Origin of the sequence: Streptomyces sp. NPDC056061, from assembly GCF_042266885.1 — a bacterium.
Lineage (GTDB): Bacteria > Actinomycetota > Actinomycetes > Streptomycetales > Streptomycetaceae > Streptomyces.
In genome coordinates this window covers 57,672-114,395 of sequence record NZ_JBHJWQ010000022.1, presented here as the reverse complement: position 1 = coordinate 114,395, position 56,724 = coordinate 57,672, and the positions used below count along the sequence as shown (strand labels likewise).

Here is a 56,724-nt window from a genome sequence, read left to right as displayed (position 1 = left end):
AGCGGCTCCTGCGCACGCTCCGGCAGCGCCCGGCACACCCCGTTCAGCGCGGACTTGAAGACGGTGCTCATCGCCACGGAGAGCAACGACGACGCCGCGTACGGGCGGTCGTTGACGTACTGTGCGAGCGCCGCGTCAGGGGCTCCGCCCCGGCCCTTGCCCTTGCTCCGTCGCACCAGCGCCACGGGATCGACCTCCAGCAGGAGCGCCGCGGTGCAGCGCTCGGCGGATGCCTCGGGATAGAAGACATGCGCCACGCCGTGCGAGGTGGAGAACGCCTGCGCCCTGTCGGGATGCTTGTGCAGCAGAAAGCCGAGGTCGGTCGCGGGACGTTCCGGGTTGCCGGTGGTACTGATCGTCAGGAACACGTGTCCGAGTATGGTCCGGTCAGCTCATCCGCCACCAAGCATTTTCACCTGTGGTCGCGGCCCTCGCCCGTTGCGGCCGGCCCTCCTTCCGTTCTTTCCTCCTCCCCCTCCGCATCCCCCTTTCCCTCCGTGTCCTCCCCGGCCTTCGCCGATCCGCCGAGCACTTCGGCGAGTGACGCGACGGTGTCCGGGCCGACCCGGCAGCAGCCGCCCACCAGCCGGGCCCCGGCATCGCACCATGCCCGCGCCCTTGTGGGGTCGAACGTGGCACCGCCCGCCCACCGCCGTTCCCCGGAGTCCCACCGTTCACCGCTGTTGGGGTAGACGACGACCGGCTTCCCGGTCGTCCCGGCCGCCACCCGCACGGCCCGGTCCACGTCCGCCGGATCGCAGCAGTTCACCCCGACGGCGAGCACCTGTCCGTGCCCCGCCGCCAGGGCGAAGGCCGTCTCCAGCGGCTGCCCCGCCCTGGTTCGGTCCCCCGCCACGTTGTACGAGAGCCAGACGGGCAGCCCGCATCCCTCGACCGCGCGCAGCATCGCCGCGGCCTCGTCGACGTCCGGCACCGTCTCCAGCGCCAGCACATCGGGCCCGGCCGCGGCCAGGGCCTCGACGCGCGGCCGGTGGAACCGCTCCAGTGCCCGGACGGAGAGCCCGTACCGTCCCCGGTACTCGCTGCCGTCCGCCAGCATCGCCCCGTACGGGCCGACCGATGCCGCGACCCAGACGTCCCGTCCCGCCCCGCCCGCGGCCCGCCGGGCCAGCCGCACACTGCGGGCCAGCAGCTCCGCCGCTCCGGCCCGGCCGATGCCCCGTCGCCCGAACCCCTCGAAGGTCGCCTGGTAGCTCGCCGTGATGAGCACCTGTGCGCCCGCCCGCACATAGGCCGTGTGCGCCGCCTCGATCCGCTCCGGTCCCTCCGCGAGCAGCCGGGCCGACCACAGCGCGTCGGACAGGTCGCAGCCCTGGGCCTCCAACTGGTTGGAGAGACCGCCGTCGAGCAGCACCGCCTCCCGGGCGAGCGCGTCGCCGAGCGCACGGGCGGGAGTCCCCTCGGACGGACGGGCGAACCGCACGGATACCTCCCTGGTGAGCCGGGTTCCCGGCCGGGTTCCTCGCCGGGTTTCTGAACCGGGTCTCCGATCCGGGTCGCGCCCGTGACCGGTGGCCCGCGCTCCGCAGGACCGGAGCCGTGACCGGGTGGCCCGCACGCCGCCCCGGGCGGAAGGACCGGAGCGGGTCCGCCCGGTCGGAGGTCACCCGACGGGCACTCAGCCGAGCTGGGGCTGGACCTGGGACGAGATCAGCTCCAGGTGCTCCAGGTCCTCCAGGTCCAGGACCTGGAGATAGATGCGCGACGCCCCGATCGCACCGTACCGGCCGATCTTGTCGACCACCTCCGCCGGCGAACCTGCGAGCCCGTTCGCCTTCAGCTCCTCCACCTCACGGCCGATGACGGAGGCGCGGCGTGCCACCTCGGCGTCGTTCTTGCCGACGCAGACGACCAACGCGTTGGAGTACGTCAGGTCGTCCGGCTCGCGGCCGGCCGCACGGGCCGCCTCCCTGACCCGCCCGAACTGCTTCTCACTGTCCTCCAGCGACGCGAAGGGGATGTTGAACTCGTCCGCGTACTTCGCGGCCAGCCTCGGTGTACGTGTCGCTCCGTGGCCACCGATCAGGATCGGCACCTTGGTCTGCGCGGGCTTGGGCAGGGCGGGCGAGTCGGTCAGCTGGTAGTAGGTGCCGTCGAAGTCGAACTTCTTGCCGATCTCGGTCGCCCACAGCCCGGTGACGATCTCCAGCTGCTCCTCCAGCCTGCCGAACTTCTCCTTCGGGAACGGGATGCCATAGGCCTTGTGCTCCTCCTCGAACCAGCCCGCGCCCAGTCCGAGCTCGACGCGCCCGCCGGACATCCGGTCGACCTGTGCGACCTGGATGGCGAGCACGCCGGGGAGTCGGAAGGTCCCCGCCGTCATCAGTGTGCCGAGACGGATCCGCTTGGTCTCCCGTGCCAGCCCGGCCAGGGTGATCCAGGCGTCGGTCGGGCCGGGCAGGCCGTCCCCCGGTCCCATGCGGAGGTAGTGGTCGGAACGGTAGAAGGCGTCGAAGCCGAGGTCCTCGGCCGCCTTGGCGACGGTGAGCAGGGTGTCGTAGTCGGCCCCTTGCTGGGGCTCGGTGAAGATTCGAAGATCCATGCGTCCATCCTGCACCTATGGACGCCGGTCGTTCCTCCCCGCCTCCTTCCCCCGGGCCACCACCGGCCCGGTGCCGGGACCCGTCCGGTCCTCACCGCGCACCCCGCGCTTCCCGGCCCCGGCCGCCCACGGACCGTGCGGGCCGTTCGCGGAAATCCGCGCGGCCACGATGCTCCAGTCGGTCACGGTCCGCACCGGCACGGAGCCCCGAAGGATCAGGACCGGCCCGCCGCCGAACCTGCCGAACCGCGGATCTCGCCGTACGGGCCGTCCCGCTCCCGGCCGCGCTCCAGATCCTGCTGCCGTTCGCGCTCCTGTTCGTCGAGGCGCCGCAGCATTCCGTGTACCCGGTCCATCGACTCGTCGGCCGCGTCGATCGCCTCCATGCACTGCCAGTAGAGCGCCTGTTCGTCGGTCTCGCAGGCCACTTTGACCAGTGCCATCCCGACCTCTCCGAGCAAGGTGCCCAGCCCGGTCAACGTCGTCCGAGGCTCGGCGAGCGCGGAGAGCTGCGCGGCCCGCGCCACCTGGGCCCGTGCCACCGGATGGTCCAGCGGCCCGCCACTCCTCCCGCCGATCTCGCTGAGCCCGCGCGCCTCGCCCCGTAACTCCTTGGGACCGTCCACCGCCAGCCTGCTGCCGATCGCCTGGGCGAGCACCTGGGCCTGCCATGCCTCGGCGATGGTGTCCGGTGTGCCCCGGCTCTGTGCCAGCGCACGCCGACTGACTCCGACAAGCCTCTCCGCTTCCATGCGTTACCCCCATCCGTACGAAAAGCCGCTCAACTCATCCATTACCCACAGTGAGGGCACCGGTACCGGAAAGCCAGGGGAATTCGGAAATCTGTGGACAGGAATTCAACTGTGCACAAGTTGATCACTCCGAAGAGTGACGATGCCGGGCCTCGTCGCCCTCCGGACGCTCCGGGACCGGGAAGCGGACCTCGTTCCGGTCGATCTTCTCCGCCAGTGCCGTCGGCGCGTCGATCCCCAACACCTCGCAGAATTGCAGCAGATAGGCGAGGACGTCCGCGACCTCGTCCGCCACCCGGTGGGCCGTTTCGGCGTCCTCCATCACCCGCGCCGACTCGTCCGGAGTCAGCCACTGGAAGATCTCGACGAGTTCGGACGCCTCGACGCTCAAGGCCGTCGCCAGGTTCTTCGGGGTGTGGTACTTCTCCCAGCCACGTGCGGCCGCGAACGCGGCGAGTCGCTGCTGCAGGGCTCGTACATCAAGTTCTGTCACCGCTCCAGGTCTACCACCGTCGCCCCGGCCGTCTCCCGGGCCCCCTCAGCACCGCGTTCCGTGACCGTGCCCACCAGCCCGATGTGCCCGGCTGCCGCGACCGTGACCGCGAGTTCCAACAACCCGCGCACCTGCCGCCCGTCCAGGTCGCGGTCGAAGCCGTCGGCCAGCACGGTGAGGGTCTGCATGGCCGACGGCACCTCTCCCGCGGCATCCACCGCCAGCACCCCGGGGCCGACGAGCAGCACCAGGGCATGCGCGAGATACCTCAGTTCGCTGTCGCCCAGGCGGTCGAGCGGTGTGGTGCGGCCCGGCCCGCGCCCGACCGTCGCGCGCAGCAGCCCGTCCGCCGTCCGCTCCACCCCCAGCGCGGTGACCGGTCCGGCGCAGCCCGCGTGGGCGGCGGCGACCAGTCGGGCGTGCCGCCGGGAGCAGTCGGCGCGCGTGCGTTCCAGCACGGCCGCGAGGTTGCCGCAGCCCCGGCGGAGCCGGTCGTCACCCGCCGGCACCGGGGCGCGCATCCGCGACGGCTGCGGCGCGCAGGGGAAGACCGACCTCAGGGCCACCACCGTCTGCTCCGCGGCGGCCAGGACCTGTAACTGTCCCGCGGTCCTGCCCGCCACGCGCAACGGCAGCAAGGACGTTCCGAGCCGGTCGTCGGGCAGCGGGGCCCGGGTGACCGGAACCGTTCCGCCGGTGTGCCAGGCGGCCTGGACCATCGGCCGTCCCGGGTCGCGCAAGGCGGTGGCGAGCAGGGTCTCGCCGCCGCCGGTGAGACGTTCACCGACGATTCGGAGGGTCGGTTCCGCCTGCACGGCGACGTCGAGCCGCACCGGCCCCGCCGGTCCGTCGGTCGTGCAGCCGATCCGGAACCCGCGCCGGCCCTGCGCATCGGCCGCGGCGCCCTCCGGCACACAGCCCACCGGATCCGGGAACACCTCGGCGAGGGATTCCCCGCCGCCCAGCCGGGCCAGCGCCTCGTACGCCCGCAGCGCGCTCGACTTGCCGCTGCCGCCGGGGCCGGTGAAGAACGTGACCGGGCCGAGGGAGAACGCGGCGCCGCGATGCGAGGCGAAGGCGGACAGCCGCAGTTCGGTGACGACAGGTCCGGCCCGGCGGACGGGCCCGGTGGCACGGAGCGGGTCCGGAGCACGGACGGGCTCCTCGGCACGGACGCGGACTGCGGAGATCGGCGGGCCCGCCGCACGGGTCGGCGTACCGGAGGAGGGCAGTGCGGCGTCGGCCCCCGGGAGGAGTGCGGTCATGGGCGGACGGTACGCGGACGGGGGCAGGAGAACCGTTCCGCCTGAACGACCTTCCTACGATCGGGCTACGCCCGCTCCGGCGATCCGGAATGGGCGGCGCTCCCCCGCCCGCGGAGACCCTTCCCGCCCGGCCCGATCGTGCTCCGGATCCCGGCGGAACACCGACGGACATCCGGCCCCCGCGTCCGGTCGGCACCCGGGCCGACGGACGAACCACCCCGGCGCGGCGACCCTGTCACGAGCCGGGAATCCCCGCCGCCGCGGCGGCTCCCTCGACCTCCATGCCGACCGGGGACAGCAGGAAGACGTTCCGGTCGACCCGGTGCATACCGCTGCCGAGCCCGAAGACGACCCCACTGGTGAAGTCCAGGATGCGCTTGGCCACGTCCGATTCGGCGCTGGTCAGATCGAGCAGCACCGGGACCTGCGCGACCAGGTACTCCGCCACCTCCCGCGCGTCCGCGAAGACCTGGACCCGGAGCACCACGAGGCGCCGCTGTTCGGCCTCCGGCATCTTGTCGGGAACCGTGCGGTGGTCGACCCGGGACGGCCACGCGTCGCGGCTGCGCAGCGGCACGACCTGGGCAAGCCCCTCCCACTGCTCGTCCGTGACGTCGTACCTGTCATATCTGCTCACCGGACCACCCCGTCTGTGCTTCGGTCGGCGTTGCGCCCGCTGCGCTCGCTGTTCATCGGGCAATTCTCTCGTCCCTCACCCGTTCGGCGTACCACCGACACGGTTCACGGGCCGATCGGCACCGCCGCCGCGCCGTCCTGAAGGTCCGTTGCGGCCTCGTCCGGGCCCGATGTCGCACTCATGTCGACCGGAGTGAAACGTACCGGAAGGCGGGCCAGGGCTCGATGGAAGGGTCCGGGTCGCCAGGCCAGCCGGTCGACCGGCACGTCCAGTTCGGTGTCGCACAACTGGCTGGTGAGCTGCTCGATCGCGGTCATGGCGATGAGCAGCGCGGGCTGCTTGGCCGGGCACCGGTGCGGGCCCGCCGACCAGGCGAGGTGGGCACTGGACCCGGAGCGGGTCCCGGGGGCCGAGGAGCCGGGCTCGGCCTGGGTGTTGGCCGCCGCGTAGGAGACCAGGAGCAGTTGCCCGGCGCGCAGCCGGACGCCGTGGAACTCCGTGTCGTGGCGCGGGTAGTGGGCCGCGAGGTTGGCCAGTGGCGGGTCCTGCCAGAGCACTTCGTCAATCGCCTGATGCGCCGTCATCGCGCCACCGTGCAGCGAGCCCGCGTAGCGGGCGTCGGTGAGCATGTGCAGCAGGGCGTTGCCGATCAGGTTGGTCGTCGGGTCGTGGCCCGCACTCATGATCAGTGTGATCTGACGCACGGTCTCGTCGTTGTCGAGGCCCGCCGGATGGGCGAGGAGGTAGGAGGTCAGGTCGCGGCGCGGCCGGGCGCGCCGGGCCGCTACCAGTTCCGTGACGACCTGCACGAAGTCGGCGTAGGCGGTGGTGGCGTCCTCGGCCGAGTTGAACATGCCGGCGATGCCGTTGACGATGCGTTCCGCGTCGCCCGCCGGCACGCCGAACCAGGTGGCGAAGACGTGCAGCGGGAGACGTCGGGCGTACTGGGCGATCAGGTCGCCCCTGCCGGTGGCGGCGAACTCGCCGATGAGCCGCTGGGCGACCCGGGCGACCTCGGCCCGCAGGACGTGCGGCTCGATCAGGGCGAGGCCGTCGTTGATGGCCCGGCGGTAGCGGGCGTGCACCTCTCCGTCGCTGAACAGCGCGGTCGGCCGGTAGCCGAGCATCGGCAGGACCGGTGAGTCGTCGGGGACGGTGGCCTGCCAGGCGCGCGGGTCCTTGGTGAAGGTGTGGGTGTCGCGCAGCAGGTCGACGGCGGCCTGGTAGTCGGTGACCAGGAGGGCGTCGATGCCGGGGGCGAGCCGGACGGGGGCCAGCGGGCCGTGCTCGCGCAGGCGCCGGTAGTGGCCGCGCGGGTCGGCGGCGAAGTCCGGGCCGTACAGCGCGAGGGGCTGCGGGGGCGGTACGAGCGGTGTCATGACGGGTCCTCGGGCCGGGGCAGGCCGGTCAGCACGTGTTCGGCCAGCGCGATCAGCGCGTCGATGCTGCCGCGGCGCTCACGGGCGTCGCACTGCACCAGCGGGGTCTCGGGGGCGAGGTCGAGGTGTTTGCGCAGGACCTCGTCGCTGTGGGCGGGGGCGTCGGGGAAGCGGTTGACGGCGACCGCGTACGGCAGCCCCTGCTCCTCGACCATGTCCATGACGGCGAAGGAGTCGGCGAGCCTGCGGGTGTCCACCAGGACGAGCGCGCCGAGCGCGCCACGGGCGATGTCCTCCCAGAGCGGGAGGAACCGCTGCTGGCCCGGGGTGCCGAACAGGTAGAGCACCAGGTCGTCGAGGACGGTGAGCCGGCCGAAGTCGACGGCCACGGTGGTCGTGGTCTTGTCCGGCAGGCCCGCGGTGTCGTCGAACCGGGTGCTGGACTGGGTCATCGCCTCTTCGGTGTGGAGCGTGGCGATCTCCGACAGCGTGCGGATCAGGGTGGTCTTGCCCACGCCGAACGGACCCGTGACGACGATCTTCATCAGGGTCCGGGCGGCGGGCGGGAGGTACCCGACGCCGACGCGGTCAGTGGAGGGAGCGGAGTCCAACGAGCAGCCTCTCGACGAGCGACCGGTCGATCTCCCCGGCGCTGGGGATGGGCGGTCGGGTGTGCAGATGTCCGGCGGCCGCGAGGTCCGTGGCCAGGAAGACGGTCGCGCTCACCGGAAGGTCCAGATGGGCCGCGCATTCGACGACGGTGAGCGCGCCCGGTTCGAGCAGTTCGCAGAGTCTGCGCTGCTCCGAACCGGTGTCCGGCGGCAGGTCCGTGTCGGTGCGCACCAGCACGGCCAGCCGGTCGAGCGCGCGGCCGGCGGGCCGGGACCGGCCACCGGTGACCAGGTAGGCGGGTATCAGGCGGCGTCCTCGGCCGGCGGTCACGGCCGGGCGGCGCTGTCCGGTTGGCGGGCGGGGGCGTTCATCGCCCGGGTCAGGGCGGTGACCTGTACCTGCATCTGGTAGGCGATGTCACCGAGCTTGGCCCCGGGTTCCGCGAACAGGGCGAGCGTGGTGTTGTTCCCGGCCGGCACGACGATGGCGAAGCCCTGGTCGGACTCGACGACGGTCTGCGCCAGGCCGGGGGCCTCGACGTCGGTGAAGGCCGTGGTGAAGGCGCGGGCCGCGGCGTGCAGCGTGGCAGTCATGGCGGCGACCCGCTCGCCGGAGGCCCGGTCCAGGTCGGGGGACGCGCCCTCGACGAGGCCGTCACCGGTGGCGACCACGGCGTGCTGGACCCCGGGGAGTTCCAGCAGGGGGGTCAGCACCCATGCGAGGTCACCTGTGGTGGGGGTGGGGGCGCTCACGTCTCGTCTCCTTGCTCGTCCTGGCGGTTGTGGTGGTCCTGGTCGTCCGGTGCCGGTGCGGCGGGGCGCCGGACGACGCTCCTGCCGTTGAGGGTGCCCTGTTGCAGGGCCGCCCAGGAAGCCTCCGCCTGCTCCGGTGTGCGGGACACCCGGTCGCGGTCCGGGCCGGCGGACGCGGCGGCCGGTGTCCGGGCCGGGGCGGGACGGGGCGTGCGGCGCCGCCGGGTCGGGAGCCCGGTGGACGGGTCGGCGGCGGGGGCGGGCCCGGGAACGGCCGCGGCCCGGGGGGCCGCCTCCTCGGCACGCGCCGCGGCCTCGGGCCGCGCTGCCGCCGGTGCCCGGTCGGCGGGGCCGGACTCGGCGACTCCGGCGGGCGGGGCCGCGGACGCCGCCGCGGGGGCGGGCGTCGTGCCGAGTGCCCGGACGGGTGCGGGGGCGAGCACGGACAGGGTGCGCTCGTCCTCCAGCACGATCAGCAGATGGGCCGGGACCCGGAGCATCGTGCGCATGCCGCCGAACGGGGATGCCTCGATGTGGCAGTCGAATCCGTACTGGGCCACGAGCCGGCCGACGACGGCGAAGCCGGTCTGCGGCGGGTCGCCCAGCTCGGTCAGCAGCACTTCGGACGGACCGGCCAGCAGGGCGCGGGCCCGGGCCAGCGCGTCGTCGTCCATGCCGATGCCGCCGTCGTCGACGACCAGGAACGCGCCGCGCCCACCGCTCTGCTGGATCGTCACGTGGACGTCGGTGTCCGGGTGCGAGTACGCGGTGGCATTGGCCAGTAGTTCGGCGAGCGCGATGGCGAGCGGTTCGGCGGCGCGGGCGACGAGCGCGAGCCGTTCGTCGCGCAGGTGGTTGGCGACCTTGATCCGTTCGTAGCCGGCGACGCGGGACTGGGCACCGAGCACGATCTCGACGAGCGGCGAGTTCTGCCGGGCGAGCCCGGGCCAGGCGTCGCACAGCACGGCGGTGGTCTGGGTGCGCCGCAGCGCCAGTTCGTTGCGGAAGTCCAGTTGCAGGATCCGCGGGTCGTCGTACTCGTGCTGGAGCTCGTGGAGGAGTTGCTGGGACTGGTTGAGCAGGGACTGGATCTTGGCGGAGGTGCCGCGCATCGCCGCACGCGCCGCGGCGTCCACCCGGCCGCGCTCCTCGACGACCGCCGTACGGACGGCCTGTACGGACTCGGTGAGCAGCCGGGCGGCCTCGCCGTCGATCTCGGCCGCCTCCCGCAGTCCGGGGACCGGCGCGGTGGGGTGGGAGAGCGCGAGGGCGGCGGCGGGTATGCGCCGCCGGGCGAGTTGCCGGATCTCGTCGGTGAGGGCGGCGGTACGGGCCTCGGCGGCCTTCGCCTGCCGTTCGGCGGCCTCGGCGCGGGTCAGCGCCAGCTGTTCCGAGCGTGCCGCGTTCTGTGCGCGGACGGCCGCCGCCACGGCGGCCGCGGCGGCGATCACCGCCAGGATCCATCCCATGCCGTCACCGCGTTTCTGTAGTCGGACCGGTCTTCGGCCGGTTCGGTCTTCGTCCCGGCCGGGGGTCCGGGCGGAGCCGGTCCCCGGTGCGGGCCGCTGCGGGGGTGGTGCTCACTGCTCCGCCGCACCACCCGGGTCGCGGGATTCCTCGACCTCCCGGGCGACCACGGCGACATCGGTCATCACCTGAAGCACACCGGGCAGTTCGGAACCGTCCAGGTGCCGGTACTCGCTGCCGATGGTCACCACCAACCGCTCCGGAAGCCCCAGCTCCGGGTAGCGGCCCTCACCGATCACGCGGCGGGCCGCCTCCAGGGCCGGCACGCCCGCGGTGTGGAAGGCGTGGGCGCGCTCGCGCACGTACTCCAGGTAGACGATGTGTTCGCGCACCCCGGCCCGGTCGAGCACCGGCCCGTGCCCGGGAACGATGATCTCGGCGCCGGTGTCCAGGACCCGCTCGCAGGCGGCGATCACGTTGTCCAGCGGGCCCGCCCAGTGCACCGGGTGGTCGCCCGGCTGCGCGGAGCTGGAGGAGAAGATGACGTCCCCGCTGAACACGGCGCCCTGCGCGGGCAGATGGACCATCAGGTCACCTGTGGTGTGCGCGGACGGCAGGGCGGAGATCCGGACCGGGTACTCCCCCAGGGTGAGTTCGAGCTCGCCGGTGAAGTAGGTGGTGGGGTGCACCGGCTCGGTCCGCGACCAGTCGAAGGGGCCGAAGTGGCGTGCCAGGTAGGCGCCGAGCGCGGACTCCCGGTCGCCGCCGGTGACGAGCGCGTGCTGCTGCTTCGGCGTCGGCTCGTAATGGATGTGCTCCCGGGCCTCCCGGGTGGCGATGATCTCCGCGTCCGGCAGCACACCGGCGCCCCAGAAGTGGTCGCCGTTGGCGTGCGTGACGATCACCCGGTCGATCCGGGCCCCGTCGGGCAGCCGCCTGGTGGACTCGGCGAGGAACTGGCCGGCCAGCAGTGTGTCGTAGGGGGTGTCGATCCAGAGCGCGCCGCGGGGCGAGACGAGCAGGCCGCAGTTGGCCAGCCCCCAGCCCCGTTTCGGCGGGAGCCAGGCGTACAGGCCACGTCCCAGGTCAACGACTTCCCCACCCGTGATCGACATGGACGCGATTATGCCGACCACGTTCCGGCCATGCGTTCGAACTCGGTCACAATTGGGTTCCGTTGGCGCAAAATCACAGCTCACCCGGATCGACGGCGGCGCATCGGCGACCCTACGGAACCGACATTCCACCACCCCATACGGGACCTCTCACTCCATTCACGACATTTCGCCCGACTGCCCCACGCGCCGGTCCCGACCGCTGTCGGGCCGTCGTCAAACCCGAGGGCGCCGATTACCCACCGAGCATGGCTGAAAACAATCGCCCCGAGCCGGGGGGCCGCGTCGTGGGACGACGGTCCCCGCGGACCCGGGGCGACTTGTGGCGGCGGGCCGCCGTCAGCGGACCTGGCCGCGCTCGAAGTATGCGATCAGCTCCGGGGCGAGGGCCGGCACGTCGTACGGCGCGCCGCCCTCGCGCAGCGAACGGGTGGCGAGCACCCCGGCGGCCACGCTCATCCGCGCGGCGACCGGCGAGGTGTCGGTGACACCGCCGTCGCGCACGAAGCGGCAGAACTCCTCCATGATCCGAGTGTCGCCGCCGCCGTGCGAGCCTCCGGCGTCCGGCACCCGGTAGGTGATGTCGGCCTCGCGCCGGTATCCGCTGGGGCCGGTGTTCCAGACCCTGACCTCGTCTCCGGGACCGTCGCCGAAGTTCTCCAGGCGGCCCCGGGTGCCGATGACCGTGTAGTTCCGCCAGTAGTCCGGGGTGAAGTGGCACTGCTGGTAGGCGGCCACGACGCCGTTGTCGAGCTGCATGTTCATCACCGAGACGTCCTCGATGTCCACGATGTGGTGCAGGTCCTTGCGGTCCGTCGGCGGCCAGTCGAACTCGCGCAGCCAGTTCTCCGGGCGGGGGGTGTCCGGCTCGCGGCGCGGCAGATCGCCGTAGACGAGGAGATCGCCGAGCGCGTTGACGCGGCGGGTGTAGCCGCCCGCCAGCCAGTGCAGGACGTCGATGTCGTGGGCGGCCTTCTGGAGCAGCAGGCCGGTGGTACGGGTCCGGTCGGCGTGCCAGTCCTTGAAGTAGTAGTCACCGCCGTAGCCGACGAAGTGCCGTACCCACACGGTCTTCGGCTCGCCGATGTCGCCGCGGGCGATGATGTCGCGCATGAGGCGCACGACACCCATGTGACGCATGTTGTGTCCGACGTACAGCCGGGTGCCGGTCTCGTACGCCGCGCGCAGGATGTTGTCGCAGCTCTCGACGGTGATGCCGAGCGGCTTCTCGACGAAAACCGCCTTGCCGGCGCGCAGCGCGTCGATGGCGATCGTCTCGTGGGTGTCGTCGGGGGTGGCGACGATGATCGCGTCGATGTCGTCCCGGCCGAGGAGCAGCTTGTAGTCCTCGACGGCGAGATCGGTGCCGAAGCGCTCGGCCTCGCGGCGGCGCACCTCGGGGTCGAGGTCGCAGACGGCGGTGATCGCCGACCCCTTGCCGGGGTGGTGGGCGGACGTCGCGATGGAGCGGCGCAGGCCGAGCCCGATGACGCCGAGGCGCAGATCTGACACGGTGTTCCCTTCTGTCTGTGCGGGTGGTGCGGGCCGTTGGGGAGGCGGGGCTACTTGCCGGCGAGCGACGCCTCGTACTCGGCGCGCATCTTGTCACCGCCGCCGGAGCGCCACTTGCGCAGCTCGTCCTGGAAGGCGGAGATCGGCTTGCGGCCCGCGATGATGTCCTTCTGGACGTCGCTCATGGCCGTGGTGAGCGAGGCGCCCTTGCGGGTGTACGTGTCGGAGAAGTGGCCGCTGACCGGGCTCGACTGGCTGATCTTGAGGAGTTCCTGCTGCCAGCCGTGGATGCGGCCGGCCAGCTCCGCCTTGCCCGGCAGGTAGATGTACTCGGGTCCGGCGGCCAGGAAGGCGAGCGGCATGGCGGTGGTGACGGCCTCGGCGTTGCCCTTGTCGGTGAGCTGCACGTCGCCGTCCTTCGTGCGGGTGAAGTGCGTGCCCTCGATGCCGTTGTCGAGGAAGAGCCGTTCCTCGGTGCCGAAGGGCGCGGCCAGGTAGTCCAGCACGCCGAGCAGCATCTCGACCCGCTCGGCGTCCGCCTTCTTGTTGATGGCGGTGTAGCCGACCGAGCCGTAGCCCATGCTGTACCGCGGCTTCGCTCCGGAGGTGGCGGCGAACGGCACGATGACGCCGAACGGGAAGTCGTAGGTCTTGGCGTCCACCAGGAAGCTGGGGAAGGACTGCACGTACGCGCCGAGCGAACCCTGGGCCATCTTCTCCATCGTGGTGGAGAGGTTGGGGTCGGGCCAGAAGAGACCGGCCTCGGCCACCTTCAGGCCGAACGCCAGGGCCTCCTGGTACTCCTCGGTCTCGTACATGTGGGTGAGCTTGCCGCCCTCCAGCCGCCAGCCCGCGGGGGCGCCGAACCACTGGGCGAACATGCCGACATGGTTCACGTACTGCGGTTCCAGGACGTACTTGTTCCGCTTGGCGTCGAGCAGTTCCTTGCCCTTGGCGAGGAAGTCCTCGGCGCTGGTGAACTCCGCGCCGCCGACCGGCTTCCAGAAGTCCTGGTTGACGACGTAGACCTGGCCCATGGAGCCGTAGGCGACGGTGACGCCGCGGATCTTGCCGTTGATCACGGCGGTCTTCCATGCGGTGGTCGGCAGGTTCGCCAGGTTGGGGTACTTCTTGACGGCGTCGCCGGACAGGTGCGGCGTGAGGTCGTGGAACTTGGCGTCCAGCAGCTCGGGCACCCGCTGGATGCCCTGGTTGGGCGGGAACCAGACCAGGTCGGGGATGTCGCCGCTGGCCATCATGGCATTGAACTTGGTCAGGTAGGCGTCGACGCCCTGGTCGACGACGATCGTCATGTCGAACCGCGCCCCGAGACGCTTGTTCAGCTCCTGCCAGTAGGCGTTCTTCGCCTGCGGCGGTGCGGGGGTGGTGAAGGTCTCGGTGAGGGCGGTGATGCGGCTGGCGTCGCCGGGCGCCTTGGCCACCGACTTCGTCAGCTGCTTCGGGTAGCGCAGGTAGGTGGCGTCGAGTCCGGCCGCGTTGCCCGCGAGGTCGGCGGGGGCGGTCTGCACGGGGACGTACGCCGGAAGCTTCAGCTTGGCCGACGCCTTGGCCCCGCCCTTGCTGATGGTGGCGCCGCTGCCGCAGGCCGTGAGGGACGTCAGACCGGCGACGGTGAGACCGGCGATACCCGCCGCGCCCATGAAACCGCGCCTGGACAGGTTGGTGGACATGGAGGTGCTCCTAGGAATGTGCGAAGTGCGTGGGGCCGCCGCGGCGGCGGGTCCGGTGCGGGCGGGCGGGCCGCTCAGCCCTTGATCGCCCCGGTGAGGACGCCCTTGACGAAGAACTTCTGCAGGAAGGGGTAGACGCAGAGAATGGGCACGATGGCGATGATCAGCACAGCCATCTGCAACGAGGTGGCGGGCGGGATCGCGTGGACGCCCATGGCCTGTGCGTTGATGCTCTGGCCGTTCAGGACGTAGCTGCGCAGGATCACCTGGATGGGGAACTTGCTGGAGTCGTTGAGGTAGAGCACCGCGTTGAAGAAGCTGTTCCAGTAGCCGACCGCGTAGAAGAGTCCGACCACGGCGAGGACCGCCTTGGACAGCGGCAGGACGATCCGCAGAAGGACGGTCCACTCGCCCGCGCCGTCGATCCGCGCGGCGTCGTACAACTCCTCCGGGATGCTCTGGAAGAACGAGCGCACGACCACGATGTTGAACGCGTTGAGCAGGACCGGGAGGATCAGCGCGGCGTAGGTGTCGAGCATCTTGAACTGCTGGACGGCCAGGTACGTCGGGATGATGCCCGGGGCGAAGAGGAAGGTGCCCAGCACCAGCAGCAGGATCGGCTTGCCGAGAACGGTCCCGGGCCGCGAGGTGCCGTACGCGATCATCACCGTGCACGCCAGGCTCAGCGCCGTGCCGATCAGGGTGATGCAGATGGAGACCAGCGCGGCCTGGGTGACGACCCCGCCGGAGAGGATGACGCGGTACGCCTCCACCGTCGGGTGCTTGGGGATCAGGACGTACCCGCCGTTGGCGTTGAGTTCCTCGCGGCCCGCGAGGCTGGTGCCGATGGCCAGGACGAACGGGTAGAGCACGATCACGGTCAGCACGATCAGGGCGAGCGCCTTCGCGCCCTGCCCGTACCAGTGCGGGCGTTCCATCCACGGCGGGCGGCCGGACGAGGCGCGTCGGCGCTCGGCGCCGCCGGGCCCGAACCGGGCGGTGCGCAGCCGCGCGGCGACGGTCTTGCGGGGTTCGAGGGTCTGCTGACTCATCGGTACACTCCCTGCTCACCGAAGCGGTGGGCCAGCTTGTTGGCGGCGAGGATGAGGGCGAATCCGATGACGCCCTTCATGAGACCCGCGGCCGTGCTCATCCCCCAGTCGCCGTCGATGACGCCGTGGAAGTAGACGTAGGTGTCCATGACTTCGGACGCGTCCGCGCCGACGGCGTCCCGCTGCAGGATGATCTGCTCGAAGCCGACCGAGAGGATGTCGCCGAGCCGGAGGATCAGCAGCATGAGGATCACCGGCCGGATGCCCGGCAGGGTGATGTGCCAGATCCGGCGCAGCCAGCCGGCCCCGTCCATGGCGGCGGACTCGTACTGGCCGGTGTCGATCGAGGCGATGGACGCCAGGAAGATGATGGTCCCCCAGCCGCAGTCCTTCCAGATGGCCTGGGCGGTGATCAGCAGCTTGAAGGTGTCGGGGTTCGTCATCACGTTGCCGATGGTGATCCCGTGTTCCATCAGGAACGTGGTGACCGAACCGGCGCCGCCGAGCACCTGCTTGAACATCGCGACCACGACGACCCAGGACAGGAAGTGCGGCAGGTACACGACGGTCTGGATGAACCGCTTGATCTTCTCGCTGATCAGCGAGTTGAGCAGCAGGGCCAGGGCGATCGGCGCGGGGAAGTAGAGCAGCAGCTGGATCGCAGTGATCTGGAGGGTGTTGGAGACCGCGCTCCAGAAGTCCGGTTCGGCGAGCAGCGCGGTGAAGTTCGCGAGGCCGACGAACGGGCTCTCCTTGAAGCCCAGGAACGGCTGGTAGTCCTGGAAGGCGATGACGTTGCCCGCGAGCGGCAGGTAGAAGAAGAGCACGAAGTACAGGACGCCGGGCAGGCAGAACAGCAGGAGCGTCCTGTCCCGCTTGAGGCGGTGCCGAAGCGGCTGGCGTATGCGTATGTCTTTGCGCTTCTTCCCGGCGGAGCCATCCGCGTCGTCGGGGTCATGGGGCTGCGGCACAGGCGACCGCACGGCCGAGACCGGCGCATCTGCCGTCGTCACAGGCACCTCCAGGGCTGATGGAGCAGGGGAGTGTCCCGCATGCACGGAGGCGGGCCCGCCCCGTCGGGGTGCGACCGGCGCCCCCTCGCGGCGACAGGCACATATTTCACGACGCTGCGCCCTGATGGCAAGAGTTGTTCATTTCGCACAGGTAACGAACATCTATTGACATAGAAAAAGTTACCGTCGCGACCCCATGACCCCTCCGAGCGGCCTGGGATGACCCGAAATAGGGCAGCCAACCGGCATGAAAGCGACAGCGGACGGCCCGTCAGGAAGGTTGCGAGGCGGACCCGCTCCCCCATGTGACGGCGATCTGGGGTGCTCGATCATGCACTGGAGATGCCTTCTGCCAACACCCCCGAGCAAGGACATCAAAGGTGATGCGCCCCTGTTTCAGGCGCGTCGTCCTGCTTCGTCCATGCGCACGCACAACGGCGGGCCGCCACCCTCCGGGGTGACGGCCCGCCGTTGTGCGGAACGGCTCAGACGGCGACGACCGTGACACCGGCCTCCGTGAAGCGGGCAGCGGCCTCGGGCGTGATCCCCTTGTCCGTGACGAGGAAGTCCACCTGGCCGAGATCACAGACCCGGGCGAAGGCCCGCTTGCCGATCTTCGACGAGTCCGCCGCCACCACCACCCGCTGCGCCTGCTGGGCGAGCAGCCGGTTGATGCTGGCCTCGCCCTCGTGGTGGACGTAGGCGCCGCGCTCGGTGTCGATCGCGTTGACCCCCAGCACGGCCACGTCCAGCGTGATCTCCCCCAGCACCCCACTGGCCAGCGGCCCCGTCAGCTCGTACGACTGCGGCCTGACCACACCGCCGGTCACCACGATCTTGATCTGCGGGCGGATCACCAGTTCGTTGGCGATGTTGAGGGCATTGGTGACCACCGTCAGGGCCGGCTGACCGCCCGCCCCCGCCGCGGTGTCGCCGACGACATCGGAGCGCACCGCCAGCGAGCGCGCCACCTCGGTCAGCGTCGTACCGCCGGTCAGCCCCACCACCTCGCCCACCGCCACCAGTTCGGAAACGGCACGGCCGATGGCCTGTTTCTCGGGGGCGTGGCGGCCGGTCTTGTAGCGCAGCGCGAGCTCATAGCTGACGCCGTGCGCCACCGCGCCGCCGCGGGTACGCGTCAGCAGTTGCTGCTCGGCCAGCTGGTCCAGGTCGCGGCGGATGGTCGCGGCCGAGACGTCGAGGGTGGCGGCGGCGTGCTCGACCTCCACCCGGCCGTTCTTGCCGACGAGTTCCAGCAGCGCGTTCCACCGGGTTTCCCTGGACAAGAGAACTCTCCTCACCTGCCCGGGCTTCGGGCACCCATCCCCTTGGGTACGGTCACCGGACACGCGCAAGCGTGGCACAAGGCTCTGTCCAGTCAAGTCTCCTGCAAGGAGAATGCTTGATAATGCTCGTAGTACGCGTATAGCGTGCGTAAACGAGCATCCCACTACGAGTTCGGAGTGCAAAAGTGTCATTTGTCGAGATCGAGATCGCGAGTCAGCCGGAGTGCTGGCGCCGCGCCGCCGAACTGGCCGAGACCCGGGCCGCCGCCCTGCCCGCCGCCGGTGAGCGCATCGCGATCGTCGGCTGCGGCACGTCGTTCTACATGGCCCAGGCGTACGCCGCGCTCCGCGAGGGGTCCGGGCAGGGCGAGTCCGACGCCTTCGCCGCCTCGGAATTCCCCTTCGGCCGGCGCTACGACCGGGTCGTCGCGCTCACCCGCTCGGGCACCACGACCGAGGTGCTGGACCTGTTGGACCGCCTGCGCGGTGACATCCGCACGGTGGCCGTCACCGCCGACCCCGAGACCCCCGTCATGACCTCCGCGGACGACGTCGTCGTCCTGGACTTCGCCGACGAGAAGTCCGTGGTGCAGACCCGGTTCGCGACCACCGCGCTGACGCTGTTCCGCGCCCACCTCGGCCTGCACACCGATGTCGCGGTGCGCGACGCGGAAACCGCACTGGCCGAGCCGCTGCCCGAAGGACTGGTGGACTGCACCCAGTTCACCTTCCTCGGCCGGGGCTGGACGGTGGGGCTCGCCAACGAGGCCGCGCTCAAGATGAAGGAGGCGTCGCTCTCCTGGACCGAGTCGTACCCCGCGATGGAGTACCGTCACGGCCCGATCAGCATCGCCACCGACACCACCGCGACCTGGATGTTCGGCACCGCTCCCGAGGGCCTGTCGGAGCAGCTGCTCGCGACCGGGGCCCGCTGGGTGGAGAGCGACCTGGACCCGCTGGCCGATCTGGTACGCGTCCAGCGCCTGGCGGTCGCCCGCGCGACGGCCCGCGGCCTGGACCCGGACAGACCGCGCAACCTGACCCGTTCGGTGGTCCTCACGGACGCCTGACCGCCCGGTGGACATCACCGAGCGCACGTTCGGCGCATCGGGCGCGAGTGCGCGCGGAACCGACCGGAGAACCCCTCACGACCCGCCCATCCCGGGCGTGCGCGAGGGGTTTCTCGCCATGCCCGCGGACGGTTTTGCGGACGGCGGGGCCGGGGTGCTCGTACTCTCCGGGTCCAGCGGGCGCATCGAGGCCGAACGGTGCCGCCTGCTGGCCCGGGAGGGCTTGTGCGCGCTGTCGGTCCGCTGGTTCGGCGGGGCCGGGCAGTCACCGGGCATCTGCGAGATCCCGCTGGATGCCTTCGGTCCCGCGATCGAGGTGCTCCGCACGCACGGCGTCCGGCGGATCGGCGTGCTGGGCACGTCGAAGGGCGCCGAGGCGGCGCTGCACCTGTCCGTGCTGCTGCCCGGGATCGACGCCGTGGTGGCCGTCTCGCCGACCTCGCTGACCTGGGCCAACGTCGGACCGGGCAGCGACGGCCAAAACCTGCCGTACCGTTCCTCGTGGACCTGGCGGGGCGAACCGCTGCCGTTCGTCCCCTACGACGAGGGCTGGGCCCCGGACCCCGCTGAGGAGGGCGGCCCCGTCGCCGTCCGGAGCTGGTACGAGCGGAGCCGTCGCACGTTCGCCGGCCGCGTCGCGGCGGCGGCGATCCAGGTGGACAGGGCCCCGGCCGACCTCGTGCTCGTCGCCGGTGGGGACGACGCGATGTGGCCCTCGCTTCCCTGGGCGGAGGAACTGACCGCCCGGCGCAGGGCGGCGGGACTGCCCGTCCGGCTGGTCGCCGGCCCCGACGCCGGGCACCGCCCTCGCTTCCCCGGCGAGGGTCCGGCCCCCGAATCCGCGCACTTCCGGTACGGGGGCTCACCGGCCGCGGACGCGGCGCTGGGCGCGGCGGCATGGCCGTACGTCCTCGACGTGCTCCGCGGGGACCACCGGTGGCGGGACGACGGCTGATCGGGACACGGTGGGCCGTGCCACGTCCCGCACGCGGCGGCACGTCCGGCACGGCCCCGGGGCGCTCCGGGGGGCCGGTGTGTTCCGGGCCCCTCGGACGGCGCAGTCGTCTCAGGACTCCTCGAAGTAGGCGTCGAGGACCGCGTCGAGTTCCTCCGCCCACTGCTTCAGGTCGCTCCTGGCCGGTGCCTCGACCTCGGCGTTGAACCACCGGCGGGTCGACATGTGGACCGTGACGGTGAACCTGCGGCCGAACCGCGGGGTCTTCACCTCGACCGCCCCGATCTCGTGCCAGTCGAATTCGGCCTCCTGGTCGTCCAGCCGGAACCGGACGCCCTCGTGATTCACGGTGATCGACCCTCGCCGGTCGCTCACCTCGAACACCGGGCCGTCCTGCGCCGGGCGGTCCTCCGTCTCCTTCCTCTCGTCGTCCGCCGTCGCGGTGCCGTCCCCGGTGTCGCCGTCGTCCGCGGCCGCGCCGTCGGTGGTGGACGGTGCGGGGGCGTCGTCGACGGCCACCGTGGCGGGGGCCGGCTCCTCCGTCCGTTCCCGGTCGTGCGTGTCCGGGCTCGATGCGGGCTCCACGGCGGTGACGGGGGCCGTGAGGCCGGGAATGTACGCCGGGTCTGTCCCCGCGGCGTACCCGGGCTGGGTGTTCGGATCTATGCGCTGCTCCACGGCGGGCAGTATGGCCGACGAACCTGTACGTGACCAGCGACCGCCGCGCCGCGCGCCCCTCTGCGCCGGTGCCTCCCCCGGACGGACGCCGGGCCGGGCCCGGCGTCGCGCGTCACTCCGCCCGGCCCGCCAGCAGTTCCGTGACCCGGTCCAGCGGGAGTGCCGGTACGTGGTGTCCGGCCCGCCCGGTCATGGAATGCGCGCCGGTGAGCACGTTGAGCACCGCCTCCTCCACCGACTCGACGACCGCGGTGTAGAACGGGTCCATCCGCCCCCACGGCACGAACCGCATCGACTCGTAGGGCGCGCTGCCGTCGTCCGCGGGAAAGTTGCTGGTCAACGCGGACGGATTGGCGGTCGAGAAGGCCAGGAACAGGTCTCCGGAGAAGTGGCTGCCGGTGGTCCCGGTGCGGGCCAGGCCGAGCGTCACACGACGGGCCAGCGCCTTGCACTGCCCCGGCAGCAACGGCGCGTCGGTCGCCACCACCACGATCACCGAGCCCGCACCCGGCGGCACCGGACGCTCCGCGTCGTCCGCGGGTCCGGGGACCGGCGCCGCGACCGGGTCGGGCAGTTCGCGCCCCACCGGCACGCCGGCCACCACGAGTTCGCGCCGCGCGCCGAAATTGGCCTGCACGAAGGCGCCGACGGTGTAACGGTCCTCCCCGTACCGGACCACTCGCGACGCGGTCCCCGAGCCCCCCTTGAAGCCGTAGCAGCGCATGCCGGTCCCGCCGCCGACGCACCCCTCCTCGACCGGGCCGGAGACCGCCGCGTCGATCGCGGCCCCCGCGTGTGCGGACCGCACCGCCGAACCGTGGATGTCGTTGAGGTGGCCGTCCCAGGTCTCGGTCACCACCGGCAGCAGCCACTCGGGGGCCATGTCCCGGCGGTTGGCGCGCACCCACTCGACGACCCCCCGGTGCACCGGGCCGACCGCGTAGGTGTTGGTGATGACCACGGGCACGGCGAGCGACCCGCTCTCCTCGATCCACGCCGTTCCGGTCATCTCGCCGTTGCCGTTGAACGAATGCCACCCGGCCGCGCAGGGCGTGCCGACCCCGTCCCGGCCACGTGGCAGGAGGGCGGTCACGCCGGTGCGCACGTCGTCGCCCTCGACGAGGGTGACGTAGCCGACCTCGACGCCCGGCACGTCCGTGATGGCGTTCCACGGGCCCGGCTCCCCCACCAGGGGGATGCCCGCCTCCCGTGCGCGCATGCGGTCTTCGTTCGTGTGATCTGCGTTCATGCGATCAGAGACTAACGACCCGGGGAGCAGGAGGGAGCGGATCGGCAGGTCGCAACGGACCCCGTCCGCAGGGGTGGTGGGGTCAGTTCACGATGACGATCGAGGTCGCCAGCAGGCCGTCCGCGACCAGCCAGCGTCCGCGGAGAATCCTGGGGACCACCGGGGACACCGCCGACGGCGCGAGCGGCCGACCGGACGCGCTTGCCGGGACGGCCGGTGCGGTCGCCGCGGCGGGTGACAGCATCTCGTCGGGGACGAGGAGTTCGGCGGTGAATTCGCCGTCGGGGCGGAGCACGATGTCGGCCTGCTCGAAGTCGAGCCAGCGGTGGGTGAGCGGGAACCACGCCTTGTAGACGCTCTCCTTCGCACTGAACAGCAGCCGGTCCCACCGGATTCCGGGTATCCGGGCGCGCAGTTCGCGCTCGCGCCGCTGTTCCGTCGGGAGTGCGATGGCCTCCAGCACGTCGTCGGGCAGGGGCGCGTGCGGTTCGGCGTCGACGCCGATGGTGAGGACGTCCGCCCGGTGCGCGACGGCGGCGGCGCGGTAGCCCGCGCAGTGGGTCATGCTGCCGACCGTCTCCTCCGGCCAGATCGGCGCACCGCGTTCGCCCTTGAGGATCGGTGCGGGAGCGATGCCGAGCGTCCCGAGCGCGCGCCGCGCGCAGTGGCGGACCGTGGTGAACTCCTTGCGCCGCACCTCCACGGAGTTGCGGATCAGTTCCTCCTCCTCGGGGAAGATCGTGACCTGCGGCGGATCGGCGAACGCTTCTTCCACGACCACCTGGGACGGCACGATTCTCTCGATCACGGTCTCCCCCTCGCCTGCTGTACTGCCTCGACGTTCCGGCGCCGTCCGGCCGATGCCGGTCCCGGCGGTCTCCACACGGGAACAGTAGAGGCAATCCCGGGCGGCGGCGAAACCGGCCCGACGGACCACCGTCCGTCCCACCGCGGCCCGTTGTGCGTCCTCGCCGTCGGCCGTTCCACGACACTGCGGAGTGCCCCGGACACCGCGGGGGCGTGCCCGGAAGTGACGCCCCGGCCCGGGAACCTCTCTGCCGCCGACGCGCACCGGAGCCCGGGCCCATCGGTGGCCCGTGGGGCGGTCCTCAGGGGTGGTGCGCCACGTACTGCTTGTCGAGAAGCGCGAGATGGCCGCCCATCGACTTGTTCGGGTTGAGTGCGTTGACCTTGAAGACGTCCGAGAAGGACCTCCCGTTCTGTGTCCACTTCAGCCGGTAGTCGATCCCCGAACAGACGTGGTAGCTGCCGGTCACCATTGTGGCCGTCGCCGTGACCTCCACCTCGCTGATGCCTGCCTGGAGGATCATCTTCTTGACCAGTGTCTCCAGGACGAGGTGGTGCCCGTTGGCGGCGGCGAGCCCGGCCGCCAGGTTCTCCGGCGCGTTGGGCTGTTTGCCGTCGTGGCCGCCCATCGTGAACGCGATCAGGTGCAGCCACTGCCAGTCGCCGTCGGCCATGCCGCTCTCCTGGGCGGCCACGGATGCCGAAACGCCCTTCATCGCACCGTTCTGGTCGGGCCTGTGGCCGTCGCGCCTGCCGCCGCCCCAGGTGCTGAGCACGTTCTGGTCGACCGTGACGGGGCCGGCCGTCTTGGTGGCCTGCGTCACCGGCATCAGCCCTCCTCCGAGTGGCTTGGTGGGCGCCGTGGCCGATGCGGGCGGCAGGGCGAGATCGGGTATCTCGGCGGGCATGTCCTTGGCATAGGTGATCATGCGGTGCGCGGTCCCGCCGGGGGAGTCGAAGGCGTAGGTGGCGCCGCGTGTCATCGCCGTGCCGTTGCCGAGGAGGACCTGGTCGGGTGTGGCGGAGCCGGGAGCCGGTTTCAGGACGGGTGACTCGTAGAAGGGCAGTTCGTTGAGCGCCTTCGAGGAGGCCGCCTGCTTGCCGGGGGACAGCGGGGGCTTCACCATCAGCCACTGCTTGTCGCTCTTGGAGTGCATCAGGCCACCGCCGTCGGCGAGCCGGGTACGCGCGCTCAGGTAGGCGTGTACCGCCTCGACCTCCGCCCGGACCTTCGACCAGGACTTCTCGTCCCAGTGCCATTCGGGGTCCTCCTTGGGACCGGGGTCCTCCGTGTAGAGGCGGTTCAGGCTCTCCATGCCGATCTGGCTCAGCCCCACGGGCCGCCCCTCCAGGCGGCCCGCGATCGGTGCGGCCCGCACCTTCGCCGTCAGGAAATTACCCATGAGGCTCAGGTTGTCGACCCTCTGCTCGGAGAGGACCTTGGCCACCGCCGCGCGGTGGCCCGCGTCGGCCGTGGACGGATGGTCGACGTCCATCGCGGAACCGCTGCTGGACTGGCTCGCCATCTCGGTGTCACTCGTGCGTTGCACGGGTGTGTCCGGGCCTGCCCCGCCGGGCACCGGTGTGTCCCTGTCCCGGAGCCGCCGGACCGGCGCCGGGCCGCCGAGTACCCGCCTCGCGTTGGCCTCCGCTTCCCGCTCGAAGCGGTCCGACGGGTCCGAGACGCTCAGTCCCGCACCGTTGTCGGTGCCCAGGACAGGGCCCTGCCGCTGCTGGATGACATGGGTCAGCTCGTGGGCCAGGGTGTGCCGGTCGCCCCCTCCGTCACCGATGACGACATGGCTGCCGGAGGTGTAGGCGCGGGCACCCACCTCGGCGGCCGACGCCCTGGCGGCGGCGTCCGTGTGGATGCGCACATCGGAGAAGTCGGCGCCGAGCCGGGACTCCATGTCGGTGCGGGTGGCCTCGTCCAGTGGGCGGCCTTCGGACCGCAGGACGGCGTGGACAGCGGAACGCTGCACGGCGGACGGGCGGGGGTCGTCTCCGCCGTGCGGTCCGTCCGCCCCGGCCTCGGGATGCCCGGCCCGGCGGAGCATCTGGACCACGACCGCGTTGCCGACCTCGCCCTGCAGGGCGCGGAGCCGCCCGCCGGGCCCCTTCGGTCCGGTGGCCGGCCCGCGGACCGGGACGTCGGCCGAACTCGTCCTGACATTCTCGTGCTTGCGCAAGGCCGCCTCTTCCGGTGCGAGTACACCAACTCCCCCTGTGTACACGGCCATGGAGCATGCCGCCAGGTACCCGAGGACAGCACGCACCGGCCCAGCGGGCAGAGCGCGGCGCACCGGCGGGTACGAGAACACCGGCCCGCGCGCCGCCGCCGCGCGATCCCGGACGTGGTGGGGAGAGGGGCGCACCCGGTGGGACGCTGTCGGCCGGTTCCGCCCCGGTCTCCATCCAGCGGGGCGGAGTGCTGCGAAGGGCGGTGTCCGGGGCACTCCGCTTCGTTCCACGCGCTCAGGTGGTGCTGGGCTCGGGTTCCGCGGCGGCCCCCGGCCAGCTGATCCGGGTGGCGCACAGCGACACGAGGAGCGCACAGGCCGCGACGGCGCCCATCCCCCACACCAGGCTGCTGGCGCTCGCGATGAAACCGATCAGCGCCGGGCCCGCCAGCAGGCCCGTCGTCCCCATCGCGGCGACCAGGGCCAACGCCTGGGTGCCCTGCCCGGCCGCCGCCACGTAGACGCACGGCGTGACCGCGGCGACGCCCAGGCCGACACAGGCGAATCCGATCAGCGCGGGCACCACGCCTCCGGTCAGCAGAGCGAGCGCCAGCCCGGCACCGGCCACCGCGCTGCCGACCTTCACGATGCGTCCGTCGCCCCAACGGCTTCGCCAGCCGTCGGCGAAGAGACGGGCCAGCACCATCATGACCGAGACCACCGCGATGCCCATGGGCGCCAGTTGCGGCGACGCGTCGACGACGTCCTTCATGTACAGCGCGGACCAGTCGTTCATGGCGCCCTCGGTCACCGTGCCGAACACCATCGCGCAGCCCATCCACAACGTCACGCGGGACGGCATGGACCACGAGCGCGGGCTCTTCTCGGTGCTCTCGGCCGCCTCGCCCGCCCGCTCCTCCGTCAGGAGGCCCGAGCGGGTGAGGACGACCAGCAGCAACAGGATCGCGGCGGCCACCGCGAAGTGCGCGGCCACGGACGTGGTCACCGTGTTCATCCCGGACGCGAGCAGTGCGGCGAACAGGGAGCCGGCGCTGAAGGTCGCGTGCAGCCGGGACATGGCGGTCCGCCGGTGGGTGGCTTCGAGCGTCGCCCCCTGCGCGTTCATCGCGACGTTCAGGCAGCCGACGGCGACGCCGTCGCAGCAGACGACCGCGAGTGCGACCGGATAGTTCGGTGCCGCGGCGAGCGCGAGCAGCAGCAGGCTCAGGCAGACCGCCGACAGGAACGCGAGGCGTCGCGAACCGAGTCGTTTCATCAGCACCGTCACCAGGGGGAACGACGCCGCCGCGCCCGCGCCGCAGGCCATCAGCAGCAGACCCAGTTCCGCTTCCGAGAGGCCGAGGTCCGTCTTGAGAGCGGGGAGCCTCGACGCCCAGGTGGCGTACTGGAACCCGAGAAAGCAGAACAGCGCCGCGATGGCCAATTGCGCCCGGTGGAACGGGTCACGTACGCCCAGCATATGAGATCAGCCCACTTCGTCTTGCAGGGGTGCCCCGAGCGACGGCTCGTCGGCGGGGTTCGTCGTCCGGGTGCGCTCGCCGGGCACCGTCCGGGACATGTACACCGCGTCCGTGCCGTAGCTCGGCGGAGGTGTGACGTCGGGGTGGGCGCGGTAGCCGTTGGCCGCCCAGAAGGTGTCGCTGCCCGACACGGCGATCAGGGAGATTCCGTCGTAGCCCTTCGCGGCGGCCGTTGCCGTGACGTGGTGCAGCAGCTTCTTCGCCAGCCCCCTGCCGCGGAATTCCGCGGCGACGACGAGGTCGTGCAGGTGCAGGTTCCGCGAGTGGAAGACGACGTCCTCCTCGCGGTCCAGGTCCGGGAACGCGTACATCGGGTACGGCAGGGCGAGCAGGTACCCCACCGTGCGCCGTCCGCCGTCGAGCACGAAGCAGGTACCGGGAGAGGCATGGGCCCTGGACCGCAGCGCGGCCCGCCCCTCCGACAGTCCGAGCGGGCCGTGGACGTCGGCCTCCAGTGCCGCGATGCCGTCCCAGTCGCCCTCGGAGATGTGTCGTATGTGCACGGTGGTGATTCCTCTACTCTCCCTGTGTCCAGGTGTACGGAAGCGGAGCGAAGCCGTTGAACCCCTGCGTCATGTATCCGGTGGCGTAGGCGCCGCAGGAGAGGATCCAGACGGGATCTCCCGACGCGACGGTCCCGGGTACGGGGACGCGGTTGTGTTCGTGGGCGTAGGCGTCGTCGCTGTCGCAGGTGGGTCCGGCGACGACGGCGGGGACATGGTCGTCCCCGGTGTGGGTGGGAAACTCCAGCCGGTACTGCAACTGGTCCATCTCGTAAAGGCCGTTGAACTTCCCGCAGCTCAGGTAGAGCCAGTGCTCCCGTGTGCCGTCGAGCTGTTCCCGGGACGAGAGCCGTGCCACGTGCGCCCTGATCGCCCCGTGGTCGGCGACCAGATGGCGTCCGGGTTCGACGAGGAACTCCAGTGGGGATCCGGAGACGTCGCCGAGGTGCTGCATGCCCTCACGGATCACGACGAAGATCTTGTCCACCGGGGGGTCCAGCGGACGGCCGCGGGTGTCGAGGTAGCCGAGGGCGGGCAGTCCGCCGCCGAGATTGATGTGGTCCAGCCGGATGCCCCGCCGGTCGAGGGCCGTGATCACGTCGGCGAGACGGTCGAAGGTGTCCTGCCACGCCTCGGACGTCATCTGCTGCGAGCCCACGTGCACGGACATACCGGCCGGGACCAGCCCGGCCGACCGTGCCGCGTCCATGACGAGCAGCACGTCCGCCCCCGAACAGCCGAACTTCCGGCTGAGGCCCCACAGCGCCCCGTCCCCGGCGGTGGCCAGTCGGCAGAACACCCGCGCACCGGGGGCGTGGGCCGCGATCGCCGCCACGTCCTGAAGGCTGTCGGTTGCGAAGTCCCGGATGCCGAGCCGGTGTGCGGCGGCGATGTTCTGGTCGGACTTGATGGTGTTGCCGTAGTGGATCCGGTCGGCCGGGACGCCGGTGGCGAGGGCCTGCCGGATCTCGTTGGGGCTCGCCGCGTCGAAGCCCGACCCCCGGTCCGCCAGCCGGCCGAGGACCTCGTCCACGGGGCATGCCTTCATGGCGAAGCGGACGGAGACGCCCGGGAGTTCCCGCAGCAACTCGTCGTACTGCGCCTCGATTCCGGCGAGGTCGTAGACGATCCGGTCCTCGGTGGCGGCCGTGAGCGCGGCCCGCATGTGTGCGTTCAGCCGCATGATGCCGATGCGTCCGGGGCCGGGTCCGTCCGCGGGTGCGACCGGTGCAGTGCGGTGGCTCTGCTCGCCTCCACGAGTGGTCCCCATGCCTCGATCAGCAGGGCGAAGTCCTCCATGTCCGCCCGGGACTCGTCGAGCAGCCGCTCGGCGCGCGGGGCAAGGGACTCGGCGAACCCGGCGTACCTGCCGCCGAGTTTGCGGTACGACCGGTCGATGACGTCCAGTCGGTGGACGTTCTCCTCCTGGTCCAGCCGGGTGCTCTCGCGGACCAGGTCGACGACCGCGGCCGGCCGGACCCGGTGCCGGTCGTCGAGGAGCGAGGCACCGGCCTCGGCCATGCGGTCGTAGAGGAAGTTGAGGTGGAGCATCGACAGGAAGAACTTCGTGAACCGCAGCTGGTAGGCCATGAAGCCGTCGTCGGTCCGCCGTTCTGGCGTGTAGAAGTTGACGATGTTGCGGTTGTGCAGGACCCCCGGCAGCGTGCCGTCGTGCACCAGGTGCATGAGGAAGTAGTCGCTGCCGATGGTGTCGGTCGCGGGCGGCAGCGGCACCCGCTCGTACACCTCGTCCAGGAAGGCGATGTTGCACATGTCCACGCGCATCGGGTCGACGTGGGTGAGGGTCGAGTGGTCGCGGACGAAGGGGTCGGTGCCGGCCCCCGTGAACGACTCCTCGACCAGTGCCCGCTTCTGTTCCTCGGGCCATGCGCGCGGGGCCCACAGACCGACGACGTCGTGGTAGACGTCGTTGTCGAGCCGCGCGATCTCGCCGATGTCCACCGAGAGCTCACCGACGAAGGAACTGCCCACCATCACCACCGGCTTGCCGGTGTGCTCCGGGCCGAGGACCGTCTCGGTCACGCCGCTCGCCGCGTCGGCGGCGGTCCGGCCGATCGAGGCGAGTTCGTGGTGGACGGGGAAGACCGGCCGGCCGTCCAGCATCTGGTAGGCGCTGTCCGAGTCCCTGCGGTGCACGGACCGGCAGCCGAGCGCACCGGCGATCAGGAAGGCGCGGTTGGTGCAGGCTCCGTAGGACACACCGGACGGAAGCATCAGTTCGAGGAGCGCGTCGGGCTTGCCGGTTCCGGAGGTCCGGATCACCTCCTCCAGGAAGTTCCGCTGGTCCGGCTCCGCGAGGTGGTGCACGGTCACGCCGGGGGCCCGGTGCGACTCCTTCACGACCCGTGCGTGCTGTGCGAACACCTCCGGGCCGGAGGAGTCGAGGATCAGCAGGTGCACCTCCACGTCGAAGTGCGTGGCCGCGTAGTCCGCTTCCTCCCCCACTGCCGCAATCGTGGCGGCACAGGCCCTGTTGGTGGGAAGCGTCAGGCAGATTCTGCGCATGCCGTGTCTCCGGTCGACTGCTCGGATTTCTGTCCGTGCCAGGACCTGAGTCCCAGCAGCTTCTCGCCGAGAACGTCCAGTTCGGCGGGGCCGTACCTGAGTGATTCGTGCTTCGTCAGATCGCCGACCAGGGTCTTGTTCCAGTCCGGGGTGGACAGGTCGCGCCACGACTCGACCCGGGAGCGGCGCAGCTCGTCGTGCGATTCCAGCGCGGGCATCATCGAGAGGTACTGCACGGCGCGCACCCCGTCCTCGGAGGTGTTGCGTGCCACTCCGTGTGCCAGCAGCCCGTTCCAGATCAGCAGGTCACCGGCTTCGAGCTGTGGCCGGACGACGGGGAACTCCTCCCGGTCCACGTCGGGTCGGATCGGGTCGCGGTCCGCGGGCCGGCCGACCTTCCACTGCTCGAACTGCCGGAACAGCTCGGGCGAGCACTGGAACCCGCCGAGCTCCGGCCGGGTGTCGTTCAGCGCGATGATGCCCTGCACCCGCTGCGGCAGCACGGCGAGCGAGGTGTCGACGTCCCAGTGGAGCTCGATGTCGAAGCCCTTGTCCGTGGGGGCGATGAGCGCGCGGTCACGGTTCTTGATGTTGGGCGGGTTGAGGTTGAGCCGGTCCAGGGTGACCCACAGCTCCTCGCAGTCCCACACGTCGACGAAGGCGTCGTAGACGCGCCGGGCCCGGCGGCTGTCCCAGATCAGCTGGTGGTGGTACGCCTCGACGAAGCCGTAGACGTGCAGTTCGCGGTCCAGGTCCGTGCGGAACGGCCGGTCCTCGTACCAGCCGTTGGGTCGGTCGGGGGCGAGGCCCTGGAAGTCCCAGGTGAAGTCGAGCAGGCGCTTCGCCGCGTCGGCGGTGATCGCCCGCTTCACGACGACGTAGCCGTAGGTCTGCCAGTGGGCGAAGTCCTCCTCGGACAGCACGCGCAGGTCGTGCGCCTTGCGGATGTCCCGCAGCGGCGTCTGCGCCAGGTACGACTCGCCGTCCGCGCTGAAGTACGGGCGGTTCGAGGGGGCGCGGTGCAGGTAGGGGGCAGGAGTCGGCATGCAGTCACTCCATGGATCGAAGTTCGTCGACGCTCGTCGTGTTCTCGACGGCCGGGTCGGACCGGCCGCTTCGCGATGGCACCCGCGCGGGGCACGTCACCGCGGTGGGCACCGGCGTGGCGACGGTCCGGCTCCGTCGCCGGGACCTCGGACCGGGCCGTCGCCGATCGCGCCGGTCCGGTTGCGGAAGGAGAAGAGGGAAGGGAAGTCGGGGGTGGCCGGTGCCACGGCATACGGGGCGGGTGTTGTGCGCCGTGAGCCGGTGGCACGGCGGCGACGGGGCCGCGGGCCGCCTCCCGGAGCGCGGTGCCGCCGAGGGCGTTGTCACCAGCGGAGGGACGAGGACGGCGGTGTCATCACGGTCCCCGCTGTCACGGCCCGGTTCCGACGACCGTCAGGTCGGCAAAGCGCCCGGGACGCCCGCGACGTTTGCGGGTCTCAGGAAGTTGACGATTCCAAGTGTCTTGCACACGGCGTTGCGGTCCTCCGGTCGAGCGGTTCCCGCCCCGACTCTTGTCGACCGCACCACACCGGACAACCCTTTCGGTGTGCGCCGAATCGCCTTGGTTGCACGCCTGGTTGGGTCATCGGAGCAACTCCCGCGCAGACCGGGACCGTTCTCCGCCTCGACTTCAATGGCATGAGCCTGCCAATCCTGATCTTCGAGGTCGAGTTGTGTCACCCCCGGCCAACACCTCGTGGATCGATCCCATCGAGGTGCGCGCCGGACCACTGCGGCAGTTCACCCTCAGGGACTGCCTGCAGACACCGGGCGATCCCGGACTTTCCCGAGCTGGAACCACCGTTGAGAACGATCACCTCGGTCATCACCGCGCCACAACAGAGGCAGATCGGCAACCCTCGGAGCGGATTTCCGCGAACGCCGCATCCCCTGCCCCACCCCGGTGAACCTTCCCGGCCGGAGCGCCGAGGGGCCTCGGCGCGAAGGGGTCACTGATTCATGAAGCACTCGGTGAGCGCCATGCCTTCACGGTTGAGCTCGTACAGGACCCGGGTACCGGCCCGGTGGCGTTGCACCACACCGGCGGACACCAGGGCCGACAGGTGTTGGGAGACCGTGCTCGCGGCGAGCCCCAGCTGGTCGGCGAGCGCCGACGTGGTGATGGGCGCCGACAGTTCGCGGACGACGGAGGCGCGGCCCCTGCCCAGCAGGATGGCCAGCCGGTCGCCGCGTTGCGGCTGCGCGGCACTGTCCCGCTTCACGGCGCCGCGCAGGAGGCCCGCGCCGCGTGCGGCGTACGAGACCACGGTGCGACCGCCGACGGCCGACCACCAGTGGGAGTCGTCCGCAAGCAGCACCGGCACCACGGTCAGGCGGTCCGCGCCGTCCGTGCGGGCGCCCGGCAGCCCGAGCTCGTGCAGCAGCGCCGCGCCCCCGCTCATGGCGAGCGTCCGAGACCGGAAGAGGATCTCCTCCTCCAGGGAACGCGCGAGCCCGGTCCCGCGCGGTTCCATCACGGTCCGCCAGAAGTTTGTGAACTCCACCGCCAAGTAGTCGAGTTGCACTTCCGGCTCGCGAATGAGCGCCGCGATCAGCGGAGCATCGAACGCCTGCGGGTACTCCCTGGCGAGTTCATCACGGACACGCCCGGCCGGTGTACGTCTCATGCCGTCGATCTCGTCGGCGATGCCCACTCCGCGCGAGCCGATGCCTCCGGTCAGAAACGAGGGAATACGCCCCCGCGGCCGAGCCAGCTCGACAACCGCCCTCAGACGCGGCGTCAGCGCCCCCTGCGCCTCGCGGGCCCAGGACGCATGCGGCCACGGGGCGTCGGCGCCGTACCGGGCCAGCAGCGCAATGCCGCCGAACGCCTGCCACAGTTCGCTCAACGCGAGGCGGACATCCGCGGGCTGTCGGTCCATCAGCATCCCCGGGCCACCACGCACGGCCGCGACGGCACCGGGCCGGGGCGGAACGGGTCCGCCATCACCCCCCGCCCCTCTGAACGAGCAGGTCGACGCGGCGCCGCTGCTCAGTGGCACGTGCGTTTCGGGCCGTGGTTCACCTGGCGAAGGCGACAGACCCGCGGCGGACACGCGTGACGGCTCGAACATGAACCCCGCCCATTCATCGTGGTCCAGACCAATGATGAACGAGCTTTCGACACCCCTCGGCAACTGTCAAGGATCTTGTGCCCCAGGTCACACTCCAACCACTCCCCGCTTCCACACGGGAGCGCAGGTGACACAATTTGGTCTAGACATGATGCCGCAACGCCTGTTAGGTTCACGCCGGTGAAGCATCGCCGGAACACGGAATCCGCCTCTCCATGCGGATCAACTCCCTTGCTGCCGCCCTGATGTGACGGTCATTCATCAACCGTTCACCTCGTCGCGACGCCAGGGACCGCGACAGCACCGCACAGTCCCCCACGGGGACGCGCACACCCGCACCATGGCGGGCCGACGCCCACCACACCCATGTACGCGCACCCGCACGCACGGGCGCAGACGCGTACGCGAGCGCAGACGCACGCACGGGCGCGGGCACATGTACGGGCACGGGCGCACGCACGGGCAGGAGTGCGCGCGTACACACCCATGAAAGTCACCGAAGCCGCGGTCGCCACACCCGCCCCCACCGCCGCACGCACCCACGGAAACAACGAACAACACCCCGGCAAAAGCGCGCAGGACGACCGCCCGCCCCTCCATTCCACCCACCGCCGCACCGCCACGCCCCCCACCACAACCTCTACAGTGCTGTAGATTTCAGCTGGTGCCGCAGTGCGTGCGGGCAGTCACCGTCCGGTGTCGTGCTCGGGAAGACGCCGTGCTCGGAAAGAACCGACGCACGCGGAGAGAACCGCCGCGTTCAGCGGGAAACGGGAAGAAGGAGAATCGCTGTGGGTGTGAGCCTCGCCAAGGGTGGAAACGTCTCGCTGACCAAGGAGGCCCCCGGGCTGACCGCGGTGCTGGTGGGTCTGGGCTGGGACGTCCGTACGACCACCGGCGCGGACTACGACCTGGACGCCAGCGCCCTGCTGTGCGACGCGGCCGGAAAGGTGCTCTCCAACAGTCACTTCGTCTTCTACAACAACCTCCGGAGCCCGGACGGTTCGGTCGAGCACACCGGTGACAACCTCACCGGCGAGGGCGAGGGGGACGACGAGACGGTCAAGGTCGATCTCGCCGCCGTACCCGCGGAGGTCGCCAAGATCGTGTTCCCGGTGTCGATCCATGAGGCGGAGGGCCGGGGCCAGAGTTTCGGCCAGGTCCGCAACGCGTACATCCGGGTGGTCAACCAGGCAGGTGGCGCCGAGATCGCCCGCTACGACCTGAGCGAGGACGCGTCCACCGAGACCGCGATGGTCTTCGGCGAGCTGTACCGCAACGGCGCCGACTGGAAGTTCCGTGCCGTCGGCCAGGGGTACGCCTCCGGCCTGAGCGGCATCGTCGCGGACTTCGGCGTCAACCTCTGACCGCGTTCCGACCAGCGCGTCGAACCGACGCGCCGAGCCCGAACCACCGAAACGACCCGTCGGACCCGACCCGTCGAACCGGTCATCGACCGACACATCCGAGAGGAGAACGGATCCATGAGCGTCGATCTTTCCAAGGGCCAGCGGATCAGCCTCGCCAAGTCCGGCGGCGGCGAACTCACCGTCGTACGCATGGGGCTCGGCTGGAAGGCCGCACCCCGCAAGGGCTTCCTGGCCCGTCTCACCGCACGCGAGATCGACCTGGACGCCTCGGCGATCCTGTTCGCCGGTGGACAGGCGCAGGACGTGGTCTTCTTCCAGCACCTGACGAGCAACGACGGGGCGGTACGGCACACCGGCGACAACCTGGTCGGGGGTGCCGGTCAGGGAGGTGACGACGAGTCGATCGTCGTCGATCTGCAACGCGTCCCCGCGCACATCGACCAGATCGTGTTCACCGTGAACTCCTTCACCGGTCAGACCTTCGAGGAGGTCGAGAACGCCTTCTGCCGCCTCGTCGACGAGACCACGGGGCAGGAGCTCGCCCGCTACACGCTGACCGGCGGCGGGCGCCACACCGCGCAGATCATGGCCAAGGTGACGCGTTCCGGGGCTGGTTGGCAGATGACTGCCATCGGCGCCGCCGCGAACGGACGTACCTTCCAGGACCTGCTGCCGGTGGTCGCCGGCCATCTGTAGGCCCGGCAGGACCGGCACGCCGCCGGGTCCCGCACGTCGCGCCCGGCACGAGCCGGGCAACGGATCACCACATATCGGGGGAACGGAATGGACCGGTCGTTCCGGCTGCTTGACGAGGACAGGGCCGACTACGCGGTGGTCCTCGACGAGGTCATCGGTTCGGCGGAGATACAGCACCTGCTGGCCCGGTCACGCATCGGCGCCGGGCAGCTGCGGGTCAAGGGGCTCGCGGCCGGTCCACGTCTCGCATCGGCCGCCGAGCCCGAGTACCAGGCGTACCTGGCACTGCGGCAACGGGCGCACAGCGGCGGGCAGTCGGGGCGCGGGACATCCCTGTCCGGGCCGGGGCACCAGGAGCGCACGGGTGCGGGGCTGGTGCCCGTGCTGGCGGTACTCACCCCGGTCCTGGCGGCCGTCGCCGCGGCCACGTTCCTGGGCCTGGGGTATGTGCTGCGGCTCACCGACAGCTTGCCCGGCATGGCCGACACCCTGATCGGCGCGGGCTGGATCAGCCTCGCAACGGCGGCACTCGCCGCCGTTGTCGGCGTCGTGGCCCTCTACCGCACCGCAGCCGAGCACAAGGCGTCCGACGCCGGTCACCGGGCCGAGCACTCCGAGGACCTCGACCGGGCCAGGGAGGCGTGGCACGACGCGCTGCGCGACAGCGGCATCCGGCCGTTCCTCGTCGCTCGGCTCCGGGAGGAGCCGGCGGACCCCGAGCCCGGCCGTCATGGTGCCCCGGATCGCCGACCCCGCTTCAGCAGCCCCGACTTCGGCCGTCCGGCATTCGGCAGCCCGGATTTCGAGAGCCCCGACTTCGACGGACCGGGGTTCGCCAGTCCGGGCTTCGACGGACCGGGCTCCGGTGGCGACACCGGCTCCGGCCGACCGGAGTTCAGCAGGCCGGACTTCAGCGGGCCGGACTTCAGCCGACCCGACTTCAGCGGGCCGGGCCTCCCCGACACGCGCGGCTGACCGCGGGGCGCGAAGGACGGACGCGGTGGCGGAACCGTCCGGACGAGGTGATCGCCCGGCGTTCGCACCGGTGGTACGAGCGTCCGCCGGGCGCGTGCGGCCCGGCCGCACGATCAGAACGGCCGTTCACGCACGATCGCCCCGATCCGGCACGGGTACGACCGTCCGGGCCCGGTACCGGGCCCGGACCGATGCGTCCCGGTCGCCCGTCCCCGCCGCTCGACGGCGAGGGGGCCACACGTCCGGATTCCGGCTGATCGGCTCGGCTCGCCGGTCCGGCTCGTTCCATCTGCTCGTTCGGCCGACTCGCCCGGTCGGGACGCTCAGTCGGACCGTTCGGCCGACTCGTTCAGGAGACGTCCACGCCGTAGTCCGCGGCGATACCGGCCAGACCCGACGCGTAGCCCTGCCCGATCGCGCGGAACTTCCATTCGCCGCTCCTGCGGTAGAGGGCGCCGAAGACCATGGCCGTCTCGCCGGCGGCGTCGTAGGAAAGTTCGTAGCGGCACATCTCGCGACCCGTGAGGTTGTCGACCACCCGGATGTAGGCGTCCTCCACCTGCCCGAAGTTCTGGCCGCGGTTCTGCGCGTCGTGGATGGAGACGGTGAAGACGATCTGCCCGGTGCTCCCGTCCAGCCGGTCGAGGTCGATGAGAAGTTGCTCGTCGTCACCGTCGCCGTCACCGGTCACGTTGTCACCGGTGTGCCGCACTGCCCCGTCCGGGCTGGCGAGGTTGTTGTAGAAGACGAAGTGCTGGTCGGAAATGACCTTCTGGTCCGGCCCGCAGATGATCGCGGACGCGTCGAGATCGAAGTCCGCGCCGCCGACCGGATGTGCGTCCCAGCCCAGACCGACCGTGACGTCGGCGAGCGGTGTGCCGTCCTGGTTCAGGACGACGTTCTGACCCTTGGCGAGACTGACGCCCAACACTACTGCTCTCCTTCGACGCGCCGATGATCTGCCCACCGGACCACCGGGGCTCCGGAGCTCCGTCGGGGCGTACTTACCTCACGATAGTTCAGACATTACGCAATCTTTGAAGTACCCGTGCCGGTCGGGATCACCCGTGCACCGGATCACGCCACGCGCACGGCGCCGGCGGGCGCGAACCCGACCGGGGCCGGGGACGGGCCGCCGCCCGCATCACCGCGGCTCGGTGCCGTTCTCCCTGACGGGACGGGCCGAGGCGGCGTCCCCCGGCGCCGACCGGACACTCCGGGACGTGCCGCCCTCGGGCGTCCCCGGCATGAGCCGGACCGACGGGGAGACCGCCTCGGACCCGCCGGACGCAGCCGGGTCGGACGGAACCGAGTCGGAGGAGGCCGGGCCCGGAGTCGGTGCGCCCTCCTCCTTCATGGCTCTGGTCTCGCTCTTCAGAATGCGCAGCGACTTGCCCAGGGCTCGGGCACTGTCGGGCAGCTTCTTCGACCCGAACACCACGACGATCACCAGCACCAGGATCAGCAGATGCCAGGGCTCCAGCGCGTTGCGGAACACTCCACCCACCCCTCTCTTCTTCAGGGCCCGCGCGGGGCGCCGTTCACGGATCATGCTTGCTACATTGCGCAACTGTACAACCGTGGGGCGGGATCAGTCGTCCTTCCCTGTGACCGGAACCAATGCGGTGGCCGCATGACCGATGGGGTGGACACATGACAGACAACCGCCAGGCATCCCGGCGCCGTGCGCGCACAGTGGCGGAGCGCGGCCGACGGCGCAAACGGGGGCGCGGCCGAGCTGTCCTCGCCGTCACCGCCTCACTGCTCGTCCTGGGGACGGCCGGTGCGGGCTGGGCGTATCTGCGACTGAACGGGAACATCACCACCTTCAGCGCGGACGGGGTGTCCGGCGACCGGCCGCCCTCCTCCACCAAGGGGTCGAACGTCCTGGTGATCGGCTCGGACGGGAGGACCGACGGCAACAGCGAACTGGGCGGCGGGGACAAGGACGACGTCGGCCGCTCCGACACCGCGTTCCTGCTGCACACCTACGCGGACCAGAAGCACGCCGTCGCCGTCTCCATCCCCCGCGACACCCTCGTCGACATCCCGCCCTGCAGACTGCCGGACGGCTCCTGGTCCCAGCCGCAGCACAACGCCATGTTCAACGCCGCGTATTCGGTCGGGGAGACTGCGGCCGGAAACCCCGCCTGCACCCAGAACACCGTCGAGAAGCTCACCGGGCTGCGCGTCGACCACACGGTCGTCGTCGACTTCAAGGGCTTCGCGACGATGACCGAGGCCGTCGGCGGCGTCCAGGTCTGCCTGCCCCAGGACGTCTACCAGCAAGACCTGAACCCGAACCGCACCACCCGCGGCGAACGGATCTTCGCCAAGGGACCGCAGACCGTCTCCGGCCGGCAGGCACTGGACTACGTACGCATTCGGCACGGCATCGGCGACGGCTCGGACATAGGGCGCATAAAACGCCAGCAAGCCTTTGTCGCAAGCCTGTTGAAGCAGATCAAGAGCGACGGGCTCACACCGGCCAAACTGTTCCCGCTCGCGGACGCGGCCACCAAGTCGATGACCGTCGACCCCGGGCTCGGCTCGGCGGACAAGCTGGTCTCCTTCGCGATGTCGATGAAGGACATCGATCTCCACAACACCAAGTTCGTGACCGTGCCGTGGAAGTACCAGGGCGCGCGGGTGGCGATCGTCCACCCGGACGCCGACGCCCTGTGGGCGGCGCTGCGGGCCGACCGGACCATCGACGGTGAGGACGCGGGCGGCGGGCGGAGCGGGGCACCGGCCCCGTCACCCTCATCGGGTACCGAAGGGCCGGTGTCGGGCTCCGGCATCTCGGTGGCCGTGCACAACGGCACCACCGTGCCCGGTCTCGCCGCCCGTGCGGCCGGGACGCTGAAGGAGCACGGATTCACCGTCACCGATGTCACGACGGCCACCGTCCGCACCCAGGCCGGCACCGTCGTCCGATACGGCCCCGGCCAGAAGGACCAGGCCGGCGAACTGGCCCGCGTCTTCCCGGGCGCGGAACTCACCCAGGCCGCCGCTCCGGGCCTCACCGTCGTCGTCGGCAGCACGTACGCGGGCCAACCCGGTGCCACCGCCTCGACCCCGCCACCCGCCCTCCCCGCCACGGTGGCGGACGACGCCCGCTCCGCCGACGACAACCCCTGCTCCAACCTCTCGTACGGATGACCCGCCCACGGGCGGGCGGACGGTACGGGTGCGCACCCGGCGGTGGACGGCCCCGCCGGGCGGCGCACCCGGCCCCACGCCCAGCCGGTTCGTCCGAGCGGGTGAACACCCCGTCGCGGGCTGCGAGGACGTCGGCACCGGCAGCCGTATCCTTGGCCGCCACCGGCATTAAATCGGGGCATATCTCCAGAAATAGGCAGGGGTTCACCGTGCATGTCAGCACTTCCCCACGGTCCTCGCGCCGTTGCGGCGCCCGCCGCCGCCCGGTCGGCCCGGAGCGCGTCGCCCGGTCGGGGCGTCCGACCGCCCCGGACGGCCGCACCCACTCCCCCGTTCCTGGAGGCTTCCCGGCATGACCGCCCGGACCGGCGCCCTGCGCGCCGTCACGAATCTGGAGAACCGCACCGCCGGCGTCCTCGTCGGAGCCGCCGTGGGCGACGCGCTCGGCGGCCCGGTCGAGGGCTGGACCCCGCAGGCCATCGTCGAACGGCACGGCGGCCGGGTGCGCGGCATCGTGGGGCCGTTCCACGGCGACGCATGGCGGACCGCCCGTCCCATCGCGCCGTATCACAAGGGCGACGGGCACGTCACCGACGACACCCTGATGACCCATGCCCTGGTACGCGTCTACGAGAAGGTGCGCGACCACCTCGATGCCTACGCGATCGCCGACCACCTGGTCCCCGACCTGATGTCCCGCCCCCGCTGGATTCCCGAGCTGGAGGCGGAGGCACTGCCGCTCCAGCGGATCTTCCTCGCGGAGAAGTGGATCGTCGCACGCATCCACTACGGGCACGTCGACCCGCGCGAGGCCGGCGTCGGCAACATCGTCAACTGCGGTGCGGCGATGTACATGGCCCCCGTCGGTGTGGTGAACGCGGGCAACCCGCTCAAGGCGTACGAGGAGGCCCTGGACATCGCGGGCGCCCACCAGTCGTCCTACGGTCGCGAGGCGGCGGGCGTCTTCGCTGCGGCGGTGGCGGGTGCGTTCGAGCCGGGTGCGACGCCCGCGTCCGTCGTCGAGGCCGCCCTCGGGGTGGCGAAGGACGGCACCCGGTCGGCGATCGAGGCGGTGTGCGAGGCCGCCCTCCGGTACGACGACTTCGAGGAGGCCCTCGCCCCGTTGCGGGAGGCGGTGGCGCCCTTCGACACGGTGGGCCCGGAGTACCGCAACCCGTCCCTGGGGGCCCGGCGGCCCTCTCGCCTGCACTCCATCGAGGAACTCCCCATCGCCCTGGGCATGTTGCTGGTGGGCGGCGGCGACTTCCGGCACACGGTGCTCGGTGCGGTGAACTACGGCCGCGACTGCGACTCGATCGCCACGATGAGCGGCGCGCTCGTCGGCGCCCTGCACGGCGAGGACGCGGTGCCCGAGGAGTGGAGCGCCGCGGTCGCCCGGGCGAGCCGACTGGACCTGCGGTCCCCCGCCGCCGCCCTGGCCCGGGTCGCCCGCGAGATCCATGCCCGCGACCTGGAGCGACGACGCGCCCACGAGGCAGCCTTCGCCGCGATCGCGGACCTCTGATGCCACGTCTGACCTGGGTGCAGCCGGAGGATCTGGTCGGGCACGAACTGCGTCAGGCGGCCCTCGACGGCCGTGACGCGTCGGAGATCGCCCACCGCTGGGCCGCTGCGGGCGGCCACCCGGCCCCGGAACGCGCGGGCGCCTCACCGTATCCGGCTCCTCCCCGGCTGCGGGCACTCGCGGAGGAACTGCTGGACGCGCTCGCCGACCTCCCCTCGCCCCTCGCCGCGGCGGAAGCGGCGCCCGTCCCACCCTGCGAGAACACGAACCGCGACACGAACAGTGACGCGAAGTGCAGCCCGATGCGCGACGCGGAGCGTGAGGCGAACCGTGACCCGATCCACGACGCCGCCCCTGGCCCCCGGCCCGCCCCGGGCACGGAACACGACCGGTTGCACGCGGCCTGGCTGGGCCGGGCGATCGGCTGTCTGCTGGGCAAGCCCGTCGAGAAGGTCTCCCTCGACGGCATCCGCGCCATCGCCCGCTCCACCGGCAACTGGCCCCTGCACACCTGGTTCACCGCGAGGGAACTGGACCCGGCCGTCGCGGCCGCGCACCCCTGGAACCGCCGCTCCCGCCCCACCTCGCTCGCCGAGAACATCGACGGGATGCCGGAGGACGACGACCTCGACTACCCGCTCCTCAACCTGATGCTGCTCCGGCGCCACGGCCACGGCTTCACCACGGACGACGTGGCAGGGCTGTGGCTGGACGAACTGCCGGCCGGTCGCACGTTCACCGCGGAGCGGGTCGCCTACCGCAACCTCCTGACCGGGCTGGAACCGCCGCGGACGGCGACGTACCGCAATCCGTTCCGCGAGTGGATCGGTGCCCAGATCAGGGCCGACGTCTTCGGCTGGGCGAACCCGGGGAATCCGGCACGTGCAGCCGAACTGGCCCGCCGGGACGCGGCGTTGTCCCACACCGCGAACGGCGTCCACGGGGCCGCCTTCGTGGCGGCGGCCCTCGCCCACGCGGCCGGCCCCACACCCGTCACGGTCCACCGGACGCTGGCCGCCGCCCTGCGCCACGTCCCGCCGAACTCGCGCTACGCACAGGCGATCCGCTTCGGCATCGGCACCGCCCGGGCGGAGCCCACCGGCACCGCCACCGGCTTCGAGCAGGTCGTCGACGTGCTCCACGCCCGTTACGCGCCCGACCACCACTGGGTGCACGTCCTGCCCAACGCCGCGCTGCTCGCCGCCGCCCTCACCCACGCCGACGGAGACTTCCGGGGATCCATCTGCCGTGTGGTGTCCGGCGGTTGGGACACCGACTCCAACGGGGCCACCGCCGGGTCGATCACGGGCCTGCTCGCGGGGAGCCCGGAGGCGCTCGGCGAACACTGGACGACCCCGTTGAAGAACCGCCTCACCACCTCCGTGCGCGGCTTCGACGGCATCGGCTTCGACGAACTCGCCCGCCTCACCCTGGAGGCCCGTGCATGACGGCGGCCGTCTCCCGGCGCTTCCGTCCCGGACGAGTTCTCCGGCCGGTCCGGCGGGTCGGGGGTGGCCGGGGCTTCGCATCCCGCACCGACGGGCGCTCGGGCGGCGGCGCGGCGCGGCCCGAACGCCCCGGGAGGTGAGGGTCAGTCGCCCTGTCCGATGCCCCCCATCGGGCCGACCTTCACCACCGAGCCGGAACCGTCCGTGACGGGCAGCGTGGCGGCGCCCGGCCAGTCGAGGGTGACCGACTTCGTCTCGTTCGGCGGGGTCACCACCAGTCCCGTGATGCGGACGCCGGAGCCGCCCGACGTGTTGATCGGGTAGTTGATGCCGAAGTACATCGACTTCCCGTCCTTGAGCGTGACCGGGTCGGACTTCTCGTCGGAGCGCTTCGCGGAGAGCGTCCCCGAGTCGGTCTTCAGGTCGACGCCCGCGTACCCGGACAACGTGCAGTCCCGGCCGCCACCGTTCTTCAGCGTCACCGCGACGGTGCCTTCGTCATCGCCGCCGATGGTCCGGTCCGCCGCCGTGATCTCCAGCTCGTCGGTGCGGCACTTGCCCGTCCCGCCGCTCGTGCCGGAGTCGCTCCCCCCGGTCGTGGCCTTCCCGGCGGAGTCCTTGCCGTCCCCCTGGCCCGAACCGCCCGAGCTCGAACCGCCGCCCGCGGTGGACGCGGCCGGCGGGTCGTTCTGCGCCATGGCGTCGTCGTCGTTCTGGCAAGCCGTGAGCGAGATGCCTGCGGCGACGACCAGTGCGGCGAGGGTGAGCTTGCGAACGCGCATCGTTTCTTCCTCAGAATCGGTAGGGGGTGCCCGCCGCTCGGTCCCAGTCGGCACCAGCGAGCATCTCTGCCCACCATGACCGGCCGGGACCGGGCAACCGTTCCGCCCAACCACCCGCTAATACATGCCTGTTACACGTCCGACTGAACACCGCACGCACCGCCCCGGGCGCACCCCCACGCGCCCCGCCCCTCCCTCGCACCTGCTGTGCCCCCTCCCCTGCCCCCGCCCGGCGCGGAAGCGGGGGCCGCACACGGTGCGCCGCCACCGCTCCGGGGCACGCCGCCGACGGGCCGGATCGGTGGTTCCCGCCACCGTTGCGCACATGTTCACGACCGCCGCCCGCTGGGACGGACTCGTGACCCGCTACGTCTTGACCACGGCCGGTGGCATGCCCGCCGGGCGGAACACACCGCCTCGAACGGGTGCTGAGCACACCCGCAGCGGACCGCCCCGTCGGTCCAGGAGCCGATGGGCACGGGCCCGGACGCTGCCCCCGATGCGCCCCCGGCCACCACGCCGGTCGCGTCCTCGGGCGGCGTTCACGGATCCGGCTTGACCCTCACGCGGCGTGAGGCTCAAGAGTGGGCCCCATGAGCGACTACTACAACGCGTTCGAGATGAGCCCCGTGCCCACCCCCGGCCCTGACGCGGTTCCGCCGGAGCCGTTCCGCGGCATCTATGGAATGCCCGCGTTCGTGACGATCCCCACCAGCGATTTGGCGGCGTCGGTGGACTTCTGGATTCGTGGACTCGGGTTCTTCGAGCTGTTCGGCATCCCCGGCACACTCGTGCATCTGCGCCGCTGGGCGTTTCAGGACGTACTCCTCGTCTCCGCGGCGAGCGTTCCGGAGCAGCCACCGGCGATGAGCTTCAGTTTCTCGGGCTTGCTCAGCCAGGTCGATCCCCTTGCCGAGGCCTGTCGTGCGCTGCGCCCGAACTCGGTCGACGGTCCGCGGGACACCGCCTGGAACACCCGCGACGTGGAGGTGATCACTCCAGAGAACGCACGGATCGTCTTCACCGCGGCGAAGCCCTTCGATCCGGACAGTCAGGAGGCGCGGAACCTTGCAGCCATCGGGATCACCGCACCGGGCGACGGTCCCGGCGACAATGGGGAGCATGCCTGATACCACTGCCGCCGATGGCCTGACCGTCGGCCAGGTGTCGACTCGGCTGGATGTGACGGTCCGCGCCCTGCACCACTGGGACGAGATCGGTCTGGCGCGGCCGTCGCTGCGCACGGCTGCCGGATACCGGCTCTACACCGCCGATGACCTGGAACGCCTGCAACGCGTCGTCGTCTACCGTGAGCTCGGCCTCGGTCTGGACAGGATCCGGGCCGTCCTGGACGACTCGACCGCGGACGTGCCCGGCGCGTTGCGCGCGCAGCGCGCCCAGGTCACCGAACGGATCGACCGCCTCCAGCGGCTGGGAACCGGACTGGATCGGTTGATCGACGCCCACGAGCGCGGCCTGCTGCTGACCGTCGAGCAGCAGGCCGCGATCTTCGGCCCCCGGTGGAACCCCGACTGGCCCGCCGAAGCCCGTCGGCGTTACGGGGACACGAAGCAATGGCTGCAGTACACCGAGCGCTCGGCCGCTCGCGGTCCGGAGGAATGGCAGGCCATCGCCGACGCCGTCACCGACCTCGACCGCGCCCTCGGGGATGCGATGGACGCCGGAGTCGTGCCCGGCAGCCCGGAAGCGAATCAACTCGTCGAGCGGCACCGCGAAGTCTTCGCCTCGTACTTTCCCCTCACCAGGCAGATGCAGGTCTGCCTCGCCCGCATGTACGAGGCCGATCCGGCATTTGCCGCCCACTACGACGGCATCCGCCCCGGCCTCGCCACGTGGTTCCGTCGCATCGTCGACGCCTGCGCCCGCGCCCACGGCATCGACCCGGACACCGCGAGCTGGCAGTAACGTGCGGGCACCGGGCTGCGGATCGAGATGCGGATCGAAGTGCGCGGCGCGCATGTGCGCGCTCGGGGACGCGGAGGCCGGTACCCGGGTCCGGGGGCCGGGGCGCCTCGCCCGCGTCCGGCGCACTCGGGGTGGCCGTCGGCGGGCTCGGCACGGCAGGTGTCAGGGGGCTTCCAGGGGCCGGACCGTCAGCATCTGCTGGCACTGGCCGATCGGGCCGTGGATGTCGTGGAGCACGGTGCTGGTGACGCCGTGTCCGCTGTCGCCGAAGGTGACGGCGGTGTCCAACCCGACCCAGCTGCCCTGCGGTTGACGGTGCAGGTGGAGGGTCAGATCGACGTTGGGGAACATCCACTTGCCGGGCGGCTGGCGCGTCGCGATGCCGTTGGCGGTGTCGACGAGGGCGACGTAGGACGCCAGCGGACCGGCCGGTTCGCCGGCCACCAGGTCCAGGCCGGTGGTGAGCCAGGCGGTGGTGCGGCCGGGCTGCGGGAGGCCGATCGTGCGCACGTCGATCGAGGCGATGAAGCCTCCGGGCCAGATGTCGGCCATGGGCCACGGCTCGGCCCGGTCCGGGTGGGGCAGCGGCTCGGTCCCGCCGCCCGCCACGGAGGCGGTGTCGCCCGCCGAGAGGAGCCACGCGCGGGCGCGGACCACGGAACGCCCGGCGATGACGAGCGTCGCCTCGACGAGCTCGATGGTGCGACCGGGACGGATCGTCTCGACGTGGATCTCCATGTCGTCGACGGCGATGCGGCCGAGGATGTCGAAGCTGATGCGGCTGACATGCATCTCGCTTCCGGCATCCCCGCCCGCGCCCTCACGCGCGGCAAGGAAGCGTTCGATGGCGTGCGTGACGAGTCCGCCCACGGGGCTGAAGTGGAGTTCGTCCGCGTTCCAGGCTCCGCCCGCGTGGCGGGTGGGCCGGTACATCCGTTCGTCGATTCGCTCGAAGTAACTGGTCGGGGAGTCGTCCGCGGTGCTCAAGAGGTCTCCTGCGTCCGGTGGGCGGGACTGAACGCTTGCAGGGTACAACTGCCTTCCTCCGGCGCGAACGGGAAGGGGTGGCCGTGAATCCGCCACGCCTTCCCCGCCCCGCGCGCCTCTCCCCGTACGCCCTTGCCCGCGCACTCTTCCGTGCGCCCCTCGGCCGGGGCGTCGGGGGCGGTGTCAGGCGCCGATCCCCATCAGCACGGCCCACTCCTCGATCGCCGGGCGCTCGGCGAGGTCCGCGACGGCCACGTCCGTCCCGTGCGCCTCGCGCCAGCGGCCGACCAGCATCATCAGGCGGACGGAGTCGAGGCCGTAGTCGACGAGGTTCTCGTCGTCGGGGATGTCGTCGACGGATTCGCCGAGGACGTCGGCGATGTCCGCGCGCAGCTGCTCCAGGGTGAGCGCCATGGTGTTCAGATCCCTTCGAGAACGGTGTCGACGGTGGTGACGGCGGCACATCGGCCCGCCGCCCATTTCAGCGCCATGGCGTGGTCCTCGGCGGAGAAGTCCGCGACGGCGTCGGCCACGACGAATGCCTGGATGTCCCGCATCCAGGCGTCGCAGGCGGTCATCAGCACACCGATGTGGGCGTAGACGCCGGTGATGACGAGCTGGTCGCGGCCGAGTGCGGCCAGCCGGTCGGCCAGGTCGGTGCGGGCGAAGCCGCTGTACTTCCACTTGGTGACGACGGTGTCCCCGGGGCCGGGTGCGACGGCTCCGGCGATCGCCTCGGCCGCCGGGTCGGCGGGCAGGCCGGGACCCCAGAAGTCCTGTTGCAGGCCGCGCTCGGCCGGGGTCTGTCCGCCGGGCTGGGCCGTGTAGAGGACGGGGATGCCGAGCTGTGCGGCGCGGGCCTTCAGGGCGGCGACACCCGCGAGGAGTTCCGGGATCGGGCCGGTCCGGACGTCGTAGGCGGAGAGGAAGTGGTTCTGCAGGTCGTGCACGAGCAGGACCGCGCGGGACGGGTCGACCTTCCAGTCGACCCGGTTGGCGGGCAGATCGGCCGCGGTCGGCATGGGGTACGAGCTGATCTTGGCCAGGGCCATGGGAGGTGTCCGGTTCAGTTCTGTGCGGGGACGGAGGTGCCGGGGGCGAGGGTGTCGGGAGTGAGGGTGTCGGGGATGTCGGGGGCGTCGGGCGCGGCGGGGGCAGGGGTGTCGGGGGCGGTCCGGGCGGCGGCCCGGAGGTCCTTCTTGGAGATCTTGCCGACGCCGGTGTGCGGGAACTCGGTGACGAACTCGACGCGGTCGGGCACCTTGTAGGCGGCAATGCCGCGGTCACGGACGAACCGTTTGATCGCCACGGGCTTCGGTGCCTCCGTGCCGTCCCGCAGGATGACGTAGGCGCAGCTGCGCTCGCCGAGATAGGGGTCCGGTTCGCCGACCACGTTGGCGTCGTGGACGGCCGGGTGGGCGAGGATGTGGTTCTCGACCTCCTCGGCGGCGATCTTCTCGCCGCCGCGGTTGATCTGGTCCTTGGCCCGGCCCTCCACGATCAGGTGCCCGGTCCCGGTGCGCCGGACGATGTCCCCGGTGCGGTAGAAACCGTCGTCCGTGAAGGACCGGGCGTTGTGCCGGGGCGCGCGCCAGTAGCCGCGGATGGTGTACGGGCCTCGGGTCAGCAGATGGCCGGCGCTCCCCTCGGGCAGGTCCTCGTCCTCGTCGTCGACGATGCGGATCTCGTCGTCCGGTGAGATGGGGCGGCCCTGGGTGGTGACGACGGTCTCCGCGGAGTCGTCGAGGCGGGTGTAGTTGACCAGCCCCTCCGCCATACCGAAGACCTGCTGGAGCGAGCAGCCGAGGGCGGGGCGGACCCGGCGGGCGGCCTGTTCGCTGAACTTGGCGCCGCCGACCAGCAGGACGTCCAGGCTGCTGAGGTCGTACGGGGTGGCCTGGGCGGCTTCCGTCCAGACCAGGGCGAGCGGGGGGACGAGGCCGGTGAGGGTGACCCGTTCCCGTTCGATCAGGGGGAATGCCACCTCGGGACTGGGCTGCGGGGACAGCACGACCCGGGCTCCCGCGTACAGCGCGCCGAGCGTGCCGGGCGAGGAGAGCGGGAAGTTGTGGGCGGCGGGCAGGACGCACAGGTAGACGCTGTGCTCGTCGACCGCGCAGATCTCGTTGGAGCCGCGCAGCGAGTAGATGTAGTCGTCGTGGGTGCGCGGGATCAGTTTGGGGATGCCGGTGCTGCCGCCGGAGAGCTGGAGGAAGGCCAGGTCGCCGGGTTCGGGCCCGTCGATGTCCACGGGTTCGGCGGGCACCGCGTTCAGCGCCTCGAACTCCCCCGCGTCCGGGCCGGCCACGAACACGTGGCGCAGGGTGGGTACGTCGGCGCGGACCGCGGCGGCGAGTGTGCGGTAGTCGTAGCCGCCGTGCTCGCCGGGGATGACGTAGGCGGCGGCCTCGCTGAACTCGCAGAAGTAGCGGATCTCCGCCTCGCGGTGCGCGGGCAGCGCGAAGACCGGCAGCGCGCCGATCCGGAACAGGGCGAAGACCACTTCGAAGAACTCGGCGACGTTGGGCAGTTGCACCACCACCCGGTCGCCCTCGGCGATGCCCCGGGCCAGCAGTCCGGCGGCCAACCGGTCGGCGCGGGCGTCGAGTTCGGCATACGTCCAGCGGCGTTCGGTGGCATCGTGGCCGAGGGGGTCGACGATCGCGACGCGGTCGGGGTGGTCGAGGGCGCGGTCGCGGAGCATGGCTCCGAAAGTCTCGCCGCGCCAGTATCCGGCGGCGCGGTAACGCTCGGCGAACTCGGCGGGCCAGGTCGGGGTCGGGTCGGCGTTCACAGCTGGGCCCCCACGGCGCCGAGGAAGGTGCGGAACTTGGCGGCTGTCTCGGCGGTCTCCGCCTCGGGTTCGGAGGCGGCCACCACTCCGGCTCCCGCGTACAGGCGCAGCGAGGTCGGTTCGGCCTCGGCGCAGCGGATGGTGACGACCCATTCGCCGTCTCCGTCGGCATCGGCCCAGCCGACCATGCCGGTGAAGAAGCCGCGGTCGAAGGGTTCGCTCTCGCGGATGATCCGGCGGGCGGTGTCGGTGGGGGTGCCGCAGACGGCAGGGGTCGGGTGCAGCGCGCAGGCGAGTTCGAGGGAGGTGGTGTCCGGGGAGCGGAGGGTGCCGGTGAGCGTGGTGGACAGGTGCCACATGGTCGCGGTGCGGACCAGGGTGGGCTCGGCGGGCACGGTCAGTCCCGTGCAGTGACGGGCCAGGCTCTCCTGGACGGCGTTGACGACGACGGCGTGTTCGTGGAGGTCCTTTGTCGATTCGAGGAGGGTCGCGGCGCGCCGGACGTCCTCGGCGAGGTCGTCGCTGCGGGGCACGGAGCCGGCGAGCGGGTTGGCGACGACGCGGGAGCCGTGCCGTGACACCAGCAGTTCGGGGCTGGCGCCGAGCAGGGTGCGGTCGGGGCCGGTGGGCAGGGCGAAGGTGTAGCCGGAGGGGTCGCGGCGGGCCAGCCGCTGGAGCATCGCGGGGATGTCGAACGGTGCGTCGGCGTCGACTCTGAGGGTGCGGGCCAGGACGACCTTGCTGAACTCGCCCTTCCACATGCGCTCGACGGCTGCCGCGACGGCTGCCCCGTACTGCTCGGGGGCCGGTTCCTGGTGGATCGTCAGGTCGGTGCGGGAGGGCGGGTCGGCGGGGAGGGCGACCAGCGGGTCGGCGGTCAGCGGCGGCGCCGTGTGCAGGGTGGCGGGGACGACGAGTGCGGCGGGGGCGTCCTGGTCGAAGGGTATGGCGCCCATGACGACGGGGTGGGCGTGGCCGGTGGCGCGGGCCTCGGCGAGGGTGTCCGCCACCCGCAGGGCCGGTGGCCGTTCGTCGTGCGGGACCGCGCTGTGCGTGCCCTCGCCGAGCAGGGTGCGGGTCGGGGTGCCGAGGAACCTGGCCCCCGGGACGTAGGAGTTGAGCAGGCCGGTGGCCACGCCCACGGCGGGGTGGGCGGGCTCGGCGGTGGTGCGGGGTACGGCGACCTGGGATGCCGTCGACACGGTGGCTCCGTTTCTCGCACGTCCGGCTGCGGGCACGGGCGTGCGGGGTGGGGATGGGTGCGCGGGGTGGGCGAGCGGGGTGGAGGCGAGCGGGTCGGGTCGATACGGACGGAGCTGTCGCGGACGAAGGCGTCGCAGCCGGGTACGACGCCGGGGCGGGGCCCCGGGAGGAGCGGTGCCGTCGGCCGTCGCGGGTACGGCCGTCAGCGGAGGGTGGCGCCGCCGTCGACGTAGAGCTCCTGCATGGTGACGTGGCGTGCGAGGTCCGACACGAGGAAAAGGACGGCGTCGGCGATGTCGGACGGGTCGGCGATCCGGCCGAGCGGGATGCCGGTGCGGTAGGTGGCCGAGTCGCCCGCCACGACGCGGGCGGGGGCGTCGGGGTCCCGCCAGAGCGCCCGTTGCATCGGGGTGTCGGTGGAACCGGGGGCGACCACGTTGCAGCGGACGCCACTGCGGGCCAGTTCCAGCCCGAGGCATTTGGTGTACATCGCCGCGGCGGCCTTGGAGGCCGCGTAGGCGGCCATCCGCGTCCGGGGCACCCCGGCGGCGTTGGAGCCGACGGTGACGATGCTGCCGCGGCCGCGGGCGGCCATGCCGGGGGCGACGGCGCGTGCGGTGTGGAAGACGCCCGTGGTGTTCACGGCGAAGGTGGCCGCCCAGTCCTCGTCGGACAGTTCGGCCGCCGGACCGGGGCGGAGGATTCCCGCCACGTTGACCAGGATGTCCAGGGTTCCGTGCCGGGTGCCGATCGCGTCCACCACGTCGTGCACGGCCGTGGCGTCCGTGACGTCCATGGCGTACGGCGTGATGGCGCCGACAGGTTTCGGCGTACCGGCGTTCGCGCGCACCGCTCGGGCGGCGGAATCGGCGTGGTCGGCGGCAAACGCCTCGACGCCCTCGGCGTTCCGGTCGGTCGCCACGACGTGGGCACCCTGCGCGGCGAGCGCGCGGGCGACGGCGGCGCCGATGCCCTGCCCCGCTCCGGTGACCAGGGCTCGGCGGTCCGCCAGGAAGCCGCTCCCGGCCGGGACTTCGCGCCCGCCCCGGGCCCCGGGGACGGCCCCGGGCGTGAAGGCGGAAACGCCGGACATGACGTCGGACATGACGACTGACCCCCAATTCATAAGGTAAGCCTAACCTTACCCATCAACCCGGGTCGACAGTCGCGAGCACCCCGCCACCGACTCCCATTCTTGTATGGTTAGGCTAACCTCACTTCATGCATATGCGTCATTCCGAGGTCCGAAGTTCCCACGCACAAGTGGGCGGGGGCACGGGGACGTTGACGGCCGACATCGACCCCTCGCCCTCCGCCGTACCCGCCGCGACGGACGGCCCCGCGGCCGAACCGTCCGGTCGCCGTACCCGCCTGATCGTTGCCGGGTTCGCGGCGATCGTCGTGCTGCTCTGCGGCATCTCGCTGTGCGTCGGCGCCGGCGAGGTCGGCCCGGGAGGCGCTCTCGACTATCTGCTGAACCGTCACGGCGCCCGCGCCGACAGCCGGCTCGCCCTGGTCATCGGTGATCTGCGGCTGCCCCGCACGCTCACCGCCGTACTGGTCGGCGCGGCCCTCGGCGTCGCCGGCTGTCTGCTCCAGGCCGTCACCCGCAACCCGCTCGCCGAGACCGGCCTGCTGGGGGTCAACGCGGGCGCCTCGCTGGGTGTCGTGGCCGGCATCGCGCTGCTCGGCCTGGATTCGGGTTACGCCTACTTGGTCTGTGCGTTCGGCGGCGCGGTGATCGCGAGCGGCCTGGTCCTGCTCATCGCGGGACGAGGGCGCGGCGGCTCCCCCATGCGGCTGGTGCTCGCCGGTTCCGCGCTGGGCGCCACGTTCGGCGGTCTCACCAGCGTCATCGTGGTCAACTCGGCGGAGACCTACGACCGGTTCCGGTTCTGGGTGCTCGGCTCGTTGGCGGGGGTGGAGGGCTTCGGCGAGCTGTACCGGTTGCTGCCGGTGCTCGTCGTCGGCTTCGCAGGCGCCCTGCTGGTGACCCGGCCGCTGTCGGCGCTCGCGCTCGGCGACGACCTGGCCCGTGGCCTCGGCCACCGGCCGTCGCTGATCCGTACCGCGGTGGCCGCGGCGGTCACGCTGCTCACGGCCGCCGCGGTCGCACTGGCCGGGCCGATCTCCTTCCTGGGGCTGCTCGCCGGGTTCCTGGCCCGCTCGCTGGCCGGGACCCGCACGGCCGCACGGATCGTCCTGGCCGGACTCATCGGCGCCGGGGTGCTGACGGTGGCGGACGTGGCGGCCCGGGTGGTGTCCCGGCCGTTCGAGGCGCCGGTGTCGGTGATCGTGGCGCTCATCGGTGCACCGGTCCTCATCGGCATCGTGCGCTCGCACCGACTCGCGGCGATGGGCATGACCGATCCGGCCGCCGACGACGTCCCGTCGGGACGGGGCGGACGGGCCCCGCTGGCGGCGCGTCCCACCGGTGTGCTGCGGCGTCCGCGACCGGTGGCCAAAACCGGGAGCAGCGGGACGGCGACGCGGGGCACGGCGGCGCGGAAACCGGCGGCGGAGAGCACGGCGCCGCAGGAACCGGCAACGCAGGGCACAACGGCGCAGGACACAACGGCGGCCGGGAAGTCGGTGACGGCGCCGGTCGGGGCGCTCGCCGCCGGAGCGGCCGTGCTGCGGCGCGGTCCGTTCTCGCTGCTGGTGCACCGTCGGCCGGCCCTGGCCGTGCTCGCGCTCGCCGCGCTGGCGCTGGTGGCCGTCACGTTCTCGGCGTACGCGGGTCAGAGCGACATGGGTGTGGCCCGCACGTTCCGTGCGGTGCTCGGTCAGGGCGACCGCTTCGACGTGCTGCTCGTGCAGAAGTTCCGGCTCGGGCGGATCGTCGCCGGGCTGGTGGCCGGCGCGGCCCTGGGGCTCGCCGGATGCCTGACCCAGACCCTGGCCCGCAACCGGCTCGCCACCCCCGAACTCCTCGGTGTCAACGACGGCGCCACGGCCGCCGTCCTGCTCTCCGTGACCCTCAGCACGACCGCCACCTTCGGCTCCTGGTGGGCCGGCCCGCTCGGCGCGCTCGCCGCCGTCCTCGTCGTCACGACCGTCTCCGGCGGGCTCGGCCAACGCGGCTACCGGGTGCTCGTGGTCGGCCTCGCCATGTCGGCACTGGCCTCCGCCGTCACCCAGGTGGTGCTCTCCCGCCGCTCGCTCAACTCGGCGAGCTCGCTGTACGTATGGACCTCCGGCAGCCTGAACGGGCGCAGCTACTCCGTCGCGGTGCCGGTGCTGATCGGACTCGCCGTGCTCGTCCCCGCGGCCCTCGTCGTGGCCCGGCACCTTGCCGTGCTGCGCTTCGACGACGCGACGGCGTCCTCCGTGGGCGTGCGCCCGGACCGCGTCCGACTGCTGTGCATGCTGCTGGCCGTGGCCCTGGCCGGGCTCGCGGTGGGTGTGTGCGGGCCGGTGGCCTTCGTCGCACTCGCCTCCCCGGTGATCGCCGCGCGGCTGGCCGGACCGCTCCGGGTGCCGCTGGTCGGCTCCATGCTGACCGGGGCGGTGATGGTGGTGGCCGCCGACACCCTGGGGCGGATCGCCTTCTCCGGCGTCGAACTCCCGGTGGGCGTGGTGACGACCGTCCTCGGCGGGCCCTTCCTGCTGTGGGTACTGCTGGGCCGGTCGTCCGCCACCCGGCTCTGAACACCGCGGCGGCGTAGCCGGTTTCACCGGACGGCTGCGCCCGGACCGCCGGTACGCACCGACCCGCCCCCCTCCCCGGCCGCCGCGCGAAAGCAAGAAACACGCCAAGGGCACCAAGAGCACCAAGAGCACGAAAGGCAGACGACCGTGACCGCGACCGCACTTCCCAGCCCCTCGCTGCGCGCCCTGCGCGACGCCGTCCGGGCCCGGATACCGGGCGCCGAGGCCGAGTTCTGGCTGCGCGCCGAACTGACGGGCACGCCGCTCGTCGAGCCCGACCCCGAGGGCGACCCGGCCCACCGCCTGGTCACCTTCGTCCGGCGGGAGGATCCGGACCGGCCCGCCGCGGACGTCCTGCTCCTGCTGCACACGGTCACCGACCGGGACCGGCACGCCGGTGACCTGACCGGGCATCTGATGCACCGTGTCACGGGCACCGGTGTCTGGGCGCTCTCCCACCGGCTGCGCGCCGATCACCGTGCCTCGTACCAGTTCCTGCCCGGCCACGGCACCCGCGAGGAGTTGCTGCGCACCGACCGCATCTCCTGGCGGGCGACGCTGGACCGGGCGGTGCCGGACCCGCTGAGCCGGACGCCCCTCCTGCCCGCGCAGGGCGGACGCCACCCCTCCTCGGTGCTGTCGATGCCCGACGCTCCCCCGCAGCCGTACGTCGCGGACGACGGCGACGGCGCCCCGGCGTGCGGGACGACCCTGGTGCGGGAGGTGGACGGCCGCCGGGTGACCGTCCGTCTGCCACCGGGACACGGCTCGTCTGCGGTGCCGCACGCGGTCGCCGTGCTGCTCGACGGGGAGATGTGGGGGTCGGTGCCGGCCGCGGGCGGCATGCTGGACCGGATGCACGCGGACGGGGCGCTGCCGCCGACGGTGGCCCTGCTGGTGGACACGATGGACCACCGGATGGACGACCTGAGCTGCAGCGGCACGTTCGTGGACTGGCTGGCGGACACCCTGCTGCCGTGGGCACGGGCGGAGTACGGCACGACGTCCCGGCCGGGACGCACCCTGATCGCCGGGCAGAGCGCGGGCGGCCTTACCGCCGCGTTCGCCGCGTACCGGCGCCCCGACCGGTTCGGCCTGGCGGTGTCGCAGTCGGGCTCCTTCTGGTGGCCGGAGAACGATCCGGAGCGCGGCGAGGAGTGGCTCACCCGGCAGTACGCGACCGGCCACCGACGCCCGGTCCGGCTGTGGCTGGAGGTGGGTCTCCAGGAGTGGATGCTGCTGGCGGAGAACCGGCGGCTGCGCAACGTCCTGCGGGCCCGCGGCTACGACGTCTCCTACCGGGAGTTCAACGGCGGCCACGACTACGCCTGTTGGCGGGGCGGTCTGGCCGACGGGCTGTCGGCGCTGCTGGGCGACACGGACGAGGCACCGGGCCGGGACGAGGACGCCGGGCGGTAGTCCGCCCGGGGGGCCGTGCGGCGAACGGCACGGAGGGGCGAGGAAGGAGCCCCGCGGCGGCGTCGGCCGCGGGGCTCCTTCCCGTCGTGCGGTCGGACGTCAGGGTGCGTCCGAGTGCTCCGGTGCTCCCGCTCCCCCGTGCTGCTCCGTCGCCGGTTTCCCGGCGCCCGGCCCGTCCGTGCCCCGCTCACCGACACCGGACTCACCGGCACCGGACTCACCGCCGCCGGACTCACCGCCACCCGGCGTCTGCTCGTCGAACGGTGCTGCCTCGTCGAACGGTGCTGCCTCGTCGAACGGTGCTGCCTCGTCGAACGGTGCTGCCTCGTCGAACGGCGGCGGTTGCGGCGCCGTGCGCGGGAGCCGCAGGGCGAACGCCGCCGACAGCGCCACCAGGGCGGCCGCCGCCCACAGCGCCGTACGGAACGGACCCGCGTCCATCACCTCGCCCGCCGGGTGCGCGCCGCCGCCCACCAGAGCCGCGCACAAGGCGATGCCGAGGGCGCCGCCCAGGGTGCGGACGATCTGGAAGAGGCCCATCGCCCGGCCCATGTCCGGCGGCGCGACGGTCTCGAAACCGGCAAGCTGCACGGTCAGCACGGCCGCGCCGAGCACCAGTCCGATCAGGAACATCAGGGTCCGCACCGCCCATGCGTTCTCCGCGACGCCCGGCACCGCCAGCGCCCCGAACACCGCGGCGGCGGCGAGCAGCGCGGCCACGGCCAGACGGCGCGGCCCGAGGCGGGGCAGCAGCCGGTCCACGGCCTGCGAGGCCAGCATCAGGCCGATCGCCTCCGGGAACACGCTCAGACCGGCATCCAGCGCGGAACCGCCCAGGGCCGCCTGGAACAGCAGCGGCACCACGAACAGCACGCCCATCAGCCCGGCGGCGGTGAGCGCGGCCAGCGCGGCGGCCGGGCCGTAGTACCGGTCGGTGAACAGCCGCAGCCCCAGCAGCGGTGCGGGGGTCCGGCGCTGCTGGACGACGGTCGCCGCCAACAGCACCGCGCCCGCGACCGCGCCCACCACCACGAAGGGGTCGGACCAGCCGTGTGCCGGGCCGAAGCCGAGCGCGTAGGTGAGCAGGCCCAGGGCGGGCGTGGCGAGCCAGAAGCCGGCCCGGTCGAAGGGCCCGGTGGTGCCCTCGACGTGCTCGCGCAGCCCGATCGCGCCCAGCAGCACGGCGGTGGCGCCGATCGGCACGTTCACGAAGAACAGCCAGTGCCAGGAGAGGTGTTCGGTCAGCAGGCCGCCGAGCGGCGGGCCGAGGGCGGGCATCAGTGCCGTCGGCACGATCAGCACCTTCGACAGCCGCACCCGTTCCGGCGGCGCGAAAGCCCGGAACAACAGGGTCATGCCCACCGGGGTCAACAGCCCGCCGGCCAGGCCCTGGAGGGCGCGCGCCACGACCAGTACCGGCAGGTTCCAGGCGAGTCCGCACAGCGCGGACGCGGCGGTGAACACGGCGAGCGCGCCGAGGAAGACCCGCTTGGTGCCGTACCGGTCGCCGAGCCAGCCCGCCACCGGCAGCGCGAGCGCCAGCGCGACCAGGAAGGCCGTCTCGACGGTGTTGGCCGCGGAGACGGGCCTGCCGAAGTCCTCGGCGATGGTGTAGAGGGCCGGGTTGACGATGGTGGAGTCGAGGCCGTTCATGCACATCGCGGCCACGTAGACCAGGACCACGGCCAGGCGGGGGCGGATGCGCGGCATCGGCAGCGGGCGGCCCCGACCGGTGCGTCGGTCGGTGGCGGTCACCGGACCGGCAGCGCGGTGTCGTGCGCGGTGACCCAGTCCAGCGCGTCCTGGCGCGGGCACGGTCCGTGCACCGCCGTCCAGCCGGCCGGTATCTCGGCGAACCGGGGCCACAGCGAGTGCTGACGCCGTTCGTTGGCGAGGACGAGGAAGGCGGCACCCTCCCCGTCCGCGTCGAAGGGGTTGACGGGGGCGTCGCCGCCCGGGGTGTGCGCTGCCATCGGGTCACTTCTCCAGGTCGGTCAGGCGGTCGGCGACCACGCGGGCTATGTGCGCGATCGGTTCGGGAAGGGTCATGTCCTTGTGCGAGCAGGCGATGTCGGTGTTGTCGATGCGCCCGGCCACGTACGGGGCCCAGGTGTCGGGGGTGAGCTCGTCGTCGAGGGTGTCGACGGTGGCGCGGAAGAACAGCACGTCCCCGTCGAAGCGCCGGTGGTCGAAACTCCGCACCAGGTGGTTGGTGTTGAGGTAGATGTCGGCGAGGGCCTCCAGCGTGCCGGTGGTCAGCGCGGCCAACGGGCTGCCCTCGCGCTGGAGAACCTCGATCACGTGGGCGGTGGTGAGCGGCTTGCCGTCCAGGGTGTCGGGGCCGTAACCGCCCATCGCCAACAGGGATTCCATCGCCTCGGCGTGGTCCGGGACCGGCAGCTCGCGAAAGCCCTCGGCGGGGTAGGCGTCGAGGACGGCGAGCAGTTCGACGGCCTCGCCCAGGTCCTGGAGGTGGGTGGCCACGGCCTGCGCGATGATGCCGCCGGTGGACCAGCCGAGCAGGCGGTACGGCCCGGCCGGCTGCACCTCCCGCATCCGGGTCGCG

General features: G+C 71.8%; 52 protein-coding genes and 1 pseudogene (2 of these 53 running past the window's edge). 12 read left to right on the top strand and 41 right to left on the bottom strand.

The genetic code is table 11. The features are described from left to right. The 18 genes from ACFC79_RS27110 to ACFC79_RS27025 form a co-directional block, all read right to left on the bottom strand. A protein-coding gene (locus ACFC79_RS27110; protein WP_376244948.1) for a 3' terminal RNA ribose 2'-O-methyltransferase Hen1 crosses the window boundary here: on the bottom strand, positions 1-368 show its 5' portion. It extends 1,174 nt beyond the left edge of the window; 368 of the gene's 1,542 nt are visible here — the first part of the coding sequence; it begins with the start codon at positions 366-368; its stop codon lies off the left edge, out of view. A gap of 44 nt (positions 369-412) precedes the next feature. Further along, entirely contained in the window at positions 413-1,444 is a 1,032-nt protein-coding gene (gene mmuM / locus ACFC79_RS27105) for a homocysteine S-methyltransferase (protein ID WP_376244945.1), read from the bottom strand. Positions 1,445-1,639: 195 nt separating this feature from the next. After that, on the bottom strand, positions 1,640-2,563 hold the full coding sequence (locus tag ACFC79_RS27100) for an LLM class F420-dependent oxidoreductase (protein WP_376244942.1): 924 nt from the start codon (positions 2,561-2,563) through the stop codon (positions 1,640-1,642). 215 nt (positions 2,564-2,778) lie between these two features. Further along, positions 2,779-3,315: a DUF6099 family protein gene (locus tag ACFC79_RS27095; protein ID WP_376244939.1), complete on the bottom strand. Its 537-nt coding sequence runs from the start codon at positions 3,313-3,315 to the stop codon at positions 2,779-2,781. 124 nt (positions 3,316-3,439) lie between these two features. Continuing rightward, complete coding sequence (locus ACFC79_RS27090) at positions 3,440-3,808, bottom strand: nucleotide pyrophosphohydrolase (protein ID WP_376244936.1); 369 nt, start codon at positions 3,806-3,808, stop codon at positions 3,440-3,442. Then, entirely contained in the window at positions 3,805-5,073 is a 1,269-nt protein-coding gene (locus ACFC79_RS27085; RefSeq protein WP_376244933.1) for an ATP-binding protein, read from the bottom strand. The genes ACFC79_RS27090 and ACFC79_RS27085 overlap by 4 nt, the downstream gene beginning before the upstream one ends. 235 nt (positions 5,074-5,308) lie before the next feature. Then, positions 5,309-5,710, bottom strand: coding sequence for a cell division protein SepF (locus tag ACFC79_RS27080; protein ID WP_376244930.1), 402 nt, complete (start codon positions 5,708-5,710; stop codon positions 5,309-5,311). A 104-nt stretch (positions 5,711-5,814) separates the two neighbouring features. Then, a complete protein-coding gene (locus ACFC79_RS27075; protein WP_376244927.1) occupies positions 5,815-7,089 on the bottom strand; it encodes a cytochrome P450 in 1,275 nt (424 codons plus the stop codon). Further along, positions 7,086-7,700, bottom strand: coding sequence for an ATP/GTP-binding protein (locus tag ACFC79_RS27070; RefSeq protein WP_376244925.1), 615 nt, complete (start codon positions 7,698-7,700; stop codon positions 7,086-7,088). The genes ACFC79_RS27075 and ACFC79_RS27070 overlap by 4 nt, the downstream gene beginning before the upstream one ends. Continuing rightward, entirely contained in the window at positions 7,678-8,031 is a 354-nt protein-coding gene (locus ACFC79_RS27065; RefSeq protein ID WP_376244922.1) for a DUF742 domain-containing protein, read from the bottom strand. Before ACFC79_RS27065 ends, ACFC79_RS27070 begins: the two co-directional genes overlap by 23 nt. Further along, positions 8,028-8,453 carry a roadblock/LC7 domain-containing protein gene (locus ACFC79_RS27060; protein ID WP_376244920.1) on the bottom strand — a complete coding sequence of 142 codons (426 nt, stop codon included), beginning with the start codon at positions 8,451-8,453 and terminating at the stop codon, positions 8,028-8,030. The genes ACFC79_RS27065 and ACFC79_RS27060 overlap by 4 nt, the downstream gene beginning before the upstream one ends. Next, a complete protein-coding gene (locus ACFC79_RS27055) occupies positions 8,450-9,922 on the bottom strand; it encodes an ATP-binding protein (protein WP_376244917.1) in 1,473 nt (490 codons plus the stop codon). The genes ACFC79_RS27060 and ACFC79_RS27055 overlap by 4 nt, the downstream gene beginning before the upstream one ends. A gap of 111 nt (positions 9,923-10,033) precedes the next feature. Beyond that, positions 10,034-11,035, bottom strand: a complete 1,002-nt coding sequence (locus ACFC79_RS27050) for an MBL fold metallo-hydrolase (protein ID WP_376244915.1) — start codon at positions 11,033-11,035, stop codon at positions 10,034-10,036. 339 nt (positions 11,036-11,374) lie between these two features. Next, positions 11,375-12,547 carry a Gfo/Idh/MocA family protein gene (locus tag ACFC79_RS27045; protein ID WP_376244912.1) on the bottom strand — a complete coding sequence of 391 codons (1,173 nt, stop codon included), beginning with the start codon at positions 12,545-12,547 and terminating at the stop codon, positions 11,375-11,377. 50 nt (positions 12,548-12,597) lie between these two features. After that, positions 12,598-14,238 (bottom strand): hypothetical protein, encoded by a 1,641-nt coding sequence (locus ACFC79_RS27040; RefSeq protein ID WP_376244909.1) that lies wholly within the window; start codon positions 14,236-14,238, stop codon positions 12,598-12,600. 74 nt (positions 14,239-14,312) lie between these two features. Next, positions 14,313-15,290 (bottom strand): carbohydrate ABC transporter permease, encoded by a 978-nt coding sequence (locus ACFC79_RS27035; RefSeq protein ID WP_376244906.1) that lies wholly within the window; start codon positions 15,288-15,290, stop codon positions 14,313-14,315. Next, the gene (locus ACFC79_RS27030; RefSeq protein ID WP_376245039.1) at positions 15,287-16,261 is read right to left on the bottom strand and encodes an ABC transporter permease; all 975 of its coding nucleotides are present in this window, start codon (positions 16,259-16,261) and stop codon (positions 15,287-15,289) included. The genes ACFC79_RS27035 and ACFC79_RS27030 overlap by 4 nt, the downstream gene beginning before the upstream one ends. A 527-nt stretch (positions 16,262-16,788) precedes the next feature. Next, positions 16,789-17,589 (bottom strand): DeoR/GlpR family DNA-binding transcription regulator, encoded by an 801-nt coding sequence (locus tag ACFC79_RS27025; RefSeq protein ID WP_376244904.1) that lies wholly within the window; start codon positions 17,587-17,589, stop codon positions 16,789-16,791. 185 nt (positions 17,590-17,774) lie between these two features. On the opposite strand from ACFC79_RS27025, the gene ACFC79_RS27020 reads away from it, so the two are divergent. Beyond that, complete coding sequence (locus ACFC79_RS27020) at positions 17,775-18,659, top strand: SIS domain-containing protein (RefSeq protein WP_376244901.1); 885 nt, start codon at positions 17,775-17,777, stop codon at positions 18,657-18,659. Between the two features lie 97 nt (positions 18,660-18,756). Next, complete coding sequence (locus tag ACFC79_RS27015) at positions 18,757-19,614, top strand: acyl-CoA thioester hydrolase/BAAT C-terminal domain-containing protein (protein WP_376244900.1); 858 nt, start codon at positions 18,757-18,759, stop codon at positions 19,612-19,614. 111 nt (positions 19,615-19,725) lie between these two features. Here ACFC79_RS27015 and ACFC79_RS27010 read toward each other — a convergent pair whose 3' ends face one another. The 11 genes and pseudogenes from ACFC79_RS27010 to ACFC79_RS26960 all read right to left on the bottom strand — a co-directional run bounded on the left by ACFC79_RS27010 (position 19,726) and on the right by ACFC79_RS26960 (position 32,028). Continuing rightward, on the bottom strand, positions 19,726-20,292 hold the full coding sequence (locus ACFC79_RS27010) for a hypothetical protein (protein ID WP_376244897.1): 567 nt from the start codon (positions 20,290-20,292) through the stop codon (positions 19,726-19,728). 112 nt (positions 20,293-20,404) lie between these two features. Then, positions 20,405-21,541 (bottom strand): P1 family peptidase, encoded by a 1,137-nt coding sequence (locus ACFC79_RS27005; protein ID WP_376244895.1) that lies wholly within the window; start codon positions 21,539-21,541, stop codon positions 20,405-20,407. An 82-nt stretch (positions 21,542-21,623) separates the two neighbouring features. Further along, positions 21,624-22,349, bottom strand: a complete 726-nt coding sequence (locus tag ACFC79_RS27000; RefSeq protein ID WP_376244892.1) for a 4'-phosphopantetheinyl transferase — start codon at positions 22,347-22,349, stop codon at positions 21,624-21,626. A gap of 301 nt (positions 22,350-22,650) precedes the next feature. Further along, positions 22,651-24,537, bottom strand: coding sequence for a DUF4157 domain-containing protein (locus ACFC79_RS26995; RefSeq protein ID WP_376244889.1), 1,887 nt, complete (start codon positions 24,535-24,537; stop codon positions 22,651-22,653). A 286-nt stretch (positions 24,538-24,823) separates the two neighbouring features. Next, complete coding sequence (locus tag ACFC79_RS26990) at positions 24,824-26,008, bottom strand: MFS transporter (RefSeq protein ID WP_376244886.1); 1,185 nt, start codon at positions 26,006-26,008, stop codon at positions 24,824-24,826. Between the two features lie 6 nt (positions 26,009-26,014). Further along, the gene (locus tag ACFC79_RS26985; protein WP_376244883.1) at positions 26,015-26,572 is read right to left on the bottom strand and encodes a GNAT family N-acetyltransferase; all 558 of its coding nucleotides are present in this window, start codon (positions 26,570-26,572) and stop codon (positions 26,015-26,017) included. 13 nt (positions 26,573-26,585) lie between these two features. Beyond that, positions 26,586-27,755: a type III PLP-dependent enzyme gene (locus tag ACFC79_RS26980; protein ID WP_376244881.1), complete on the bottom strand. Its 1,170-nt coding sequence runs from the start codon at positions 27,753-27,755 to the stop codon at positions 26,586-26,588. After that, the gene (locus ACFC79_RS26975; RefSeq protein ID WP_376244878.1) at positions 27,746-29,098 is read right to left on the bottom strand and encodes a DUF6271 family protein; all 1,353 of its coding nucleotides are present in this window, start codon (positions 29,096-29,098) and stop codon (positions 27,746-27,748) included. The genes ACFC79_RS26980 and ACFC79_RS26975 overlap by 10 nt, the downstream gene beginning before the upstream one ends. After that, complete coding sequence (locus ACFC79_RS26970) at positions 29,080-30,144, bottom strand: phytanoyl-CoA dioxygenase family protein (RefSeq protein ID WP_376244875.1); 1,065 nt, start codon at positions 30,142-30,144, stop codon at positions 29,080-29,082. Before ACFC79_RS26970 ends, ACFC79_RS26975 begins: the two co-directional genes overlap by 19 nt. Positions 30,145-30,855: 711 nt before the next feature. Continuing rightward, positions 30,856-30,975: pseudogene (locus tag ACFC79_RS26965) on the bottom strand (chloramphenicol phosphotransferase); the annotation flags it as partial. 120 nt (positions 30,976-31,095) lie between these two features. Continuing rightward, positions 31,096-32,028, bottom strand: a complete 933-nt coding sequence (locus ACFC79_RS26960) for an ArsR/SmtB family transcription factor (RefSeq protein ID WP_376244872.1) — start codon at positions 32,026-32,028, stop codon at positions 31,096-31,098. Positions 32,029-33,011: 983 nt separating this feature from the next. On the opposite strand from ACFC79_RS26960, the gene ACFC79_RS26955 reads away from it, so the two are divergent. From ACFC79_RS26955 to ACFC79_RS26945, 3 genes are all read left to right on the top strand, one after another. Then, the gene (locus ACFC79_RS26955) at positions 33,012-33,587 is read left to right on the top strand and encodes a TerD family protein (protein WP_376244869.1); all 576 of its coding nucleotides are present in this window, start codon (positions 33,012-33,014) and stop codon (positions 33,585-33,587) included. A 117-nt stretch (positions 33,588-33,704) separates the two neighbouring features. Continuing rightward, positions 33,705-34,286, top strand: coding sequence for a TerD family protein (locus tag ACFC79_RS26950; RefSeq protein WP_376244866.1), 582 nt, complete (start codon positions 33,705-33,707; stop codon positions 34,284-34,286). Positions 34,287-34,373: 87 nt separating this feature from the next. Beyond that, positions 34,374-35,261 (top strand): hypothetical protein, encoded by an 888-nt coding sequence (locus ACFC79_RS26945; RefSeq protein ID WP_376244863.1) that lies wholly within the window; start codon positions 34,374-34,376, stop codon positions 35,259-35,261. A 349-nt stretch (positions 35,262-35,610) separates the two neighbouring features. Here the strand turns inward: ACFC79_RS26945 and ACFC79_RS26940 are convergent, their stop codons facing one another. Together ACFC79_RS26940 and tatA are read right to left on the bottom strand one after the other, a co-directional pair. Next, positions 35,611-36,189, bottom strand: a complete 579-nt coding sequence (locus ACFC79_RS26940; protein WP_376245037.1) for a TerD family protein — start codon at positions 36,187-36,189, stop codon at positions 35,611-35,613. A 216-nt stretch (positions 36,190-36,405) separates the two neighbouring features. Further along, positions 36,406-36,813 (bottom strand): Sec-independent protein translocase subunit TatA, encoded by a 408-nt coding sequence (gene tatA / locus ACFC79_RS26935; RefSeq protein WP_376244860.1) that lies wholly within the window; start codon positions 36,811-36,813, stop codon positions 36,406-36,408. 101 nt (positions 36,814-36,914) lie between these two features. Here tatA and ACFC79_RS26930 point away from each other — a divergent pair, with 101 nt between their 5' ends. The 3 genes from ACFC79_RS26930 (at position 36,915) to ACFC79_RS26920 (ending at position 41,396) form a co-directional block, all read left to right on the top strand. Further along, positions 36,915-38,423 (top strand): LCP family protein, encoded by a 1,509-nt coding sequence (locus tag ACFC79_RS26930; RefSeq protein WP_376244857.1) that lies wholly within the window; start codon positions 36,915-36,917, stop codon positions 38,421-38,423. A gap of 352 nt (positions 38,424-38,775) precedes the next feature. Then, complete coding sequence (locus ACFC79_RS26925; RefSeq protein WP_376244854.1) at positions 38,776-39,948, top strand: ADP-ribosylglycohydrolase family protein; 1,173 nt, start codon at positions 38,776-38,778, stop codon at positions 39,946-39,948. Further along, positions 39,948-41,396, top strand: coding sequence for an ADP-ribosylglycohydrolase family protein (locus ACFC79_RS26920; protein ID WP_376244852.1), 1,449 nt, complete (start codon positions 39,948-39,950; stop codon positions 41,394-41,396). Before ACFC79_RS26925 ends, ACFC79_RS26920 begins: the two co-directional genes overlap by 1 nt. Before the next feature lie 143 nt (positions 41,397-41,539). Here ACFC79_RS26920 and ACFC79_RS26915 read toward each other — a convergent pair whose 3' ends face one another. Continuing rightward, complete coding sequence (locus ACFC79_RS26915; RefSeq protein WP_376244849.1) at positions 41,540-42,178, bottom strand: DUF4232 domain-containing protein; 639 nt, start codon at positions 42,176-42,178, stop codon at positions 41,540-41,542. Positions 42,179-42,771: 593 nt separating this feature from the next. Between ACFC79_RS26915 and ACFC79_RS26910 the strand changes: the two genes are divergently transcribed. Together ACFC79_RS26910 and ACFC79_RS26905 are read left to right on the top strand one after the other, a co-directional pair. Continuing rightward, the gene (locus ACFC79_RS26910) at positions 42,772-43,308 is read left to right on the top strand and encodes a VOC family protein (RefSeq protein WP_376244846.1); all 537 of its coding nucleotides are present in this window, start codon (positions 42,772-42,774) and stop codon (positions 43,306-43,308) included. After that, positions 43,301-44,104: a MerR family transcriptional regulator gene (locus ACFC79_RS26905; RefSeq protein WP_376244843.1), complete on the top strand. Its 804-nt coding sequence runs from the start codon at positions 43,301-43,303 to the stop codon at positions 44,102-44,104. The genes ACFC79_RS26910 and ACFC79_RS26905 overlap by 8 nt, the downstream gene beginning before the upstream one ends. A gap of 162 nt (positions 44,105-44,266) precedes the next feature. Here the strand turns inward: ACFC79_RS26905 and ACFC79_RS26900 are convergent, their stop codons facing one another. The 6 genes from ACFC79_RS26900 to ACFC79_RS26875 all read right to left on the bottom strand — a co-directional run bounded on the left by ACFC79_RS26900 (position 44,267) and on the right by ACFC79_RS26875 (position 50,181). Then, positions 44,267-45,037 carry a thioesterase family protein gene (locus ACFC79_RS26900; RefSeq protein WP_376245034.1) on the bottom strand — a complete coding sequence of 257 codons (771 nt, stop codon included), beginning with the start codon at positions 45,035-45,037 and terminating at the stop codon, positions 44,267-44,269. Positions 45,038-45,274: 237 nt separating this feature from the next. Beyond that, positions 45,275-45,505, bottom strand: coding sequence for a phosphopantetheine-binding protein (locus ACFC79_RS26895; protein ID WP_376244840.1), 231 nt, complete (start codon positions 45,503-45,505; stop codon positions 45,275-45,277). A gap of 5 nt (positions 45,506-45,510) precedes the next feature. Continuing rightward, positions 45,511-46,143 carry an isochorismatase family protein gene (locus ACFC79_RS26890; protein WP_376244838.1) on the bottom strand — a complete coding sequence of 211 codons (633 nt, stop codon included), beginning with the start codon at positions 46,141-46,143 and terminating at the stop codon, positions 45,511-45,513. A gap of 14 nt (positions 46,144-46,157) precedes the next feature. Further along, complete coding sequence (locus tag ACFC79_RS26885) at positions 46,158-47,885, bottom strand: (2,3-dihydroxybenzoyl)adenylate synthase (RefSeq protein WP_376244835.1); 1,728 nt, start codon at positions 47,883-47,885, stop codon at positions 46,158-46,160. Then, positions 47,882-49,087: an isochorismate synthase DhbC gene (gene dhbC / locus ACFC79_RS26880; protein ID WP_376244833.1), complete on the bottom strand. Its 1,206-nt coding sequence runs from the start codon at positions 49,085-49,087 to the stop codon at positions 47,882-47,884. Before dhbC ends, ACFC79_RS26885 begins: the two co-directional genes overlap by 4 nt. 203 nt (positions 49,088-49,290) lie before the next feature. Beyond that, positions 49,291-50,181, bottom strand: coding sequence for a 2,3-dihydro-2,3-dihydroxybenzoate dehydrogenase (locus ACFC79_RS26875; protein ID WP_376245031.1), 891 nt, complete (start codon positions 50,179-50,181; stop codon positions 49,291-49,293). Between the two features lie 134 nt (positions 50,182-50,315). Here ACFC79_RS26875 and fhuB point away from each other — a divergent pair, with 134 nt between their 5' ends. Further along, a complete protein-coding gene (fhuB, locus tag ACFC79_RS26870; RefSeq protein WP_376245028.1) occupies positions 50,316-52,739 on the top strand; it encodes a Fe(3+)-hydroxamate ABC transporter permease FhuB in 2,424 nt (807 codons plus the stop codon). A 147-nt stretch (positions 52,740-52,886) separates the two neighbouring features. Beyond that, complete coding sequence (fes, locus tag ACFC79_RS26865; protein WP_376244830.1) at positions 52,887-54,158, top strand: enterochelin esterase; 1,272 nt, start codon at positions 52,887-52,889, stop codon at positions 54,156-54,158. A 99-nt stretch (positions 54,159-54,257) separates the two neighbouring features. On the opposite strand, the gene ACFC79_RS26860 is transcribed toward fes, so the two are convergent. The 3 genes in view from ACFC79_RS26860 to ACFC79_RS26850 are tightly spaced (at most 41 nt apart) and all read right to left on the bottom strand, a layout consistent with a single transcriptional unit that may run on beyond the window. Continuing rightward, entirely contained in the window at positions 54,258-55,868 is a 1,611-nt protein-coding gene (locus tag ACFC79_RS26860; protein WP_376245025.1) for a DHA2 family efflux MFS transporter permease subunit, read from the bottom strand. Between the two features lie 41 nt (positions 55,869-55,909). Then, positions 55,910-56,131 carry an MbtH family protein gene (locus ACFC79_RS26855; protein WP_376244827.1) on the bottom strand — a complete coding sequence of 74 codons (222 nt, stop codon included), beginning with the start codon at positions 56,129-56,131 and terminating at the stop codon, positions 55,910-55,912. Between the two features lie 4 nt (positions 56,132-56,135). Beyond that, a protein-coding gene (locus ACFC79_RS26850) for an amino acid adenylation domain-containing protein (protein WP_376244825.1) crosses the window boundary here: on the bottom strand, positions 56,136-56,724 show its 3' portion. Its footprint extends 6,929 nt past the window's final position; 589 of the gene's 7,518 nt are visible here — the last part of the coding sequence; the start codon falls outside the window, past its right edge — the gene reads right to left on this strand; it ends in the stop codon at positions 56,136-56,138.

What these genes read in the sequence shown, in the direction of transcription:
- ACFC79_RS27100 (WP_376244942.1), bottom strand. Translation starts at nt 2,563, where the DNA reads ATGGATCTTCGAATCTTCACCGAGCCCCAGCAAGGGGCCGACTACGAC.
- ACFC79_RS27095 (WP_376244939.1), bottom strand. Translation starts at nt 3,315, where the DNA reads ATGGAAGCGGAGAGGCTTGTCGGAGTCAGTCGGCGTGCGCTGGCACAG.
- ACFC79_RS27085 (WP_376244933.1), bottom strand. Translation starts at nt 5,073, where the DNA reads ATGACCGCACTCCTCCCGGGGGCCGACGCCGCACTGCCCTCCTCCGGT.
- ACFC79_RS27075 (WP_376244927.1), bottom strand. Translation starts at nt 7,089, where the DNA reads ATGACACCGCTCGTACCGCCCCCGCAGCCCCTCGCGCTGTACGGCCCG.
- ACFC79_RS27055 (WP_376244917.1), bottom strand. Translation starts at nt 9,922, where the DNA reads ATGGGATGGATCCTGGCGGTGATCGCCGCCGCGGCCGCCGTGGCGGCG.
- ACFC79_RS27050 (WP_376244915.1), bottom strand. Translation starts at nt 11,035, where the DNA reads ATGTCGATCACGGGTGGGGAAGTCGTTGACCTGGGACGTGGCCTGTAC.
- ACFC79_RS27040 (WP_376244909.1), bottom strand. Translation starts at nt 14,238, where the DNA reads ATGTCCACCAACCTGTCCAGGCGCGGTTTCATGGGCGCGGCGGGTATC.
- ACFC79_RS27035 (WP_376244906.1), bottom strand. Translation starts at nt 15,290, where the DNA reads ATGAGTCAGCAGACCCTCGAACCCCGCAAGACCGTCGCCGCGCGGCTG.
- ACFC79_RS27005 (WP_376244895.1), bottom strand. Translation starts at nt 21,541, where the DNA reads ATGAACGCAGATCACACGAACGAAGACCGCATGCGCGCACGGGAGGCG.
- ACFC79_RS26990 (WP_376244886.1), bottom strand. Translation starts at nt 26,008, where the DNA reads ATGCTGGGCGTACGTGACCCGTTCCACCGGGCGCAATTGGCCATCGCG.
- ACFC79_RS26980 (WP_376244881.1), bottom strand. Translation starts at nt 27,755, where the DNA reads ATGCGGCTGAACGCACACATGCGGGCCGCGCTCACGGCCGCCACCGAG.
- ACFC79_RS26975 (WP_376244878.1), bottom strand. Translation starts at nt 29,098, where the DNA reads ATGCGCAGAATCTGCCTGACGCTTCCCACCAACAGGGCCTGTGCCGCC.
- ACFC79_RS26970 (WP_376244875.1), bottom strand. Translation starts at nt 30,144, where the DNA reads ATGCCGACTCCTGCCCCCTACCTGCACCGCGCCCCCTCGAACCGCCCG.
- ACFC79_RS26960 (WP_376244872.1), bottom strand. Translation starts at nt 32,028, where the DNA reads ATGGACCGACAGCCCGCGGATGTCCGCCTCGCGTTGAGCGAACTGTGG.
- ACFC79_RS26950 (WP_376244866.1), top strand. Translation starts at nt 33,705, where the DNA reads ATGAGCGTCGATCTTTCCAAGGGCCAGCGGATCAGCCTCGCCAAGTCC.
- ACFC79_RS26945 (WP_376244863.1), top strand. Translation starts at nt 34,374, where the DNA reads ATGGACCGGTCGTTCCGGCTGCTTGACGAGGACAGGGCCGACTACGCG.
- tatA (WP_376244860.1), bottom strand. Translation starts at nt 36,813, where the DNA reads ATGATCCGTGAACGGCGCCCCGCGCGGGCCCTGAAGAAGAGAGGGGTG.
- ACFC79_RS26930 (WP_376244857.1), top strand. Translation starts at nt 36,915, where the DNA reads ATGACAGACAACCGCCAGGCATCCCGGCGCCGTGCGCGCACAGTGGCG.
- ACFC79_RS26925 (WP_376244854.1), top strand. Translation starts at nt 38,776, where the DNA reads ATGACCGCCCGGACCGGCGCCCTGCGCGCCGTCACGAATCTGGAGAAC.
- ACFC79_RS26920 (WP_376244852.1), top strand. Translation starts at nt 39,948, where the DNA reads ATGCCACGTCTGACCTGGGTGCAGCCGGAGGATCTGGTCGGGCACGAA.
- ACFC79_RS26915 (WP_376244849.1), bottom strand. Translation starts at nt 42,178, where the DNA reads ATGCGCGTTCGCAAGCTCACCCTCGCCGCACTGGTCGTCGCCGCAGGC.
- ACFC79_RS26910 (WP_376244846.1), top strand. Translation starts at nt 42,772, where the DNA reads ATGAGCGACTACTACAACGCGTTCGAGATGAGCCCCGTGCCCACCCCC.
- ACFC79_RS26905 (WP_376244843.1), top strand. Translation starts at nt 43,301, where the DNA reads ATGCCTGATACCACTGCCGCCGATGGCCTGACCGTCGGCCAGGTGTCG.
- ACFC79_RS26900 (WP_376245034.1), bottom strand. Translation starts at nt 45,037, where the DNA reads ATGTACCGGCCCACCCGCCACGCGGGCGGAGCCTGGAACGCGGACGAA.
- ACFC79_RS26895 (WP_376244840.1), bottom strand. Translation starts at nt 45,505, where the DNA reads ATGGCGCTCACCCTGGAGCAGCTGCGCGCGGACATCGCCGACGTCCTC.
- ACFC79_RS26890 (WP_376244838.1), bottom strand. Translation starts at nt 46,143, where the DNA reads ATGGCCCTGGCCAAGATCAGCTCGTACCCCATGCCGACCGCGGCCGAT.
- ACFC79_RS26875 (WP_376245031.1), bottom strand. Translation starts at nt 50,181, where the DNA reads ATGTCCGGCGTTTCCGCCTTCACGCCCGGGGCCGTCCCCGGGGCCCGG.
- fhuB (WP_376245028.1), top strand. Translation starts at nt 50,316, where the DNA reads ATGCGTCATTCCGAGGTCCGAAGTTCCCACGCACAAGTGGGCGGGGGC.
- ACFC79_RS26860 (WP_376245025.1), bottom strand. Translation starts at nt 55,868, where the DNA reads ATGCCGCGCATCCGCCCCCGCCTGGCCGTGGTCCTGGTCTACGTGGCC.
- ACFC79_RS26855 (WP_376244827.1), bottom strand. Translation starts at nt 56,131, where the DNA reads ATGGCAGCGCACACCCCGGGCGGCGACGCCCCCGTCAACCCCTTCGAC.